Origin of the sequence: Streptomyces sp. NPDC057287 (assembly GCF_042667905.1) — a bacterium.
Lineage (GTDB): Bacteria > Actinomycetota > Actinomycetes > Streptomycetales > Streptomycetaceae > Streptomyces.
The window spans coordinates 126472-169951 of sequence record NZ_JBHUYV010000012.1 but is presented as its reverse complement, the minus strand read 5'-3'; the positions used below and the strand labels follow the sequence as shown (position 1 = coordinate 169951).

The 43480-nt window shown below is 71.2% G+C and carries 44 protein-coding genes (1 of these 44 cut by a window edge); 27 read left to right on the top strand and 17 right to left on the bottom strand.

From position 1 onward, the window contains the following. The first annotated feature begins 346 nt into the window (after positions 1-346). Entirely contained in the window at positions 347-1078 is a 732-nt protein-coding gene (locus ACFUNE_RS23665; protein WP_383571426.1) for a FadR/GntR family transcriptional regulator, read from the top strand. A gap of 49 nt (positions 1079-1127) precedes the next feature. Next, positions 1128-2306 (top strand): FAD-dependent monooxygenase, encoded by a 1179-nt coding sequence (locus tag ACFUNE_RS23660; protein ID WP_383571423.1) that lies wholly within the window; start codon positions 1128-1130, stop codon positions 2304-2306. Here ACFUNE_RS23660 and ACFUNE_RS23655 read toward each other — a convergent pair. Then, positions 2294-2992, bottom strand: a complete 699-nt coding sequence (locus tag ACFUNE_RS23655) for a FadR/GntR family transcriptional regulator (RefSeq protein ID WP_383571420.1) — start codon at positions 2990-2992, stop codon at positions 2294-2296. The genes ACFUNE_RS23660 and ACFUNE_RS23655 overlap by 13 nt on opposite strands. A 151-nt stretch (positions 2993-3143) precedes the next feature. Between ACFUNE_RS23655 and ACFUNE_RS23650 the strand changes: the two genes are divergently transcribed. Genes ACFUNE_RS23650 through ACFUNE_RS23635 form a run of 4 tightly spaced genes read left to right on the top strand, consistent with a single transcriptional unit; the run spans position 3144 to position 7230 of the window. Continuing rightward, positions 3144-4103 carry a dihydrodipicolinate synthase family protein gene (locus ACFUNE_RS23650; RefSeq protein ID WP_383571417.1) on the top strand — a complete coding sequence of 320 codons (960 nt, stop codon included), beginning with the start codon at positions 3144-3146 and terminating at the stop codon, positions 4101-4103. Next, complete coding sequence (locus ACFUNE_RS23645; RefSeq protein ID WP_383571414.1) at positions 4100-5041, top strand: ROK family protein; 942 nt, start codon at positions 4100-4102, stop codon at positions 5039-5041. The genes ACFUNE_RS23650 and ACFUNE_RS23645 overlap by 4 nt, the downstream gene beginning before the upstream one ends. After that, entirely contained in the window at positions 5038-5718 is a 681-nt protein-coding gene (locus tag ACFUNE_RS23640) for an N-acetylmannosamine-6-phosphate 2-epimerase (RefSeq protein WP_383571411.1), read from the top strand. Before ACFUNE_RS23645 ends, ACFUNE_RS23640 begins: the two co-directional genes overlap by 4 nt. A 39-nt stretch (positions 5719-5757) precedes the next feature. Beyond that, on the top strand, positions 5758-7230 hold the full coding sequence (locus tag ACFUNE_RS23635) for a sialate:H+ symport family MFS transporter (protein WP_383571408.1): 1473 nt from the start codon (positions 5758-5760) through the stop codon (positions 7228-7230). Between the two features lie 73 nt (positions 7231-7303). Here the strand turns inward: ACFUNE_RS23635 and ACFUNE_RS23630 are convergent, their stop codons facing one another. From ACFUNE_RS23630 to ACFUNE_RS23615, 4 genes are all read right to left on the bottom strand, one after another. Next, the gene (locus ACFUNE_RS23630; RefSeq protein ID WP_383571405.1) at positions 7304-7762 is read right to left on the bottom strand and encodes a MaoC family dehydratase; all 459 of its coding nucleotides are present in this window, start codon (positions 7760-7762) and stop codon (positions 7304-7306) included. 49 nt (positions 7763-7811) lie between these two features. Then, positions 7812-9155 carry an MFS transporter gene (locus ACFUNE_RS23625; protein WP_383571402.1) on the bottom strand — a complete coding sequence of 448 codons (1344 nt, stop codon included), beginning with the start codon at positions 9153-9155 and terminating at the stop codon, positions 7812-7814. A 129-nt stretch (positions 9156-9284) separates the two neighbouring features. Then, on the bottom strand, positions 9285-10511 hold the full coding sequence (locus ACFUNE_RS23620; RefSeq protein ID WP_383571399.1) for an acetyl-CoA C-acetyltransferase: 1227 nt from the start codon (positions 10509-10511) through the stop codon (positions 9285-9287). Between the two features lie 116 nt (positions 10512-10627). Next, positions 10628-11518, bottom strand: coding sequence for a LysR family transcriptional regulator (locus tag ACFUNE_RS23615; protein ID WP_383571736.1), 891 nt, complete (start codon positions 11516-11518; stop codon positions 10628-10630). A 155-nt stretch (positions 11519-11673) separates the two neighbouring features. Between ACFUNE_RS23615 and ACFUNE_RS23610 the strand changes: the two genes are divergently transcribed. The 6 genes from ACFUNE_RS23610 to ACFUNE_RS23585 all read left to right on the top strand — a co-directional run bounded on the left by ACFUNE_RS23610 (position 11674) and on the right by ACFUNE_RS23585 (position 17650). Then, positions 11674-12591 (top strand): CoA transferase subunit A, encoded by a 918-nt coding sequence (locus tag ACFUNE_RS23610; RefSeq protein WP_383571733.1) that lies wholly within the window; start codon positions 11674-11676, stop codon positions 12589-12591. Positions 12592-12617: 26 nt separating this feature from the next. Further along, the gene (locus ACFUNE_RS23605) at positions 12618-13394 is read left to right on the top strand and encodes a CoA-transferase subunit beta (protein ID WP_383571396.1); all 777 of its coding nucleotides are present in this window, start codon (positions 12618-12620) and stop codon (positions 13392-13394) included. Between the two features lie 139 nt (positions 13395-13533). Then, entirely contained in the window at positions 13534-15078 is a 1545-nt protein-coding gene (locus tag ACFUNE_RS23600) for a 3-hydroxyacyl-CoA dehydrogenase (protein WP_383571393.1), read from the top strand. 113 nt (positions 15079-15191) lie between these two features. Next, on the top strand, positions 15192-15770 hold the full coding sequence (locus ACFUNE_RS23595) for a TetR/AcrR family transcriptional regulator (protein WP_383571390.1): 579 nt from the start codon (positions 15192-15194) through the stop codon (positions 15768-15770). A 126-nt stretch (positions 15771-15896) separates the two neighbouring features. Beyond that, positions 15897-17171 (top strand): hypothetical protein, encoded by a 1275-nt coding sequence (locus tag ACFUNE_RS23590; protein ID WP_383571387.1) that lies wholly within the window; start codon positions 15897-15899, stop codon positions 17169-17171. Between the two features lie 83 nt (positions 17172-17254). Next, positions 17255-17650: a VOC family protein gene (locus ACFUNE_RS23585; protein ID WP_383571384.1), complete on the top strand. Its 396-nt coding sequence runs from the start codon at positions 17255-17257 to the stop codon at positions 17648-17650. Here ACFUNE_RS23585 and ACFUNE_RS23580 read toward each other — a convergent pair. Both ACFUNE_RS23580 and ACFUNE_RS23575 read right to left on the bottom strand, forming a co-directional pair. Further along, positions 17587-18348, bottom strand: a complete 762-nt coding sequence (locus ACFUNE_RS23580; protein ID WP_383571381.1) for a DUF6597 domain-containing transcriptional factor — start codon at positions 18346-18348, stop codon at positions 17587-17589. The genes ACFUNE_RS23585 and ACFUNE_RS23580 overlap by 64 nt on opposite strands. A 24-nt stretch (positions 18349-18372) precedes the next feature. Beyond that, positions 18373-19500 carry a YihY/virulence factor BrkB family protein gene (locus ACFUNE_RS23575; protein ID WP_383571378.1) on the bottom strand — a complete coding sequence of 376 codons (1128 nt, stop codon included), beginning with the start codon at positions 19498-19500 and terminating at the stop codon, positions 18373-18375. Between the two features lie 17 nt (positions 19501-19517). Between ACFUNE_RS23575 and ACFUNE_RS23570 the strand changes: the two genes are divergently transcribed. From ACFUNE_RS23570 to ACFUNE_RS23505, 14 genes are all read left to right on the top strand, one after another. Beyond that, complete coding sequence (locus tag ACFUNE_RS23570) at positions 19518-21155, top strand: acyl-CoA dehydrogenase family protein (protein WP_383571375.1); 1638 nt, start codon at positions 19518-19520, stop codon at positions 21153-21155. A 293-nt stretch (positions 21156-21448) separates the two neighbouring features. Beyond that, positions 21449-22741, top strand: coding sequence for a GAF domain-containing protein (locus tag ACFUNE_RS23565; RefSeq protein WP_383571372.1), 1293 nt, complete (start codon positions 21449-21451; stop codon positions 22739-22741). A gap of 49 nt (positions 22742-22790) precedes the next feature. Continuing rightward, entirely contained in the window at positions 22791-23384 is a 594-nt protein-coding gene (locus ACFUNE_RS23560) for a GNAT family N-acetyltransferase (RefSeq protein WP_383571369.1), read from the top strand. Between the two features lie 132 nt (positions 23385-23516). Further along, positions 23517-23600 (top strand): putative leader peptide, encoded by an 84-nt coding sequence (locus tag ACFUNE_RS23555; RefSeq protein WP_349817346.1) that lies wholly within the window; start codon positions 23517-23519, stop codon positions 23598-23600. 113 nt (positions 23601-23713) lie between these two features. Further along, the gene (locus tag ACFUNE_RS23550; RefSeq protein ID WP_383571366.1) at positions 23714-25411 is read left to right on the top strand and encodes a nitrite/sulfite reductase; all 1698 of its coding nucleotides are present in this window, start codon (positions 23714-23716) and stop codon (positions 25409-25411) included. Then, on the top strand, positions 25408-25587 hold the full coding sequence (locus ACFUNE_RS23545; RefSeq protein ID WP_383571363.1) for a hypothetical protein: 180 nt from the start codon (positions 25408-25410) through the stop codon (positions 25585-25587). The genes ACFUNE_RS23550 and ACFUNE_RS23545 overlap by 4 nt, the downstream gene beginning before the upstream one ends. After that, positions 25584-26300, top strand: coding sequence for a phosphoadenylyl-sulfate reductase (locus ACFUNE_RS23540; protein ID WP_383571360.1), 717 nt, complete (start codon positions 25584-25586; stop codon positions 26298-26300). The genes ACFUNE_RS23545 and ACFUNE_RS23540 overlap by 4 nt, the downstream gene beginning before the upstream one ends. Next, a complete protein-coding gene (cysC, locus tag ACFUNE_RS23535; protein WP_099174957.1) occupies positions 26300-26869 on the top strand; it encodes an adenylyl-sulfate kinase in 570 nt (189 codons plus the stop codon). Before ACFUNE_RS23540 ends, cysC begins: the two co-directional genes overlap by 1 nt. Further along, complete coding sequence (gene cysD / locus ACFUNE_RS23530; protein ID WP_383571357.1) at positions 26866-27801, top strand: sulfate adenylyltransferase subunit CysD; 936 nt, start codon at positions 26866-26868, stop codon at positions 27799-27801. Before cysC ends, cysD begins: the two co-directional genes overlap by 4 nt. A 2-nt stretch (positions 27802-27803) precedes the next feature. Beyond that, positions 27804-29144 carry a sulfate adenylyltransferase subunit 1 gene (locus ACFUNE_RS23525; RefSeq protein WP_383571354.1) on the top strand — a complete coding sequence of 447 codons (1341 nt, stop codon included), beginning with the start codon at positions 27804-27806 and terminating at the stop codon, positions 29142-29144. A 234-nt stretch (positions 29145-29378) separates the two neighbouring features. Continuing rightward, a complete protein-coding gene (locus ACFUNE_RS23520; protein WP_383571351.1) occupies positions 29379-30494 on the top strand; it encodes an aliphatic sulfonate ABC transporter substrate-binding protein in 1116 nt (371 codons plus the stop codon). Between the two features lie 48 nt (positions 30495-30542). Continuing rightward, positions 30543-31334 (top strand): ABC transporter ATP-binding protein, encoded by a 792-nt coding sequence (locus tag ACFUNE_RS23515; protein WP_383571348.1) that lies wholly within the window; start codon positions 30543-30545, stop codon positions 31332-31334. Beyond that, positions 31321-32199 carry an ABC transporter permease gene (locus ACFUNE_RS23510; RefSeq protein WP_383571345.1) on the top strand — a complete coding sequence of 293 codons (879 nt, stop codon included), beginning with the start codon at positions 31321-31323 and terminating at the stop codon, positions 32197-32199. Before ACFUNE_RS23515 ends, ACFUNE_RS23510 begins: the two co-directional genes overlap by 14 nt. Positions 32200-32205: 6 nt before the next feature. Then, the gene (locus ACFUNE_RS23505) at positions 32206-32958 is read left to right on the top strand and encodes a sirohydrochlorin chelatase (RefSeq protein ID WP_383571342.1); all 753 of its coding nucleotides are present in this window, start codon (positions 32206-32208) and stop codon (positions 32956-32958) included. A 171-nt stretch (positions 32959-33129) separates the two neighbouring features. Here the strand turns inward: ACFUNE_RS23505 and ACFUNE_RS23500 are convergent, their stop codons facing one another. The 3 genes from ACFUNE_RS23500 to ACFUNE_RS23490 form a co-directional block, all read right to left on the bottom strand. Further along, the gene (locus tag ACFUNE_RS23500; RefSeq protein WP_383571339.1) at positions 33130-33819 is read right to left on the bottom strand and encodes a hypothetical protein; all 690 of its coding nucleotides are present in this window, start codon (positions 33817-33819) and stop codon (positions 33130-33132) included. Continuing rightward, entirely contained in the window at positions 33816-34247 is a 432-nt protein-coding gene (locus ACFUNE_RS23495) for a hypothetical protein (protein ID WP_383571336.1), read from the bottom strand. The genes ACFUNE_RS23500 and ACFUNE_RS23495 overlap by 4 nt, the downstream gene beginning before the upstream one ends. A gap of 102 nt (positions 34248-34349) precedes the next feature. Next, the gene (locus ACFUNE_RS23490; RefSeq protein WP_383571333.1) at positions 34350-36680 is read right to left on the bottom strand and encodes a glycoside hydrolase domain-containing protein; all 2331 of its coding nucleotides are present in this window, start codon (positions 36678-36680) and stop codon (positions 34350-34352) included. A gap of 32 nt (positions 36681-36712) precedes the next feature. On the opposite strand from ACFUNE_RS23490, the gene ACFUNE_RS23485 reads away from it, so the two are divergent. Then, positions 36713-36838: a hypothetical protein gene (locus ACFUNE_RS23485; RefSeq protein WP_383571330.1), complete on the top strand. Its 126-nt coding sequence runs from the start codon at positions 36713-36715 to the stop codon at positions 36836-36838. Between the two features lie 983 nt (positions 36839-37821). Here the strand turns inward: ACFUNE_RS23485 and ACFUNE_RS23480 are convergent. The 7 genes from ACFUNE_RS23480 to ACFUNE_RS23450 form a co-directional block, all read right to left on the bottom strand. Then, positions 37822-38457 (bottom strand): DsbA family protein, encoded by a 636-nt coding sequence (locus tag ACFUNE_RS23480; protein WP_383571327.1) that lies wholly within the window; start codon positions 38455-38457, stop codon positions 37822-37824. Positions 38458-38538: 81 nt separating this feature from the next. After that, positions 38539-39126 (bottom strand): TIGR03086 family metal-binding protein, encoded by a 588-nt coding sequence (locus tag ACFUNE_RS23475; protein WP_383571324.1) that lies wholly within the window; start codon positions 39124-39126, stop codon positions 38539-38541. Between the two features lie 56 nt (positions 39127-39182). Then, positions 39183-40184 (bottom strand): ketopantoate reductase family protein, encoded by a 1002-nt coding sequence (locus ACFUNE_RS23470; RefSeq protein ID WP_383571321.1) that lies wholly within the window; start codon positions 40182-40184, stop codon positions 39183-39185. Between the two features lie 96 nt (positions 40185-40280). Further along, positions 40281-41195, bottom strand: a complete 915-nt coding sequence (locus ACFUNE_RS23465) for a S1 family peptidase (RefSeq protein WP_383571318.1) — start codon at positions 41193-41195, stop codon at positions 40281-40283. A gap of 555 nt (positions 41196-41750) precedes the next feature. Continuing rightward, complete coding sequence (locus ACFUNE_RS23460) at positions 41751-42134, bottom strand: DUF4440 domain-containing protein (protein ID WP_383571315.1); 384 nt, start codon at positions 42132-42134, stop codon at positions 41751-41753. Continuing rightward, the gene (locus ACFUNE_RS23455) at positions 42127-42675 is read right to left on the bottom strand and encodes a DUF1697 domain-containing protein (RefSeq protein WP_383571312.1); all 549 of its coding nucleotides are present in this window, start codon (positions 42673-42675) and stop codon (positions 42127-42129) included. The genes ACFUNE_RS23460 and ACFUNE_RS23455 overlap by 8 nt, the downstream gene beginning before the upstream one ends. An 84-nt stretch (positions 42676-42759) precedes the next feature. Beyond that, positions 42760-43480, bottom strand: partial view of a S8 family peptidase gene (locus ACFUNE_RS23450; protein ID WP_383571309.1) — the 3' portion only. It continues 482 nt past the right edge of the window; the window shows 721 of its 1203 coding nt (coding positions 483-1203); the start codon falls outside the window, past its right edge — the gene reads right to left on this strand; it ends in the stop codon at positions 42760-42762.

Here is a 43480-nt window from a genome sequence, read left to right as displayed (position 1 = left end):
TTGTCGGGGGCCGCGTATTTGTTTTATCCGCCCCGGCGCGCCTGCGCGGGCCCCCCCCCCCCCCGCCCGCCCCCCCCCGCCCCGGGCCGGCCGCCCTTCTCCATGCCCGGGATGCGCCTCCCGCACCCCTGTTCTCGCGTCGGCGTGGGCCTGCTCGCCGCTGTCGGCGGCGAGTGCGTGGACGGCGACCACGATGTCGGCCTGCTCAAGGGGTGCGATCCGCGGTGCACCCCCGGCCTGGAGTCGAAACGCCGGAGAGGCAGCTTCCGGGTATGACATATGACGTCGGATATCTGACGCCTTGGTAGCGTGTCCACCCAGTTCGACGATCGAGAGGGGTCGAGAGGTGGGGAGTTCACCCACGCGGGGCGGCAAGCCCGGACGGACACTGCTCCGGCAGGAGGTCGCGGAAGGGATCAAGCGCTACATCCTGGACGAGCGTCTGCGCCCGGGCGACCCCCTGCCCACCGAGCCCGCGCTCTGCGAGGCGCTCGGCGCGAGCCGCTCCAGCGTGCGGGAGGCGGTCAAGATCCTCGACGCGCTGGACATCGTCGAGGTCCGCCACGGCCACGGCACCTATGTCGGCAGACTGAGCCTGTCCGCCCTGGTGGAGAGCCTGACGTTCCGTGGACTGCTCTCCCCCGGCGACGACTTCCAGGTACTGGCCGACCTCGTGGACGTACGCGAACTCTTCGAGCGCGGGATGGCCGACCGCATCATCTCCCTGCTCCGGCCCGCCGATCTCGACCGGCTGGACGCCCTGGTGGCCGAGATGCGCGGGACCGACGCCCACGCCGGTGACGGCTTCGTGGCCGCCGACCGGACGTTCCACGCGCTGCTCGTCGCCCCTCTGGGCAACGACCTCATCGGGCAGCTCTCGATGGCCTTCTGGGACGTGTACGCGATCGTCGCGCCGCACCTCGACGGGTTCACCCATGCCGACGAGACCGCGACGATCGCCGCCCACCAGGCCATCGTCGACTCCGCACGCGCCGGTGACACCGGCGGATTCGTCAAGGCACTGGGTGAGCACTACGCACCCGTCCGACGCCGCATCTCGGAGGCTCGCGCGTCCTGACCTGACATCCTGAGTCCCCGAACGAGGATCGAGCACAGGGGTGCCGGCGATGGCGATGACGGGCTTACGGATGGGTGTGGTCGGCGGAAGCATCGCCGGCTGCGCGATGGCGATCGCCGGGACCCGGTCGGGGGCGGACGTCACCGTCTACGAACGCAGCAGCGGCGAGCTGCGTGACCGGGGCCTCGGGATCGTCATCCCGCCCGCCCTGCACACCCGGCTGGTCGCCCTCGGCTATCTGGACGCGTCGATGCCGACCGCTCCGGTCGCGTCCCACGTCTGGCTGGCCAGGCCCCGGGGCCTGCGCTCCGCCCGTGAGCTGGCCCGGCAGCCGAGCCCGGTCACCCCCTGCAACTGGGGTCTGCTCTGGCAGTCGTTGCGGGCGAACACCGGCGGGACGCGCCATCACCGGGGCCGGCCCGTCACCGCGGTCGGCCGGACCCCTGGGGGAGGCGCGCTGATCCGTACGACGGACGGCGAGGAGGCGTACGACGTCGTCGTGGGGGCGGACGGACACCGGTCGCTCACCCGTCAGTCGCTCGCCCCGGGACTGGAGCCCGCCGGTGCCGGATACGCGGTGTGGCGGGGCACGATCCCCATGAGCGCGCTGAAGGGCCACGGGCGGCTGCTCGGTCTGCTGCGTGAGGCCTGGGTCACCCTGGGCTTCCCCGGCGGCCACGGCATCTTCTACCTGATCCCGGCAGGAGCGGGCGCGGACCCCGGGGAACGGCTGCTCGCGTACGCCGTCTACGCCCCTCCTCCGGCCCCGGACGAGGACCGGGACCCCGCCCCGTACGTACGGGAGATCGCGGACGAGCACTTCCCCGACGAGTGGGCGGACATCGTGGCGCGGGGCGAACACGTCTCCCTGGTCTGTCATCCGGTCACCGACCTGCACGCCCCGCGCGCCGCGGACCCGCCCTTCCTGCTCGCGGGTGACGCCGCGGGCATCACCCGGCCGCACACCGCCAGCGGGGCGGTCAAGGCGCTCGAGGACGCGCTCTGTCTGGAGGACGCCCTGCGCGCCTGCGCGACACCCGAGGAGGCGCTGCGCCGGTACGAGGTCGAGCGCACGGCCGAGGGCGCCCGGCTGGTCGAGCTGGGCCGCCGGCTGGGGGCGGCCCAGGTGGAACGGGCTCCCGACTGGGGCGCGATGGGGCAGAGCGACATCGACTCCTGGTTCAGCGCCGCACTGGCCGGTACGGCCAGCTACCTCTACGAGGGCTGACCACCCGCTCCCAGCCGGTCGCGGATGCCGTCGAAGTGGGTGCGCATGGCGCGTACCGCCCGCTCCCCGTCGCCCGCCGCGACCGCTGCGACGATCTCCGCGTGCTGGGCGCAGGTGGTCCGCGGGTCCTGGTGGCCGTCGTCGAGGTCCTCGCGCACCCGGTCCATGGCCGCCCAGAACGCGTCCAGCACCTCGCTGAGCAGGTGGTTGTCGAGGGAGGCGTAGAGCGCGAGGTGGAAGGCGCGGTCGGTGGCGCGTGCCACCCGGCCGGTGCGGGCCTCGGACTCCATCGTGGTCACGAGCGCGCGGAGCACGGCGAGGTCCTCCTCCGGTATGCCCGAGGTGACGGCTCCCACCAGGCCCGCCTCCAGGGCCTCCCGCACCTTCATCAGCTCCAGGAGACCCGGTTCGCCCCGCCGGTGGCGGACCGCGGCACGGAAGGCGAGCCCTTCGGCGAACGGTGAGAGCGAGAGCGAGCCGACGAAGGTCCCGGACCCGCGCCTGATCTCGACGGCGTTGACGGCCTGGAGCGACTTGAGCGCCTCGCGCACCGAGACCCGGCCGGCTTCGAAGCGCTCCATCAGCTCCCCCTCGGTGGGCAGCGGGTCGCCCGGGCCGAGCCGCTCGTCGAGGATCAGTTCCTTGATCCGTCGCTCGATGTCCTGCGCCATGGTGGGGCGGGCCACAACCGTCCTCCTGGGGTGCCGTTACCTCTTGACCGTTCGCCGGGGCATCTGTTTAAGGTGAGCCCCAGACGTAGGACATCTTACGTCTCACCTCTCGATCTGCGCAGCCCACGGGCCACAGGTCGGCGTACCGATCCCCTGGAGCCTCCCCATGCCCCTGCCCGCACCGCTGCACGGCGTCGTACCTCCGGTCTGCACCCCCCTCGGCCCCGACGGGGAGGTGGACACCACCTCGCTCGGCCGGCTCGTCGAGCACCTGATCGAGGGCGGTGTGCACGGACTCTTCGCCCTCGGGTCGACCAGCGAGGTCGCCTTCCTCACCGACGCACAGCGCCGCACCGTCCTGGAGACCGTGGTCCGGGTGACCGCCGGACGGGTCCCGGTCCTGGCCGGGGTCATCGACACGACGACCGCCCGCGTCATCGACCACGCGCGGGCCGCCGCCGCACTGGGTGCGGACGCCCTCGTCGCCACGGCGCCCTTCTACACCCGCACGCACCCCAAGGAGATCGCCGGGCACTTCCGCCGCATCCGCGCGGAGGTCGACCTGCCGCTCTTCGCCTACGACCTCCCGGTGTCCGTGCACACCAAGCTCCCGGGCGCCCTGGTCCGCGAACTCGCGGAGGACGGCACGCTGGCCGGCCTCAAGGACAGCAGCGGCGACGAGGGCGGGCTGCGCAGGCTGATCGTCGACCTCGGCGGGCGCGACGGCCGTGCCACGGGTCCCGCGCCGCACTTCAGCGTGCTGACCGGCTCGGAGCTCACCGTCGACGCGGCGCTGCTGGCCGGCGCCGACGGAGTCGTTCCGGGCATCGGCAACGTCGACCCTGCCGCGTACGTGCGACTCCACGACGCCGCCGTCGCCGGTGACTGGAAGCTCGCCGCGGCGGAGCAGGAGCGGCTCGTCGCCATGTTCTCGCTGGTCGACGCCGGGCCCGAGGCCGACATGGGCCGCGGCTCGTCGGCTCTCGGCGCGTTCAAGGCGGCGCTGTGGCTGCTCGGCGTCATCGACGACGGTGCCACCGCCTTCCCGCAGATCCAGCTCTCCGCCCAGTCGGTCGCCCTGGTCGCGGAACGGCTGCGCGGTGCCGGTCTGACCCCGGTCCGATGACGCGGTCCGCCATCGGGACCCCGGTCATCGGGCTCGATCTCGGCGGTACGAAGATCGCTGCGGCGCTCTTCGCCGACGGCACGGTGTCCGCCCGGCACACCCGGCCCACCCCCTCGGGGGAGGGCCCCGCGGCGGTGCTGGACGCCCTCGCCGCGGCCGCCGCCGAGGTCGATCCCGAGGGGCGGGCCACGGCGCTCGGCGTCGCGGCCGCCGGGGTCGTCGATCCCCGCAGCGGCACGGTCACCAGCGCCACCGACTCGATCCGGGGCTGGGCGGGCACCGCGCTCGGCGGCGGACTGGCGGATCGTACGGGGCTGCCGGTGGCCTGCGACAACGACGTACGGGCGACCGCGGGGCCGGAGCTCGCCGCCCTGGCGGACGGCCGCGGTTCGCTCCTGTTCGCGGCGGTCGGCACGGGCGTGGGCGGTGCGCTCGCGGCCGACGGGCGGATGCTGCACGGCGCGTCCGGGATCGCGGGGCACATCGGCCACCTCCCCAGCGCGGAGGCGGCCGGGCTGCCCTGCACCTGCGGCGCCACCGGGCACCTGGAGGTCATCGCCTCGGGCCCCGGCATCACCGCCCACTACGAGCGGCTCACCGGCGTCCAGGTGGACCGGCTCGAGACGGTGGCCGCCCGGGCGGCCACGGGCGACGCCGCCGCCGTACGGGCCGTCACCACCGGGGCCACGGCGGCCGGACGGGCCCTCGGCGGCCTCGCCAACGCGCTCGGGCCCGACCGGGTCGTCGTCGGCGGCGGCGTCCCGCGGATCGGTCCGCTGTACGGGGACGCGCTGGCCCGCGCCTTCGCCGCCGAGCTGATGCCGCCCTTGCGCGGCCTCGTCCCCCGGCCCCCGCTGTTCGGCCATGACGCGGCCGTGACCGGGGCGGCGGCCCTCACCACGACTCTGCCCCTCCACCACCCGGGAGCTCTCCGATGACCGCACAGGACCTGGCAGGCTCCCTCCGGGGCCGGCTGATCGTCTCCTGCCAGGCACCGCCCGGCGACCCGATGCGGGAGACCTCCGCCCTGGTGCGGCTGGCCCGGTCGGCCGCCGCGGGCGGCGGTGCGGCGATCCGCGCCAACGAGCCGGAGGCCGTCGCCGCGATCGCCGGGGCCGTGGACCTGCCGGTCATCGGCCTGTGGAAGGACGGTGACACCGGCGTGTACATCACCCCGACCGTCCGGCACGCCCTCGCGATCGTCGAGGCCGGCGCGGCGGTGGTGGCAGCGGACGCCACCGACCGGCCGCGCCCCGACGGTTCCGCCTTCGCCGAGCTGGTCACCGCCGTCCACGCGGCGGGCGCCCTGGTCATGGCCGACGTCTCCACGCTCGCCGAGGGGATCGCCGCCGCGGAGCTGGGGGTGGACTTCGTGTCCACCACGCTGTCCGGTTACGTGCCGGGTACTCCGGCGCAGCACGGTCCCGACCTCGCCCTGGTGGCCGCGCTCGCCGCGGCGACCGACGTGCCGGTGGTCGCCGAAGGCCGCATCAGCACCCCCGAAGAGGCCGCGGAGGCTCTGTCCCGCGGCGCCCACAGTGTCGTCGTCGGCACCGCCATCACCGCGCCGACCGCCCTGACCGCCCGCTTCGTGGCCGGTCTCACCCTGCGCTGAACCGCCCGGACCGCTCAAGGGCCCGCGCCCTCCCGCATCATGGAGTCCACCGTGCAGAAAACTCCCCCTACGCTCCCCTGGTACCGCGAGGTGAGCCGGACGCAGTGGAAGTCGTTCTTCGCCGCCTGGATCGGCTATGTCCTCGACGGCTTCGACTTCGTCCTCATCACCCTCGTCCTCACCGAGATCAGCGACGACTTCGGCCTCAGTACGGTGCAGGCCGCCAGCCTGATCTCCGGCGCCTTCATCACCCGGTGGCTGGGCGGCGCGGTGCTGGGCGCCCTCGGCGACCGGTACGGCCGCAAGCTCTCCATGGTGGTGAGCATCCTGCTCTACTCGCTGGGCACGTTCGCCTGCGGGTTCGCCTGGGACTTCCACAGCCTCTTCGCCGCCCGTCTCGCCATCGGGATGGGCATGGCCGGCGAGTACAGCGCCAGCGCGACGTACGTCATGGAGAGCTGGCCCGCCAGGGTCCGCAGCCGGGCCAGCGGCTTCCTCATCTCGGGCTTCTCCGTCGGCTCGGTGCTCGCGGCGCAGGTCTACAACTGGGTGGTCCCCTCGCTCGGCTGGCGCTGGATGTTCTACCTGGGCCTGATACCGATCGCGGTCGCGCTCTGGATGCGGCGCGCGCTGCCGGAGGCCGAGGAGTGGACCGAGACCGTGGCGGAGAGGGGCGCCAAGCCCAATCCGTTCGGCCCGCTGTTCGTGACCAGGGGCCGGGCCGTCGTCAATGTCGTCCTCGTCGTGGCAGCCACTCTCTCCCTCTTCCTGATCTTCACTCCGGGCGGCGAGGGTCTCGTGCCCCTGCTGTCCGTGGTGGCGGGCCTGTCGCTCGCCGCGTTCGCGGTGCAGATGGGCGGGAGGAAGGGGTGGCTGCTGTACCTCTCGATGATCGTGACGCTGTTCTTCGCCTTCCTGTACTCGTGGCCCATCCAGGCCCTGCTCCCCACCTACCTGAAGACGGAGCTGGGCTACACCACCGACCAGGTCACCGACGTCCTCTACTTCGCCGGTTTCGGGACCATGGTGGGCTGCTGGGCGGCGGGGTTCCTCGGCGACCGGATCGGCGCGAGGAAGGCGTACGCGCTGACGCTGCTGGCCTCGCTGGCCTTCGTCTACCCGGTGTTCGCGGTGAAGGACAACCTGCTGGTGCTCGGCTGTCTGCTGTTCCTGCTCCAGGCCACCAGCTTCGGGATCTCAGGGCTGCTGCCCCGGTACATCGGCGGCCACTTCCCGACCGCGAGCCGGGGGGCCGCGCTCGGCTTCACGTACAACGTGGGGGCGCTCGGCGGCGCCGTCGCGCCGGTCCTGGGAGCGAACCTGGCGTCCGGGATGGACCTGGGCCGGGCGCTCGCGGTGCTGACCTTCGCCGGGACGGTGATCGTGGTGCTGCTGGTCGGTCTCGACGTGCCCTCGCGGCTGAACCGGCTCACGGACCCCGACGCGACGGCCGACCATCTGGCCGCGCCGGCCCCGGCCGTGGAGCCGGAGAAGGCGGACCGGACCGCCTAGGCGCCGGACGCGGAAGCGCGCAGGCGCCCGCCCGGAGACTCCGGGCGGGCGCCTGCGCGTGGACGCTCCTGGCCTACGGGTAGAAGTGCGTCAGCGACTCCGCGACACAGGCCGGCTTCGCGGATCCTTCGAGCTCGAAGGTGAAGCCCCGAGTCATCTGCACACCGCCGCGCGCGACCTCGCTCACCCCGGTGACCGTGGCGTGCAGGCGGACGCGGCTCCTGACGGGGACGGGCGCCGGGTAGCGGACCCGGTTGACCCCGTAGTTCAGCGCGCGCCCCACCCCGCTCACCCGGAGCAGCTCGCCGAACATCGGGATGCCCCAGCTCAGCACCATGTAGCCGTGCGCGATGGTGCGCCCGTAGGGGCCGGCGGCGGCACGTTCGGCATCGGTGTGGATCCACTGGTGGTCCCCGGAGACGTACGCGTACGCGTCGATCAGCTCCTGGGTGACCTCCTTCCACTCCGAGTGCCCGAGGTCGCGCCCGCCGAGGGCGAGGATCTCCGGGATGCCGTGCGCGGTCAGGGGCATGGCGGTGTTCTCCGTTCTGCGGGGACGGGCGGGGACTGGGGGACGGGGGTCAGGCGGCGACGGGCGCGGTGCGGGGTGCGGCGGCCGGCTCGGCGGCCTGTTCGTCGTGGTTGGGGCGCTTGAGCAGGAGGAGCATGCAGCCCAGGGTCAGCGCCACCTGGAAGACGGCGTACGCGATGACGGCCGTGATGGAGCCGGTCCGGTTGAGCAGGAACTGGCCGATGATCGGGGTCGTCCCGCCCAGCAGGGTGCCGCAGAGCTGGTAGCAGAGCGAGATGCCGGTGTAGCGCAGATGGGCCGGGAAGCGGCTGGCGAGCATGCCGGCGAGGGCCGCGTAGTAGAGGCAGTGCGGGATGGTGGCGACGGCGACACCGACCATGGCGAGGCCGTAGTTCCCGGTGCTGATCAGCACGAACATCACCGGCATGAGGATCAGTTCGGGGACCAGCATCACGAGCACCGCGCGGGACCAGCTCTTCATCCGGGTGGCGATGAGGGCGCCGAAGGGCTGGACGATGATCTGGGTGATGTTGGCGACGAGGATGATCGTCAGGAACGAGCTGCGGTCGAAGTCGAGGGACGTCGTCGCCCAGGACAGGGCGAACGTCGACTTGAAGTACGTCGCGGACAGACCGATGGTGCAGGCGCCGATGCCGAGGACGATCAGCATGGGGTGGCTCCGCAGGACCTCGGTCAGCGGAAGCCTGACGACTTCCTTCTTCTCGATGAGCTTGGCCATGGCCGGGGACTCGGCGACCTTCAGGCGCACGAGCAGGCCGACCATGACCAGCGCGGCGGAGGCGAGGAAGGGCACCCGCCAGCCCCAGGAGACGAACGCGTCGTCGGGCAGCTGGCTGATGGCGAGGAAGCTCACGGTGGAGAGGGTGTTGCCGACGGGCGAGCCCTGCTGGGCGAAGGCCGCGTACAGCACCGACTTGCCCTTGGGGGCGTGCTCCGAGGCGATCAGGACGGAACCGCCCCACTCACCGCCGAGGCCGATGCCCTGGATCATGCGGATGCAGACCAGCAGGATCGGGGCGGCGATGCCGATGGAGGCGTAGCCGGGCAGCAGGCCGATCGCGGTGGTCGAGACGCCCATCATCAGCAGGGTGATGACCAGGGTCTTCTTGCGGCCGAGCCGGTCGCCGTAGTGGCCGAAGACGATGCCCCCGATCGGGCGGGCGAGGAAGCCGACCCAGAAGGTGGCGAAGGCGACCAGGGTGCCTATGGGGCCTTCGAGCTCCGGGAAGAACACCTTGTCGAAGACGAGCGCTGCCGCGGTTCCGTAGATGTAGAAGTCGAACCACTCGATGGTGGAGCCGATGAAGGCTCCGAACCCCGCGCGGTTGGCGGCTTTCGTTCGCTCGCGTGCGGTGGCGGTGGTCGCACTCATGGGTGGCTCCCGAACATCGTTGATCAAGCGGATGGGGGCACGGCTGACCCGGGCGTCGCCCGGGACGCCCTGGGTCACGTGGTGGAGGGGGACGGAGAGGAAGAAAAGGACGGCGAGGGGGACGGGCCGTCAGGCGGCGATGCGTTCGAAGACCGCGGCGAGGCCCTGGCCTCCGCCGATGCACATGGTCTCCAGTCCGTAGCGCGCCTGGCTGCGGTGCATCTCCCGGCTGAGGGTGGCGAGGATGCGGGCGCCGGTGGCGCCCACCGGGTGGCCGAGCGAGACACCGGATCCGTTGACGTTGATCCGCTGCTCGTGGTCCTTCTCGCCGAGGCCGAGTTCACGGGTGCAGGCGAGGACCTGGGCGGCGAAGGCCTCGTTGATCTCGATCAGGTCCAGATCGGCGAGAGCGAGGCCGGCCCGGCCGAGGGCCGCGTGGGTGGCCGGGACGGGGCCGATGCCCATCGTCGCGGCGGGGACACCCGCGCGGGCGAAGGAGACGAGCCGGACGAGCGGGGTGAGCCCGAGCCGTTCGGCGGTGGCGGCGCTGGTGACCAGACAGGCGGCGGCCGCGTCGTTCTGGCCGCTCGCGTTGCCCGCGGTGACGGTGGCCTCGGGGTCGGACTTGGCCATGATGGGCCGCAGCGCGGCGAGCTGCTCGGCCGTGGTGTCCGGGCGGGGGTGCTCGTCGGCCGAGACGACGCTCTCGCCCTTCCTCGTACGCACGGTGACGGGGACGGTCTCGGCCTCGTAGCGCCCCTCCTTCGCGGCGCGGGCGGCGCGGGCCTGCGAGCGCAGGGCGAGGGCGTCCTGGTCGGCACGGCTGATGGAGTAGGCGCGGCGGAGGTTCTCGGCGGTCTCGATCATGCCGCCGGGTACGGGGTGGTGGACGCCGCCCGCGGTGACGCGGCCCCGGGCCAGCGAGTCGTGGAGCTGGAGGCCGGGGCCCTTGATGCCCCAGCGCCCGTCGTGCGTGTAGTAGGGGGCGGCGCTCATGACGTCGACGCCGCCGGCGATGACGACGTCGCTGAAGCCGGCCCGGATCTGCATGGCGGCGTCGAGGACGGCCTGCAGGCCGGAGCCGCAGCGCCGGTCGATCTGGGCGCCGGTGACGGTGTCGGGGAGCCCGGCGTCCAGGGCGGCGACCCGGCCGATGGCGGGCGCCTCGGACGACGGGTAGGCGTGTCCGAGGATCACCTCGTCGACCCGGTCCGGGTCGATCCCGGTACGGGCGACCACCTCGGCGATGACGCGTGCGGCGAGCGCGGCCGGGGTCTGCTGGGCGAACGCGCCACCGAAACGCCCGATCGGTGTGCGCAGCGGCTCGCAGATGACGACATCGGTCTGGTCGGGCACGGCGGAACACCTTTCGGCGGATTCGGGTGTGTGGGGCGACCTTCGCACCGGACCACTGAGTCGGTCCAATATCGAGTTGCCTCACATTCAAGACGCCACGCGTCTCAATCGGACGGCTAGGGGGTGGGCAGGGCCTCCTCGGCGACCGCGAGCACCGCGCTGAGCGCCGCTGAGGGGTTGTCCGTGCGCCAGGCCAGCGCCGCCTGGCGCCGGACGGGCGGGCCGGCGAGGGGCCGGTAGACCAGCCCGTTCTGCTGGATGTGCCGGACCGAGGAGACGGTGAGGGTCACGCCGACGCCCGCCGCGACGAGCGCCAGGATCGTGTACGAGTCGGGGGCCTCCTGCACCACGCGCGGATTGAACCCGGTGGCCTCGCAGACCTGGACCATCGCGTCGCGCACCGTCGAGCCGGCGTTCGCGGGGAAGGAGACGAAGGGTTCGTCGGCGAGGATCCCGATGGGGATGCTCTCCAGCCGGGCGAGCCGGTGGTCGGAGGGCAGCGCGCACAGCAGCTCCTCCTCGTCGATCACCCGGTAGGCCACTCCTGGCTGGGTGACCGGGAGTCGGACGAAGCCCAGGTCGAGGGAGCCGTCGGCGACCCGGGACAGGGCGACGTTGGCGTAGGTCTGACCCTTCATGACCAGCTCGATCCCGGGGTGCGCGGCGCGGACGGCCCGGGTCAGGAGGGGCAGCGTCTCGTGGCTGGACGCCCCCGCGAAGCCGATGGTGACGCGGCCGTACTCCCCGCGCCCGGCGGCCTTGGCGGCCCGTACCGCCGTGTCGAGGTCGTCGAGCACGGTCCGTACGGGTTCGAGGAAGGACTCCCCCGCGCTGGTGAGCCGTACCGAGCGCGTGTTCCGTTCGAAGAGCTGGACGCCCAGCTCCTTCTCCAGCTGGCGGATCTGCTGGCTGAGCGGGGGCTGGGCCATCTGCAGCCGCTTGGCGGCGCGGCCGAAGTGCAGTTCCTCGGCGACAGCGGTGAACGCCGTCAGATGACGCAGTTCCATCGGAGCTTCCATTCATTAACCATGGGTCTTGATCCGACCCTAATTTGGTATTGGACAGCAATCAATGACCGCTGACACGGTAGGGGCGACCAGCACGCACTCGCCCGAGGAGCACCGTGGAGCGGACGGATACGGCCGACGGGGCCGACAAGGTCATGTCGATGAAGGAGGCGGTCGCCGCCTTCGTGCACGACGGAGCGACCGTCAGCCTCGAAGGGTTCACCCATCTCGTCCCCACCGCCGCGGGACACGAGATCATCCGCCAGGGCCGCAAGGACCTCACCGTCGTACGCATGACGGCGGACATCGTGGTGGACCAGATGGTCGCCGCGGGCTGCGTCTCGCGGCTGGTGTCCTCCTTCGTCGGCAACTCCTCCGCCGGCTCGCTCGGTGAGCTGCGGCGCAGGATCGAGCGCGCCGACCCGGCGCCGCTGGCCTTCGAGGAGTACAGCCACTACGGGATGGTCTGCCGCTACCTGGCGGGATCCCAGCGGCTGCCGTTCTATCCGCTGCGCAGCTACGGCGGCAGCGACCTGCCGGGCGTCAACAGCGCCCTGCGCAAGGTGACGTCGCCCTACCCGGGACCCGACGGGGAGCCGGAGCAGATCTACGTCGTGCCGCCCGTGAACCCGGACGTGACGATCATCCACGCCCAGCGGGCGGACCGCCGGGGCAACACCCAGATCTGGGGGCTGACAGGCATCCAGGCCGAAGCGGTCTACGCGGCGGACAAGGCGATCGTCGTCGTCGAGGAGGTCGTCGGGGACGACGTGGTCCGCTCGGACCCCAACCGCACGGTCGTCCCCTCCCACGCCGTGGACGCCGTCGTCGTCTGCCCGCGCGGCGCGCACCCCTCCTTCGCACAGGGCTACTACGACCGCGACAACGCCTTCTACCGGGCCTGGTCGCATATCAGCAAGGACCCGGAACGGCTGCGGGCGTGGCTGGACGAGTGGGTGTACGGAACGGCGGACCACGCCGAGTACGTCGACAGGCTGGGCGAGGACTTCTGGGCGGGGCTCGCGGTGGGCGAGGCGCTCAGCGAACCGGTGAACTACGGGCGGCGGCTGTGAGCGCGCCGCAGGGGAAGGAACGGGACATGACCACCACCGCACCGGGGACCGTCACCTCGTCCGAGCTGCTCTCGGTCGTCGCCTCGCGCGAACTGGCCTCCCGGCGCACGGTGTTCGCCGGCATCGGGCTGCCCACGCTCGCGACCGAGCTCGCCCATCTGACGGTCGCACCGCGGATCGAGGTGGTGTACGAGTCCGGGGTCTGCGGGGCCCATCCCTCCCACCTGCCGGAGACCATCGCCGACTCCGTACTCATCTCGGGCGCGGAGGCCGTGCTGTCGATGCCGGCGCTGTTCGGCTGTGTGCTCCAGGGCGGTCACATCGACGTCGGCTTCCTCGGCGCCGCGCAGATCGACCGGTGGGGCAACCTGAACACCTCCGTGATCGGCGACTGGGAGAGCCCGGCCGTGCGCCTCCCCGGCTCCGGGGGCGCCGTCGAGGTGATGGCCAACTCCCGTGAGGTCTTCGTGGTGATGCGCCGCCACAACCCGCGCTCCTTCACCGGGACCCTGGACTTCTGCACCACACCGGGCCCGGACCGTGCGCTCGCCGAGGGCATCCGGCCGCTGGGCGCGGGGGTCACCCGGGTCATCACCGAGCTGGGCATCCTGGCCCGCGCCGGCGTCGGGGAGGAGCTCCGGCTCGTGGCCGTGCACCCGGGCGTGACGGTGGACCAGGTGCGCGAGGCCACCGGCTGGGACCTCGCGGTCGCCGGCTCCGTCGAGACCGTGCCGCCGCCGACCGCGGCGGAGCTGCGGCTCCTGCGCGAGGATGTCGACCCCGGCCGCGTCTACCTGCGCTGACCCGGCCCGCCCACCGTCCGCGGCCACCTGCGCCCACCCGACCGCCCACCGTCGCCGGCCCGGCCGCGTCCGCCTTCAGGACCCGGCCGCGTCCGCCGCCGCTGCCATCGAGCACACCTGCCGAGAGGACGTCACCACCATGCGTATCAGGATCGTCGGAGCCGGAGCCATGGGCCGGGGCATCGCCCAGTGGGCCGCCGTCGCCGGGCACACCGTCGAGGTCTGCGACGTCAGGACCGAGGCGGTGACGGCGGCCGTGGACTTCGTGCGGTCCATGCTGGAGCGCGCGGTCCAGAAGGGCCGGATGACCTCCGGCGACGCTGCCGCGGCCCTGGAACGGCTGGTGCCGCTGGACGATCCGTGGGCGCGGGGCCCGGAGGTCGAGCTGGTCATCGAGGCCGTACGGGAGGACCTGGACACCAAGGCCGAGGTGTTCGGGAGGCTGGAGGAGGCCCTGCCGGACTCCACCGTCTTCGCGACCAACACCTCGTCCCTGTCGGTGACCGGGATCGCCGCCACGCTGCGGGATCCGGCGCGCCTGGCAGGGCTGCACTTCTTCAATCCCGTACCGCTGATGAGGATCGTCGAGGTCGTGCCGGGCGCCGCGACCCGCCCGGAGATCCCTCCGGCCCTGACCGCTCTGGTCGAGAGCTGCGGCCATCGGGCGGTGACCGTCGCCGACACCCCCGGTTTCCTGGTCAACCACGCCGGGCGGGGCCTGGTGACGGAGGCCCTGGCGCTGCTGGAGGAGTCGGTGGCGGACCCGGCGGACATCGACCGGATCGCCCGGGACGTGCTGGGGCTGCGCATGGGCCCGTTCGAACTGATGGACCTCACAGGGCTCGACGTCACCGCTGCCGTGATCGACTCGATCTGGCAGGGCTTCCGCCACGAGGACCGGCTCCGCCCCTCCTACCTCACCCCGAACCGGGTGACCGCGGGTCTGCACGGCCGCAAGACCGGGCAGGGCTGGTTCACCTACGGCCCCGAGGCGCCCGCGGCGGCCCCGGAACCGCCGGTGACGGGCGACTCCGGCCGGCCGGTGTTCGTGGCGGGCGCGGACGGCGAGGAACTGCGGAAGGCACTGACCTCCGCCGGGGCCACGGTCGAGAGCGGCCCGGAGCCCTCCGGGGGCGCAGTGGTCCTGGTCCCCGTCTGGGGCACCACGGTGGCAGCGGCGGTGGCCTCGCTGGGGCTGCCCGCCATGCGCACCTTCGGCGTCGACCCGCTGCCCGCGGCGGGCCGCCGCCGGGTCCTGGCGGTGACCCCCGCGGCCGACCCGGCCGCCGCGCGGGACGCGCGGGCGGTCCTGGCCCGTGCGGCGGACGGCACGGAGCCCCACGCCGTCTCGGTGGTGCGGGACACCGCGGGTTCGGTGGCGCAGCGGCTGCTCGCCTCGGTGGTCTCGGTCGCCGCGTCGATCGCGGAGCGCTCGCTGGCCACCCCGGCGGACATCGACCTCGCCGTGACGACCGGCCTCGGCTACCCGGTGGGCCCGCTGGCCTGGGGCGACCGCATCGGCGCCGCGCGGCTGCTGGACCTCCAGCGGGCGCTGCACGCGACGACCGGCGACCCGAGGCACCGGCCGACCCGCTGGCTCACGGAGCGCGCTCAGCTGGGACTGCCGCTGACGGACCCGGGCACCTCGCCCGCCGACTGCACCGGCCCCGCGGGCGACCGGTAGGCCTCGCGCTCCCGGCGGGGAGCCGGCGGCCGCCCCGGCAGTTCCGACGGGGCGGCCCCGGCTCTTCCCCCGCCTTTCTTGAGCGAGCGTTCCAGTTGGGTTACCGTGAACGCATGGCGAGGACCCGGGAGTTCGACACCGAGGCGGCGGTGAGCCGCGCGATGGACCTGTTCTGGACACGCGGCTACGAGGCGACCTCGGTCCGCGACCTGACCGCGCACCTCGGCATCGGCCAGGGGTCCCTGTACGCGGCGTTCGGCGACAAGGACGGCCTGTACCGGGCGGCACTGGAGCACTACAGGACCACCCTCGCGGCGGACGCCCTGCGCAGCCTCGACGAGGGGGCGGACGTCCGGTCGGCGATCCGGACCCTCCTGGTCGAGCGGATCAGGATCGGGGTCGGGCACGACGGCCGGGGCTGCCTGGCGACCAACGCCGTCTGTGAGCGCGCACCGGCGGACCCGGCGACCCGGCGCACCGTGCGGGACATCCAGGAGGCCGGCGGGGAGGCGCTCACCGAACTGCTGCGCGGGGCGGCCGAGCGGGGCGAGATCGCGGCACGCCACGACCCGCACACACTGGCCGCCTTCTTCGTCACCTTTCTCGGCGGGCTGCTCGTGTCCTCGAAGATCACACCGGACGCGCGCACCCTCGAACCCCTCGTGGAGGTCGCGCTGGGCGTCCTCGACTGATTTCTTCATGGCCTGAATCTGTATCACTCGTTCCAGAAAAGAACCCGTGCTCTTCCGGAGCGGAGCGCGGCCCCCGCTTCCCGACGAGACCCGCACCGTCCACGCCCGCCTCACCCCGGAGGATCCATGCACCCCTCGCAGACGACGACCGCGACCGCACACTCCCTCGGCGGCTCCCGATGGAACACCTTCCCGACGACCGGGACCATGACCGCCCGCCAGTTCTTCGCCGGCGCGGAGCCGCTGCTGCAGGGCGTCATCGACGACAACGCGCTGCGGGAGGCCGACGGCGACGTGCTGGAGGCCCAGATCCGCGCGACGCTCGCCCTCGGCACCCGGGAGACCTCCCTGCCCCTGGCCATCGGCCCGGACAGCACCTCGGCAACCCGCGAACTGGGCGCGCAGGCCTGGACGATCGGCCGGGAGATCGCCTCGTGGTCGGTCTCGGCCCTGCGCCGGCTGCTGAGCGACCCGGTCCCGCTGCCCGCGGGTCCCCTGGTCGTCCGGAGCCACTGCTACGGGCATCTGCTCACCCACCCCGCGACCGATCTGCTCATGGGCAGCCGCGGCGGACCCGTCACGATCCAGCTCTACAACGAGTGGATCCACCAGATGGTCCTGCTCCGCGACTCCCTGCTGCCCTTCACCAACTGGCAGGACGTCCCGCTCCGCGTCACCCCGACGGGACTCCGCGCCGTCGAGCAGGACCGCGACCGCTTCCTCACCGAGCTCCTGGTCCGCCGGATCCGGCACACCAGCATCGTGGACTTCGCCCGGCACGTCGTCACCGGCGGCTCCGGCCCGGCGGGATACGGCTTCGACCACGACGGCGGCACCGTCCTGCCGGCCGTCCTCGACGGAGAGCCCCTCACCGCGCCCAGGCACCTGCTGACCTGGCGCCCCTCAGCCTCCTCCGAGGGGACGGTCACGTACGTCGCCGAGGCGGCCGACTACTACACCGAACCCCGCACCCCGGCCGCGGATCTGCCGCCCGCGGCCGGGGCCGAGGGGCGGGCCACCGGCCGCGTCGTCACCGGTCCGGCCGTCGACGGGACCCGTACCGCCCGTATCGAGGTGACCCTCGGGGACACGACCGCGCACGCCGACCTCGGGCAGGCCCTGCGCGGGCACCGCTTCGCCCGCCCCGCCCCCGGTCCGGGCACCACGGCCGCCGGTGCCGCCCGGACCGCCGGCCTCCGGTCCGTACTGGGAGCACCCGGGCTGGTGTGGACGCAGGACGACGACGTCACGCTGGACGCCACCGGCCAGGACGGCCTCGTCGCCCTGGCGCTGCTCGGCCGGCTCTACCCGGAGAACGTCTTCCTGCGGTCCGCCGGACAGCGCCCCGGAACGGCGGCGGGCGGTGACGGACCCGGCCGCGTCGTCGTCGACCTGCCCTGACATCCGGTGGAGAGCCCCGGCCGGCGGGGCCCGTGACCGTTTCGTACAAGACCGGGAGGCGGGCCCCGGCCTACGGTCGTCCCATGACTCCACGACTCGACGCGATCTCCGTCACCACCTCCGACCTGGCCGCATCGCTCGCCTTCTACCGCAGGCTCGGGCTCGACATCCCCGCCGGGGCCGAGTCGGCTCCCCATGTCGAGGTGGCCCTTCCCGGAGGGCAGCGCCTGCTGTGGGACACCGAGGACGTCGTCCGTTCCTTCGACCCGGACTGGACGGGGCCGAAGGGCGGCGAGCGCCTCGGGCTCGCCTTCCTCTGCGACAGTCCCGCGGAGGTGGACGCGGTGTACGCCGATCTGACCGGCGCCGGACACGAGGGCCATCTGAGGCCCTGGGACGCCGTCTGGGGGCAGCGTTACGCGGTCGTCCTGGACCCCGACGGCTGCGCGGTCTCGCTCTTCGCCGCCAATCCGGCGTAGCCGGTCCCGGCCAGGTAGCCGCCGAGCGTCGTACCGGCCAGGTCCCGCATCTCGCGGGCCAGATGCGCCTGGTCCGTGCAGCCCGAGGCGTACGCGGCCTCGGCGAACGGCGTTCCCGCGCGTACGAGGTCCAGGGCGCGTTGCAGCCTGAGGACCCTGGCCAGCATCTTGGGGCCGTAGCCCAACGCGGCCAGCGAACGGCGGTGCAGCTGGCGGGCGCCGAGCCCGGCCGTCCGTGCGGTCGCGGCGACGGAACGCCCTTCTCGCAGCTGTGCGGCGACGGACTCCATGAGCGGGTCCGGGGGCCCGGTGGCGGCCGCCCGGTGCAGCGCGAGGCCCTCGAGTGCGGCGGCCGGGTCGTCGGCCGCGCCGATGCGCTCGGTGAGCCCGCGGACCTCCCGGTCCGGCCAGAGGGCGTCGAGGGCGACCCGGCGGTCGCGCAGCTCGTGTGCCGGCACGCCCAGGAGTGCGGGTGCGGTGCCGGGGGCGAATCGGATGCCCGCGCAGGTGGCGGAGAGCGCCGCGGCAGGGGTGAACGCGTGGGTGTCGGGGCCCGCGACCAGCAGCCGGTCACCGGCCCACAGCAGGTCCATGCAGCCGTCGGGGAGCACCGGCCGGGCGGGGTCGCGCGGGCCGCTCCAGGTCCAGAGGACGGCGCCGCCGAAGCGCGATGCCCGCTCCTCGTACTGTGCGCCCATGGTCACCAGGTTAGCGAAGGGCCCTCAGGGGGCGTCCTTGTCGCGGTTGCCGTGGAGACGGGACTTCACGTCGTCCGGGGGGAGGAAGCGGGACCAGCGCTCGGGGAATTCGGAGGGCATGGACACGTCGTCCTCGTCGTCCGCGTACGCGTCCCAGTTCGCCGCCTGGGTACGGGCGAGGAGTTCGGCGGCCTGCGCCGCCCGTGCGCGCTCGGTGACCGCGCGCGCCGCCGCCGTGGCCAGCGAGGGCCAGACGCGGTCGATCGCCGCGTTGACCGCAGCACCGACGAGTACGGCGAAAGCGGAGATACCTATCCATAGCAGGACGGCGATGGGGGCGGCCAACGAGCCGTAGATGGTGGGCCCTTCGACCGTGCTCGTGAGGTAGATCCGCAGCAGGAAACTGCCCATCACCCACATGCCGAGCGCCACGAGCGCCCCGGGCACGTCCTCTATCCACGGCGAACGGACCGGGACGGACACGTGGTAGAGCGTCGTCAGGAAGGCGATGGAGAGGACGATGACCAGCGGCCAGTACATGACGGCCAGCACCTCGGTGCCCCACGGGACGAACTCGACCACCCGGTCGGGTCCGACCACCAGCAGCGGCAGCACCACGGCACCCAGCAGCAGGGCGACCACGTAGAGCAGGAAGGCGAGCAGCCGGGTCTTGACGATGCCGCGGTGGCCGTCGAGCCCGTACATCACGGTGATGGTGTCGATGAAGACGTTCACCGCGCGTGAACCCGACCAGAGCGCGATCGCGAAGCCGATGGAGATGACGTCGGGGCGCGCGCCCGTGGTCACGTCGGCTATGAGCGGCTTGGCGATGTCGTTGACGCCCCGCTCGGACAGCACCGTCTGCACCGCGCCCAGGATGTTGCGCTCGATGGAGGCGACCGTCGTGGTGGACGTCCAGTCGTCGACGTAACCGAGCAGCCCGATCAGGCCGAGCAGCAGCGGAGGCAGGGACAGCAGGGTGAAGAACGCCGCCTCGGCCGCGAGGCCGAGGATGCGGTACTCGACACACGAATTGACCGTGTCCTTGAGCAACTGCCATGCCATCTGCCGCTTCGACACGTTGCGGTAGAGGACGCGAGCCCGGTGGAGCCGGCCCGGTGGCCGCTCGGGTGTTTCATTTGCTGCCTGCACCTCCTTACCGTAACGGCATGGCACCTACCACCCACACAGTGACCAACCAGGTACCGCCGCTGGTCGGCTACGACGTCTTCGCCGCGGACCGGGCGCTGACGGAGGCCGTCGAGCGGCATCTCGCGCCCGGGATCCTCGGCGAGGCCCGGGAGGAACTCGGCGGGCTGGGCCGGTCCGCCGGCTCACTCCAGGCCCAGCGGTGGGGTGCGGAGGCCAACGAGAACCCGCCGGAGCTGCGTACGCACGACCGCTACGGGCACCGCGTCGACGAGGTGGACTTCCATCCGGCGTGGCACCGGCTGCTGGGGCACGCGGTCACGGCGGGGCTGACGGACGCCTGGGGCAGGCAGGGCGGCCATGTCCGGCGCGCGGCGGGGTTCCTGGTCTGGACGCAGGCCGAGGCGGGACACGGATGCCCGCTGTCGATGACGCACGCGGCGGTCCCGGCGCTGCGGACCGACCCGGCCCTGGCCGCGGAGTGGGAACCGCTCCTGACCTCGCACGTGTACGAGGAGGGGCTGCGGCCCTCGTCGCAGAAGGCCGGCGTGCTCTTCGGGATGGGCATGACGGAGAAGCAGGGCGGCACCGACGTGCGGTCCAACACCACCCGCGCCGAACCGCTGGCGGGCGAGGGGGAGTACCTGCTCACCGGCCACAAGTGGTTCTGTTCGGCGCCCATGTCGGACGGCTTCCTGGTGCTGGCGCAGGCCCCCGGCGGGCTGAGCTGCTTCCTCGTGCCCCGGGTCCTGCCGGACGGCGCCCGCAACGTGTTCGCGATCCAGCGCCTCAAGGACAAGCTGGGCAACAGGTCCAACGCCTCCAGCGAGGTCGAGTTCGACGGGACGTGGGCCCGCCGGGTCGGCGAGGAGGGGCGCGGGGTGCGCACCATCATCGAGATGGTGGCGGCGACCCGGCTGGACTGCGTGGTCGGTTCGGCGGCGCTGATGCGCCAGGCGGTGGCGCAGGCGATCCACCACAGCGCCTACCGCAGCGCGTTCGGCGGGCTGCTGATCGAGAAGCCGCTGATGCGCAACGTACTGGCCGACCTGGCCCTGGAGTCGGAGGCGGCGACGACGCTCGCACTGCGGCTGGCCGCCGCGTACGACGCGGACACGGAGGAGGAACGGGCCTTCCTGCGGATCGCGGTGCCGGCCGCCAAGTACTGGGTGACGAAGCGGTGCACGGCGGTCGTCGGGGAGGCCCTGGAGTGCCTCGGCGGCAACGGCTACGTCGAGGAGTCCGGGATGCCCCGGCTGCTGCGCGAGGCACCGCTCAACTCGATCTGGGAGGGCTCGGGCAACGTACAGGCCCTCGATGTGCTGCGGGCGCTGCAGCGTGAACCGCGGGCGCTCAACGCCTTCCTCCAGGAGGTGGGGAAGGCGCGCGGCGCCGACCACCGTCTCGACGCGGCGATCAGGGACCTGCTGACCGAGCTGGCGGATCTGGACGCCGCCGAGGCGCGGGCGAGGCGGCTGGTGGAGCGGATGGCCCTGGTGCTGCAGGGTTCGCTGCTGCTCCGCTGGGCACCGCCGGAGGTCGCGGACGCGTTCTGCGCCTCACGGCTGGGCGGGGACTGGGGCTCGGCCTTCGGGACGCTGCCGCACAGTCTGGATCTGGCCGCGGTGGTGGAGCGCGCACGCGCCCAGGAGGGCTGAGGGCGGTCCCGTCCGGACCGGCCGGGTCAGGGACCGGGGACAAACGACGGAGGGTGGTGCTGCGCCGACACGGCACCACCCTCCACGCTTGTGCACCACCGCACGGCGGGTCGAGGACTCCCCGCACGGCGTTACGCCACTCTCGTACGGTCCGCGGCCCGTCACCAGAGTTGCAAAGGGTTGCAACCATTGCGTGGAGTACGAGTCAGGAGGACTTCCGCACGGCAGGATGGTTCCTCCGGGACCGGTTCCTCTCTTCCGCGCCGGGCCCACGCTTCATTGGGGGACTCGTCATGGACACACGCCCTGTCCCGTCGGCACGGCCGGAAAAAGCCTCTCACCCCGCGGTGACCGAGCGCCTGATCCACCGTGCGCGGGAGGCCAGGCTGACGGGAGAGCGCACGTCCGCCGTTCCGCGCGCGGAGATCGACGCGTCCTGGGACCGCGTGCTGCGCAGCGGGATCGATCCGGAGCAGTCACCGGAGAGCAGGCTGCTGGAGTCGGGCGAGATCGAGCACCGGCGCAGGGGCACCGTGCTCGGTGAGGTCATGCCCCTGCTGCGGGAGGGGCTGGCCACGATCGCGGACGCCGCGCAGCAGATCATGGTGGTCACCGACACCGAGGGCCGGGTCCTGTGGCGTCAGGGTCATGCGGCCGTGATGCGCCGGGCCAAGGACATCTGCCTGGAGGAGGGCGCCGCCTGGGCGGAGTCGGCGACGGGGACGAACGCCATCGGTACCGCGCTCGCCGCGCGCACCCCCGTCCAGGTCCACTCCGCCGAGCACTTCATCCGCGCCCTGCACGGCTGGACCTGCGCGGCGGCCCCGGTGCGCGACCCCCGGGACGGCCGGCTGATGGGCATCGTCGACATCAGCGGGCCCGCCTCCACCTTCCACCCGGCGACGCTGGCGCTGGTCGGCTCGGTGGCGGCGCTGGCGGAGAGCGAGCTGCGCAGCCGACACCTGGTGGCGATCGAGCGGCTGCGCTCGGTGGCCGCCCCCATCCTCTGCCGGCTGGGCGGCCGCGCCCTGGTGGTGGACGCCCACGGCTGGCTGGCCGCCGTCAGCGGGATGCCGCCCGTGGACCGGCTGCCGCTGCCGAAGTCGCTGGAGCCGGGCACGGTGTGGCTGGCCTCTCTCGGGATGTGCCGGGTGGAGCCGCTGCCCGGCGGCTGGCTGGTGCAGGTCGCGGAGGGCGCGCACGACGGGCCGCCGCGCCGCGTGGTGCTCGATCTGAGCCGGGAGCGGGGGCTCACGCTCCATGTGGCGGGTCCCGTGGGCAGCTGGACCCGCCGGCTCTCGCCCCGTCACGCGGAGCTGCTGTACGCGCTGGCCCTGCACCGGGAGGGGCGCACGGCGGCGGAGCTGGCCGAGGACGTGTTCGGCGACGCCACCAGGACGGTGACCGTGCGGGCCGAGATATCGCGGATGCGCCGCCATCTCGCGGAGGTGCTGGCCCACCGCCCGTACCGGTTCCGCGAGGGCGTGGCGGTGGAGATCGTCCACCCGGACGAGCCGGCCGACCTGCTGCCCCGCTCGACGGCTCCGGTGGTGGTCGGGGCGCGTACGCCCGCGCGGACGGCCTGAGCCGGCCCAGGTTTGGGCAAGGGGCCGCAACCATGGTTTTCTGACCGCCATGAGCGACCTCACCCCCTCCGCCCCCGCCGTCTCCGACGTGACCGTCTGGTCCCTGGAACAGACGTCACCCGCCGATCTGAGCCCCGCGGCCGCACCGGCGGCCGGCGTCACGGTCGTACGCGCGGAGACACCACTGCCCGAGTTCAGCCGGTTCCTCTACACGGCGGTGGGCGGGGACGTCCGCTGGACCGACCGGCTCGGCCTCACCTACGCGCAGTGGCAGGAGATCCTGGAGCGTCCGGGATCCGAGACGTGGGTGGCGTACGAGAACGGGACACCGGCGGGGTTCATCGAGCTCGACGCCCAGGAGGACGGTGCGGTGGAGGTCGCCTACTTCGGGCTGATCCCGGCCTTCCGGGGCCGCCGGATCGGCGGACACCTGCTGTCGTACGGAGTGGCGCGCGCCTGGGACCTCGCGGAGCGGCATCCGGACAGGACCCCGACGAAGCGGGTGTGGGTGCACACGTGCTCCAATGACGGCCCGCACGCGATGGACAACTACCTGCGACGGGGTTTCCGTCTGTTCGACACCAAGATCGAACGGGAGCCCGATGTCGCGAACCCCGGCCCCTGGCCCGGCGCGCACGCCTGACTCAGGCCCGCCCTGTCGGTTTGTCGACACGACAGCGTGATCGACACCACACTGTCTCACATACCGGGACCATCTCGTCCACATGATGGATCGTGGTGGACTGGCCCGAGATCCGCGTGACACGCTTCCGTCATGTCTGGAACTGGAATTGCCTTGGTGAGTCGGCGCCACGTCGACCTCGGCCGCATGTCCAGCGCCATCTGTCCGGTCCGCTGAGACTCTCCAGCACCGCGATTTCCTGAAGTCCGCTCCACCCCTGCGCACCGCCGCGCCTCACGCGAGTGTGCAGTTCAGAGCCGCCCTCCTGCAGTCCCGAAGGACGTATTGCCATGGCCGCCAGCCCCGAGAAGCCTGCTACCGCCACGCCCCGCCGCAAGGCCGGACGTCACCGTGGTGAAGGTCAGTGGGCCATGGGTCACTTCACCCCGCTGAACGGGAACGAGCAGTTCAAGAAGGACGACGACAGTCTCAATGTGCGGACACGCATCGAGACGATCTACTCCAAGCGCGGGTTCGACTCCATCGACCCGAACGACCTGCGCGGACGCATGCGCTGGTGGGGCCTGTACACGCAGCGCAAGCCCGGAATCGACGGCGGCAAGACCGCGGTCCTGGAGCCGGAGGAGCTGGACGACCGCTACTTCATGCTCCGCGTGCGCATCGACGGCGGGAGGCTGACGACCGCGCAGCTGCGCGTCATCGGCGAGATCTCGCAGGAGTACGCGCGCGGCACCGCCGACGTCACCGACCGGCAGAACGTCCAGCTGCACTGGATCCGCATCGAGGACGTCCCGGCGATCTGGGAGAAGCTCGAGGCCGTCGGGCTCTCGACCACCGAGGCCTGCGGCGACTGCCCCCGCGTGATCATCGGTTCGCCGGTGGCCGGCATCGCCGCGGACGAGATCATCGACGGCACGCCCGCCGTCGACGAGATCCACGAGAGGTACATCGGCAGCAAGGAGTTCTCCAACCTGCCCCGCAAGTTCAAGACCGCGATCTCCGGCTCTCCGGTCCAGGACGTGGTGCACGAGATCAACGACATCGCGTTCGTGGGCGTCGACCACCCGGAGCACGGCCCCGGCTTCGACCTGTGGGTCGGCGGCGGGCTCTCCACCAACCCGCGCTTCGCCGAACGGCTGGGCGCCTGGGTGCCGCTGGACGAGGTCGCCGACGTGTGGGCCGGTGTCGTCGGGATCTTCCGCGACTACGGCTACCGCCGGCTGCGCACCCGTGCCCGCCTGAAGTTCCTGATGGCCGACTGGGGGCCCGAGAAGTTCCGCCAGATCCTTCAGGACGAGTACCTCAAGCGCCCGATGCTGGACGGACCGCCGCCCGCGCAGCCCTCCTCCCGCTGGCGCGACCACATCGGTGTGCACGCGCAGCAGGACGGGCGCTTCTACGTGGGCTTCGCGCCGCGCGTCGGCCGGGTGGACGGCTCGACCCTGGCCAAGATCGCCGACCTGGCCGAGGCACACGGCTCGGGCCGGGTCCGCACCACCGTCGAGCAGAAGATGCTCGTCCTGGACGTCGAGCAGGACCGGATCGAGTCGCTGACCGCAGGGCTGGAGGCACTCGGCTTCCAGGTGAACGCCTCCCCCTTCCGGCGCGGCACGATGGCCTGCACCGGTATCGAGTTCTGCAAGCTGGCGATCGTCGAGACGAAGGCGCGGGGTGCCGCGCTCATCGACGAACTGGAGCGCCGCATGCCGGACTTCGAGGAGCCGCTCTCCATCAACATCAACGGCTGCCCCAACGCCTGCGCCCGCATCCAGACCGCGGACATCGGCCTCAAGGGCCAGCTCATGCTGGACGGCGACGGCAACCAGGTCGAGGGCTACCAGGTGCACCTGGGCGGCGCGCTCGGCCTGGAGGCCGGTTTCGGCCGCAAGGTCCGCGGCCTCAAGGTCACCTCGGCCGAACTCCCGGACTACGTCGAGCGGGTGCTCGGTAAGTTCCAGGAGGAGCGCGAGGACGGCGAGCGCTTCGCGACGTGGGCGGCCCGCGCCGACGCGGAGTCGCTGACATGAGCGAACGAGCCGCGCCGTTCTACTGCCCGTACTGCGGCGACGAGGACCTCCGCCCGCACGAGACCGGGCACGGCGCCTGGGAATGTGCTTCCTGCAACCGCGCGTTCCAGCTGAAGTTCGTGGGTCTCCTGACCCGGGGACTCAAGCGCGACGACGTAGAAGGGGACGGGACATGACGGACACTCTGCACGCTGCCGAGCTCACCGACGAGGCCCTGAAGGATCTGGCGGTGCGCGCCGGGCGCGACCTGGAGGACGCCTCGGCTCTCGACATCCTGAGGTGGGCGGCCGACACGTTCGGCAAGCGCTTCTGCGTCACGTCCTCCATGGAGGACGCGGTCGTCGCGCACCTGGCTTCCCAGGTCCTCCCCGGTGTGGACGTGGTCTTCCTGGACACCGGCTACCACTTCGAGGAGACCATCGGCACGCGGGACGCGGTGGGTGCCGTGATGGACGTCAACCTCATCACGCTGACGCCGCGCCAGTCGGTGGCCGAGCAGGACGCCGAGTACGGACCGGAGCTGCACGACCGCGACCCCGACCTGTGCTGCGCGCTGCGGAAGGTCAAGCCCCTCGAGGAGGGACTGACCGCCTACGCGGCCTGGGCGACCGGCCTGCGCCGCGACGAGTCCCCCACCCGGGCGAACACCCCGGTCGTGGGCTGGGACGAGAAGCGCCGCAAGGTCAAGGTCTCGCCGATCGCCCGGTGGGCCCAGGAGGACGTGGACGCCTACGTGGCCGAACACGGCGTACTGACCAACCCGCTGCTGATGGACGGCTACGCCTCCGTCGGCTGCGCGCCCTGCACCCGGCGGGTGCTGGAGGGCGAGGACGCACGGGCCGGCCGCTGGGCCGGGCGCGGCAAGACCGAATGCGGGCTGCACGGCTGATGACGACTGATCAGGAGATATCGATGAGCGTGACGGAGACGGGAGCCACCGTCTGGCTCACCGGTCTGCCGAGCGCCGGCAAGACCACCATCGCCTACGAGCTGGCGGGGCGGCTGCGCGCGGACGGGCACCGGGTCGAGGTGCTCGACGGCGACGAGATCCGGGAGTTCCTCTCCGCGGGCCTCGGCTTCTCCCGCGAGGACCGGCACACCAACGTCCAGCGGATCGGCTTCGTCGCCGAACTGCTGGCCGCCAACGGCGTGAAGGCCCTCGTCCCCGTCATCGCGCCGTACGCCGACAGCCGTGACGCGGTGCGCAAGCGTCATCAGCAGGAGGGCACCGCGTATCTGGAGGTGCACGTCGCGACCCCGGTCGAGGTGTGCTCCGAGCGCGATGTGAAGGGGCTGTACGCCAAGCAGGCCGCGGGCGAGATCAGCGGTCTCACCGGGGTCGACGACCCCTACGAGGCGCCCGAGTCGCCGGATCTGCGGATCGAGTCGCACCAGCAGACCGTGCAGGAGTCCGCAGCGGCGCTTCGTGCGCTGCTCACCGAGAGGGGCCTGGCGTGAGCACCGTCGCCACCGTGCCGGATGGCACCGTCAACCCGTACGCGCTGAGCCACCTGGACTCCCTGGAGTCGGAGGCGGTGCACATCTTCCGTGAGGTGGCGGGTGAGTTCGAGCGGCCGGTGATCCTCTTCTCCGGCGGCAAGGACTCGATCCTGATGCTGCACCTCGCGCTGAAGGCGTTCGCCCCCGCGCCCATCCCCTTCACGCTCCTGCACGTGGACACCGGGCACAACTTCCCCGAGGTCCTCGAATACCGCGACCGCACCGTCGAGAAGCACGGGCTGCGCCTGCACGTCGCCTCCGTCCAGGAGTACATCGACGCCGGGAAGCTCCGCGAGCGCCCGGACGGCACGCGCAACCCGTTGCAGACGGTCCCACTCACCGAGGCCATCCAGCAGCACCGCTTCGACGCCGTGTTCGGTGGCGGGCGCCGCGACGAGGAGAAGGCGCGGGCCAAGGAGCGGGTCTTCTCGCTGCGCGACGAGTTCTCCCAGTGGGACCCGCGCCGCCAGCGCCCCGAGCTGTGGCAGCTCTACAACGGCCGCCACGCCCCCGGCGAGCACGTCCGCGTCTTCCCCATCTCCAACTGGACCGAGCTCGACGTCTGGCAGTACATCGAGCGTGAGGGCATCGAGCTCCCGGAGATCTACTTCGCCCACGAGCGTGAGGTCTTCAGCCGCTCCGGCATGTGGCTCACCGCCGGCGAATGGGGCGGCCCCAAGGAGCACGAGAAGACCGAGACCCGCCAGGTCCGCTACCGCACCGTCGGCGACATGTCCTGCACCGGCGCCGTCGACTCCGACGCCACCACCCTGGACGCCGTCATCACCGAGATCGCCGCCTCCCGCCTCACCGAGCGGGGCGCGACACGCGCCGACGACAAGATGTCCGAGGCCGCGATGGAAGACCGCAAGCGCGAGGGGTACTTCTAAACATGACCACCATCACCGAGCTGTCGGCCACCACCCTGCTGCGCTTCGCCACGGCCGGGTCGGTCGACGACGGCAAGTCCACCCTCGTCGGACGTCTGCTGCACGACTCCAAGTCGGTCCTCACCGACCAGCTCGAAGCCGTCACCCAGGCCTCGCTGGGCCGCGGCCAGGACGCACCCGACCTGGCGCTGCTCACCGACGGCCTGCGCGCCGAGCGCGAGCAGGGCATCACCATCGACGTCGCCTACCGCTACTTCGCCACGCCCCGGCGCCGGTTCATCCTCGCCGACACCCCCGGCCACGTGCAGTACACCCGCAACATGGTCACCGGCGCCTCCACCGCCGAGCTGGCCGTCGTGCTGGTCGACGCCCGCAACGGCGTGGTCGAGCAGACCCGCCGCCACGCGGCGGTCGCCGCGCTCCTGCGCGTCCCGCACGTCGTCCTCGCCGTGAACAAGATGGACCTCGTGGACTACGCGGAGCCCGTGTTCGCCTCGATAGCCGAGGAGTTCACCGCGTACGCCGCCTCCCTCGGCGTCCCGGAGATCACCGCGATCCCGATCTCCGCCCTGGCCGGCGACAACGTCGTGGAGCCGTCCGCCCACATGGACTGGTACGGCGGCCCGACGGTCCTGGAGCACCTGGAGACGGTTCCGGTCAGCCACGACCTCACCGCCTGCCACGCGCGCTTCCCCGTGCAGTACGTGATCCGCCCGCAGAGCGCCGAGCTCCCCGACTACCGCGGTTACGCCGGTCAGATCGCCGCCGGGGTGTTCCGGGTCGGCGAGACGGTCTCGGTGCTGCCGTCCGGGCGCACCACGACGATCGAGGGGATCGACGCGCTCGGCGAGAGCGTCGACATCGCCTGGGCACCGCAGTCCGTGACGATCCGGCTGGCCGACGACATCGACGTCTCCCGCGGCGACCTGATCGCGCCGGCATCGGACACGCCCGCCACCACCCAGGACGTCGAGGCGACCGTCTGCCACGTGGCCGACCAGCCGCTCACCGTCGGCCAGCGCGTGCTCCTCAAGCACACGACCCGCACGGTCAAGGCGATCGTCAAGGACATCCCGTCGCGGCTGACCCTGGACGACCTCTCCCAGCACCCGGCCCCCGGGCAGCTCGTCGCCAACGACATCGGCCGCGTCGTCGTGCGCACCGCCGAGCCCCTCGCGCTCGACGCCTACGCGGACTCACGGCGCACCGGCTCCTTCCTCCTCATCGACCCCGCCGACGGCACGACGCTGAGCGCCGGTATGGCGGGCGCCTCGTTCGCCGCCGTCACCGAGGCCGCTCCGGACGCGGACACCTCGGCCGAGGACGCGGAGTGGGACTTCTGATGATCACCGATTTCTTCTCGACCTTCGCGAAAGAGGGCGGCCGGGTCGGCAGCGGTGCCCTCGGCAGCGGCCAGGGCGGGGTCGGGCGATGTGCGTGATGACGTACGCGCACTGCCTGCGCGCCCGCTCGTACCACCCGCACCGCCAGTTCAGACGAAGACCTGCCGACCACCCGGCCGCGCCACCTGATCCCAGGGGGACGTGAGCACCGGGCCAACGAGGGGAAAACCTCCCGTGCCTGCCACCCGTACCACTCTGCGCCGCGGTCTCGCCGCTGCCGCCGCTCTGCCGCTGCTCGCCGTGGCAGCCACCGCCTGCGGCTACGGCTCCGAGGCGAAGGACGACGACGCCGCGAAGTCGAACGTCTCCGCCGACGGGAAGAAGCTCTCGGCGGACACCGTGAAGATCGGATACTTCCCGAACCTCACGCACGCCACCGCCCTGGTCGGTATCCAGGAAGGCATCATCGCCAAGGAGCTGGGCGGCACCTCGGTCAAGCCCTCGACGTTCAACGCCGGGCCCTCCGAGATCGAGGCGCTCAACGCGGGTTCGATCGACATCGGCTTCATCGGCCCCTCCCCCTCGATCAACGGCTACGCCAAGTCGCAGGGCCAGAGCCTGCGGATCATCGGCGGCTCGGCCTCCGGGGGCGTGAAGCTCGTCGTCGACCCGAAGAAGATCAAGACCCTGGACGACCTCAAGGGCAAGAAGATCGCCACCCCGCAGCTCGGCAACACCCAGGACGTGGCGTTCCTCAACTGGATCTCCGAGAAGGGCTGGAAGGTCGACGCCCAGAGCGGCAAGGGCGACGTCTCCGTGGTCCGCTCGGACAACAAGGTGACCCCGGACGCCTTCAAGTCGGGTTCGCTGGACGGTGCCTGGGTCCCCGAGCCGACCGCCTCCAAGCTGGTCGCCGAGGGCGGCAAGGTCCTGCTCGACGAGTCGAAGCTGTGGCCGGACGACAAGTTCGTCATCACGAACATCATCGTGTCGCAGAAGTTCCTCTCCGAGCACCCGGACGTCGTGGACGCGGTGCTGCGCGGCACGGTGAACACCAACAAGTGGATCAACGCCAACCCGGACAAGGCGAAGGCGTCGGCCAACACCGCACTGGAGAAGCTCAGCGGGAAGGCGCTGCCCGCCGAGGTCCTCGACCCGGCGTGGAAGTCCATCCAGATCACCGACGACCCGCTGGCGGCCACGCTCCAGGCGCAGGCGGACCACGCGGTCAAGGCCGGTCTGCTGGAGAAGCCCGACCTCAGCGGCATCTACAACCTGAAGCCGCTGAACAAGATCCTGAAGGCCGCGGGACAGCCCGAGGTCGCCGACGCCGGTCTCGGCGTCAAGTAGCCCACCCGACCGCACCAGGATTCTGACGTTTCCCAGGAGGTGACGACCATGGCGACCACCACCCTCACCAAGGCCGAGGACCGAGCAGCGGTCGACTACGCCGCTCGCATCACGCATGTCTCCAAGTCCTTCGCCGGACCGACGGGGCAGCAGCTCGTCCTGGACGACATCACACTCGATGTCGCTCCGGGTGAGTTCGTCACCCTCCTGGGAGCGTCCGGGTGCGGCAAGTCCACGCTTCTCAACCTGGTCGCGGGACTCGACCGCCCGACCGCGGGGTCCATCGAGACCCCCGGCGGGCGGCCGGCCCTGATGTTCCAGGAGCACGCCCTCTTCCCGTGGCTGACCGCGGGGAAGAACATCGAACTCGCCCTGCGGATGCGGGGGGTACCGAAGTCGGACCGCCGCCCCGAGGCGGAACGGCTGCTCGAACTGGTACGCCTCGGCGGGGCGTACGGGAAGCGGGTGCACGAGCTCTCGGGCGGGATGCGCCAGCGGGTCGCGATGGCCCGTGCGCTCGCCCAGGACAGCCAGCTGCTGCTGATGGACGAGCCGTTCGCCGCGCTCGACGCCATCACACGCGACGTGCTGCACGACGAACTGACCCGGATCTGGCGCGAGACGAACGCCTCCGTCCTCTTCGTCACCCACAACGTCCGCGAGGCGGTACGGCTCGCCGAGCGCGTCGTCCTCCTCTCGTCGCGTCCGGGACGGATCGCCCGGGAGTGGACGGTCGACATCGAGCAGCCGCGCCGCATCGAGGACACCGCCGTGGCGGAGCTGTCCGTCGAGATCACCGAACAACTGCGTGGGGAGATCCGCCGACATGGCCAGCACTGAAACGAAGGCCGACGACCTGGCGGGGCTCGAGGCCGGCCTCGACGCGCTCGACGCCGTACAGGTACGCCGGACGCCGACCCGCGAGGTCCTGCTCAACAAGGTCCTGCCGCCGGTCGTCGCGGTCGTGCTGGTGGTCCTCGTCTGGCAGCTCCTGGTCTGGGCGAAGGTCACCGACGACTACAAGCTTCCGCCGCCCTCAGCGGTCTGGGAGAGCCTGACCGACATGTGGGCGCAGGGCACCCTGCTGGAGGTCATCTGGACCAGCGTGTCCCGCGGTCTGCTCGGCTTCGTGATGGCCGTCGCGATCGGCACCCCGCTGGGGCTGCTGGTGGCGCGGGTGAAGGTGGTACGGGCGGCGATCGGCCCGATCCTGTCCGGGCTGCAGTCCCTGCCGTCCGTGGCATGGGTGGCGCCGGCCATCATCTGGCTCGGCCTCGATGACAAGACGATGTACGCGGTGATCCTGCTCGGCGCGGTCCCGTCCGTGGCCAACGGTCTGGTCTCCGGTGTCGACCAGGTGCCGCCGCTGTTCCTGCGCGCGGGCCGCACGATCGGGGCGACGGGGCTGCGCGGGACGATCCACATCGTCCTGCCGGCGTCGCTGCCCGGTTATCTGGCGGGCCTCAAGCAGGGCTGGGCGTTCTCCTGGCGCTCGCTGATGGCCGCCGAGATCATCGCGTCCTCGCCCGACCTGGGCCTGGGGCTCGGCCAGCTGCTGGAGAACGGCCGGAACAACTTCGACATGCCGGGGATCTTCCTGGCTATCCTCCTCATCCTGTTCGTCGGGATCGCGATCGACCTGCTGATCTTCAGCCCGCTGGAGCGGCGGGTGCTGCGCAGCCGCGGTCTCCTGGTCAAGAGCTGAGTTCCCATGCCTGCCCCTGTCCTCCTCGTCATCGCCCACGGCAGCCGCGACCCGCGGCACGCGGCGACCGTCCACGCGCTCACCGCGCGGGTACGGTCGTCGCGGCCCGGGCTGCGCGTGGAGACGGGTTTCCTGGAGTTCAACGCCCCTTCGGTGCCCAGGGTGCTGGAGCGGCTGGCCGCCGAGGGCGCGGAGGAGGTCGTGGCGCTTCCGCTGCTGCTGACCCGCGCGTTCCACGCCAAGTCGGACATCCCGTCGGTGCTGCACGAGGCCCGCACGCGGCTTCCCCGGCTGCGGATCAGCCAGGCCGACGTCCTCGGCCCGTCCCCGCTGCTGAACGCGGCGCTGGAGCAGCGGCTGCACGAGGCCGGGGTCACCCCCGGCGACAAGAGCTCGACCGGGCTGGTCCTGGCCTCGGCGGGCTCCACCGACCCGGAGGCGATCGCAGTGATCGCTGAAATCGCGCGGGAGCTGCGGCACACCGGTTGGTGCGCCGTGCGGCCTGCGTTCGCCTCCGCATCTCTTCCCCGCACCGCGGACGTGGTGCGGGCCCTGCGGGCCGACGGCGTACGACGGGTCGCGGTCGCGCCGTACGTCATCGCGCCGGGCCGTCTCCCCGACCGCATCGCGGCCGGTGCCGAGGAGGCGGGGGCCGACGTGCTCTCCGGCGTACTCGGCCCGTCCCCCGCGCTGGCCCGCCTGCTGCTGACCCGTTACGACGAGGCGCGTGTCCCGCTGGCCGGGGCGGTCAGCGCCTAGGGGCTGTCGCGGGTCCGGCCCACGCTCGGCATGGCTGCGTGCAGGTTCGCAGCGGCACACGTCCGCGGTGAGGCCGTTTCGTGAGTCCTCACCACAGACGATGTTCGACGGTGGCCGCACCCGTCTCGGCGCCCGCCTCGACCGGCAGGGGACGATCCCCGGCCGGAGCGCTCAGGCCTTCTGGCTCCTCGCCAGTGCCTTCGACGCCTTGATGCGCTCGGGGTCCTCCACGTTCTGAGTCCCGGCGCCCTTGCTCGGAGTGATCTGCCACTCCCTGAGCTTCGCTGCGACCTGCTTGAGCTGCTGCGACTCCGGCGGCACGTCGATGAAGAACATGGATTCCATGGCGGGCTTCATGTCACCGCCCCACTTCACCACGCCTCCGAGCTCCGCGAGGATGTCCCGGATCGCCGTGACCTGGTACGGGAAGAAGTTGCCCGTGACGCCCAGCGGATAGATTTCCGGGTACAGCGCCAGTGCGGTTCCTGACAGGTGGTTGGACTCGAAGTCCGCCCTGACCTCGCCATCGGCGCGATATCCGACGATCTCACCGCGCTCGTCCTCCAGCCGGGCGACGTCGTAGTGGAAGCGCTGTGCCAGATAGGCCAGGACCGTCGCGGTGTCTCCTTCGCGAAGGACGACGGTCAGGCCGGTTCCCTGGATGTCGAAGGTCCCGGTGGACGACGAGCGGGCGTTCGGAATGGCCCAGCCGTTCGCCGAGGTCGATCTGCGCCACGTGGTGTCCGCGGCGACGGCGGTGGCGGGGGCCAGCAGTGCGCCTCCACCGGAGACCAGCGCGGCTCCGGCAGCGACGCCGGTGAACTGCTTGAGTATGGTGCGACGCGAGTATGCGATGGTCATGAGGTCCCTCCGGGAATGTGTCGGGCCCGCCGGTACAGGAACGCGGCGGCACAGGTCATGGCGACGGCAAGACCAGCAGGCACCTGGACGAACACGTTGATCGATGTGGAAAGGTGCTCCACCGTCGAGCCGTCGGAATAGATGCAGGCGTTACGAAGCGGCCAGTAGTCCTGCTGCAGGCTCGCCAACTGGGCGCCGGACGCGTTCCTGTCCTCGCAGAGCTCCGGGAACGGCCCGCCCAGAGTGACGGAGAGCCAGCCGTAGCAGTACACGGACGTGGCCGAGAAACCGAAGGCCAGGGCAAGAAGCGCACAGATCCTGGACAGCGAGCGCGGTGGGTTTCTCAGCATGAGAACGATCACCAGGATGCACGCCGCCACCGCCGCCACGCTGATGAGGAGGAACAGGCCCATCAAAGGTGCCGGCATTGCTCTTCCCTCTCCTGATCCTGTTTCGCGGTCACGCGGGACCGCGTGGTTCTCCGTGGGATTCGGTACGACGAGGGCGGTCCGTCGGCGGAGCCAACTGCTTCACACCTCCTGGTCGATGAGACGCTGCAGAACTTCGGCGAATCCCCGGTAGAACTCGTCCATCACGGAGTCGGACTCGTTCCAGGGCTCCTTGAAGAGCGGGCAGTTCCGCTGGATCAGCAGTGCACGCGTACTCGACAGCAGAGTGTCGTCGATCTGGTCCTCGAGAAACGCCTTCGCCGTCTTCTTGGCCCCGTCGGTGGTGTTGCCGAACCTGGCCGCGCTGAAGTCGCTGAAACGCGTCAGGTGCCCCCCACCGACCAGGATCTTCCTGAGTTCGGTGACGATGTTCGTGCCGCCGGCCTTCAGCTTCGTCGCGACGGTGAACCCGTCTATGTCCTCGATCAGGTCGCTCAGCGAGAACGTGGACGCGACGTCCGGCCTGGCCAGGTTCTTGCGGCAGAAGTCCAGTGGGGACGCGTTGTCCGAACGGCTCCATTCGCCGTAGAACGTGAGGAGGTCCCCGCCCCAGCTGGCGAGCTCGGCACGATTCGCCTTGCCGACGCCGGCGTTCCCCTTCAGGAAGTAGCCTGCGGCACTGGCGATCAGGTGGTCCGGGCTGATGGTGACACCCATCGACGGGTCTGTGTACGCCTGGTCCCTCGCACGGCCGAGTCCCCGGTCGACAGCGAATTGGATGAACGCACTGTCCACATCACCGAACAGCGATCCCCAACGGGAGTCGGTGTACTTGTCCCAGCGCATGAACTGCAGGCACAGTTCGTTGGCGTTGCCCTTTCCGTACGCGACGGCTGCGTCGTACACCTTCTGGACGTACGCCAGGAACTCGTCGACCGAGGAGCTTCCCGACTGGTTGACCGAGCTCTGGCCGAAGTCCGAGCCGGGGCGGTGTGCCACCCGGTCCAAGGCGAAGGTGTCCGAACCCGCGCTGAACTCGAACTCCTTGATCTGGTTGAACGTCCAGTTCTGCGGGAGGGGGAATCCGAGGTTGCCCGAGAATCCGTAGGACATGCCGGAGACGTACGCGTACGGCACGTAGGCGCCTCCGGAGACGCTGGCGCACACGTTCCGCGAACCGTACACACCGGTGATGTACTTGCTGCCATTGCTCTTCAAGGCGTCGTTCACGCCGAGGAAGTAGTCGACGATCTTGTCCATCTCCGCTTGCGTGGCGTCGTAGTCGACCGCGAAGTAGATCACCGTGCTCCGGTTGAACCCGTACCCCTCAGCCCGTTCGTGAGCCATGCGCCCGTGCGAGAAGCCGTTGGGATACGAGAAGTCCGCGAGCTTCCGCGCGTCGTACTGCCACAACGGGATGACGTTCAGACCGGCGGAGAAGATCGCTTCCAGCTCTCCGGGCTGTATCTCCTTGTTCAGCGTGCTCTCGGCCGGCTCGTCGAGATAGCGGCCCACCGCACGGTAGCCGGCGGCGTAGAGCGCCTTCGCCCGGGAGGAGGTGATGGTGAAGCGGGTGTCACAGCAGTTGACCGACCGGTCGGGGTTGCCGTAGGAGACCAGCAACTGCGCCCAGGTGTCGAAGTCGGCCTTACCCGAGTCACTGAGAGCGGAGAAGCTCTGGAACTTCGTCACCCAGCTCTTCAGCTTCGGGCCGAACTCGTAGCTGAAGCTGGCGATGTCGCCACTCGTGTTGGAGGGGCCGTTCGCCACACAGGCGGCGGAGAACAGCTGCACCCATGTGCCGGAGTCGCCTTCGGCGAGCGTGTGGGACCTCAGGCTCGTTTCCGTGGCGGGACCGAAGACGCCGTTGACCGAACCTTCGGGAATACCGGCCTCGTACTGGATGCCCTTCATCAGCGCCTGCTGGACGTCCCGGGAGAAGAAGCCGTCGGCCGGGCCGATGAAGAAGGTCGACTTCTTCCAGTAGCGGGCGTTGAGCCACCGCTGCATGAGGCGGATCTGCTCCAGGCCGCCGGACAGGAAGATGTAGGCATCCATGGTGAGCAAGGCCTTGAACACCTTGGCCGGCAGGAAATTGCCGATCTCTTCCGGCGAAATTCCCATGTCCTCCATCATCGCCTTGAAGCCGACCAGCGTGGAGTTCGACATCTCCCCGTCGATGGCGCCGGCGCTGTACCCCTTGCAGAAGAGGCCGCACTGGATGATCTTGACTATGTTCTTGTTCGACTCACCGACGGTGACGTCCCCCCTGGCCGCCAGCATCGCCAACGTGGTGGGTCCGAAAGCGTTGGAGAGCGCGGTGATCCCGAGTTCATGCTGCAACGCCCGGGTCAGGGAGTACATGGTGTTCCATCCGGTCTTCCCGTCCTCCGTCACGGAGTTGTAACCGGCGACACTCTTGTACGTCGCGTTGACCCATTTCTGGGCCTGGAGAACCATTTCGTCAGCCATGGCGGCAATCCGCTCCTTCAACTCTTCGAAACGTGCTGGGAACTGGCGAGATCGAAACCGGTCACGACGAACGACCGGGCAGCCTCAACGAGGGCGTGTTGGACGGCGTGAACATCGCGAGGATGGATGCGGCCCCGGGGTACGCGGTCGAGATCTGACTCCGACCGGGCCGGCCCCCTCGAAGGCTTAGCCGTGCGACAGCGGGACAAGGCCCGCCCACCGGAGGAGGAAGGGCCGCCGGAGTCGCCGACCCGTCACTCAGGACGCCGGCCTCCACGAGGAGTGCGACGCTGTCGAGCGCCTGGTCGACGAGTCAAGGCGTGGCACGCCACCTCTACCCGGCACCCGGCACCCGGCACGACGAGGCCTCCGGGAGCCTTCAGGCGCCTTCCGTGACGATCCGGTCAGGCGACTCCCCCTGGGCGCGCACAGGTGGCACCGGTGAGCAGGGCTCCTCCGGATCCGGTGCCCCCCGACCCACATGAACGTGCAGGTCCCGTCGGGCTCCGTACAGGGTCGCGAACCGGCGGGCACGCGGCCGGAGTTCACGCAGCGGAAGGGGGGCAGCGGGAAGCCCGGGGCAGGTCATGTTCTTCGTGGACAAAGGCAGCCATTCCCGCTGGCGTTCGACCCCGGAATTCGAGATCGTCACGCGTCTTCCGGATGAAGGTCACAAGTTATTCACAGAGGACCGACGAGTCTGTGACGCATCGCACACGACGTGCGAAGTCGGGACGCTTTGGCTTGAACTGGAGGTCGACTTCCGGGCCTTACGGCCGCGCCTCTCCCCGTCGAGTGAAGCCTCCGCACAACGCGTGCACGCCTTGGCGGATCACGAACGGGACTCGCCGTACCTGACATGTCGAATCTTTGCACTTCTGGCGCTTATATCAGGATAGTGAGCCGATTTGCGGACTGCCGTTCAAGGGTGGTTCGCCGTGCGGGACGTCGGTAGGAATGACTGAAAAGATTCGGCTGCGAGACCTTCGCGGATTGCGGTCGCGGCGATGGTTTCCATGTGAACGCACAGCCGGTCGGGGCTTTCCTCGCCGGTTCGTCGTGATGCGGGAGAGCAGCCGGTGCTCGCTCCTGTTCCCCGTCGACGTGCCGGAAGGCGAGGGCGCACGGTGCTGACGACGCGCTACCGGCCCAGGTCCAGGCTGCCGGTGCGCTCCCGCTTCAGCTCGAAGAAGTCCGGGTGGCCGGCCAGGACGCGGAAGCTGTCGAAGATCCGCCCCGCCTCCTCACCGCGCGGGGCGGAGTTGAGCACCGGTCCGAACCAGACGGTGCCGTCGACATGGATCGTGGGGGTTCCCACGTAGGAACCGGCCGCCGGGTCCTTCCCCCGGTCGTGGCTGCGGCGTACGGCCTCGTCGTACGTGTCCGTGTGCGCCGCGTCCGCCAGGGCGGCGGGCAGGCCCAGTTCGGCGAGAGACTCGGCGACGACTGCGTCGAAGTCCTCGTTCTTCTCGCGGTGGATACGGGTGCCCAGGGCGGTGTAGAGGTCCCGGAGGACGCCCGGACCGTGGCCGGCCGCCGCGGCGGCGGCGACCCTCACCGGTCCGATCGACTTGTCGACGAGCTCGCGGTACCAGTCGGGCAGGTCGTTGCCCGTGTTGTGCAGGAAGAGGCTCATGACGTGGAAGCGGAGCTCGATCTCGCGCTGCCGCTCCACCTCCAGCATCCAGCGGGATGCGATCCAGGCGAACGGGCAGGCGGGGTCGAAGTAGAAGTCGACGGCCACGCTGCCCGATGTCTTGTTCACGTGGGTGCTCATGCGTGAAGCCTAGGGAGCCGGTGGCCCGCAGATCTGGGCCATTCGGCCCCCTTGGCGGTGGGCCACCGGTGCCCGCGGGCGTCAGGCCGGCCGGTCTCCGCGCGGGTCGCGGCCGCTGAGGGCCAGCGCGCGCTCGAAGTCGGACGCCCCCTCGGGCAGGGTGACTTCACCGGCGAAGCCCTCGTACTGCCGGTAGAGGGCGGCCGTGCCCTCGACGGTCTCCAGGAGGTAGCGCGCCGCCGGGCCGGAGAGCCGGAACTCCTGTCCGGTGGCGCGGGCCACGTCCCAGCCGTGCAGTGCGGTCTCCATGATGAGCATCCCCGCGATATCAGGGGCCGGGGTAGAGCCGTGCCCGGTGTCGATGCCGCCCTCCCAGACCGCGGGGTCGGACCAGGAGGCGACCGCCTTCTCCAGCTGGGCGGCGTACTGCTCGGGCCAGTCGGCGTCGGCCGTGAAGTCACGTTCCGTCAGCTCGTCGGGGATGGGGGTGCGCAGGGCCCGGCACTCCAGGCCGTGGGCACTGTAGAGCACCCAGTGGTTGACGAGTTCCCGCAGGTCCCATCCGTGGCAGGGGGTCGGGGCGGAAACCGGCAGGGTGGCTCCGACGCCCCGGGCCGTCCGGGCGGACTCGGCGGCGCATTCGGTCATGTACGCGTACTCGTTCCTCATACACCCCACCCTGCGTTCCGCCCGGGCGCCCGGTCTTGAAGAAAGGCGACAGCCGTTCAGCCCTCCGCGTCCACCAGGGCGGTGAGCTCGGCCGCCGTCATCGATCCGGCGGCGCGTCTCTCCCGGGCGAAGGAGTTCGCGGTGCGCCGCAGCACCTCGTTCACGGGTGTCGGGATGCCGTGCATCCGGCCGAGCAGGACGATCTCGCCGTTGAGGTGATCGGTCTCGATGGTGCCCGTGCCCCGGCTGAGGCTCTGCCAGGACGAACCCCCGCCGCGCTCGGTGCCGTCTGAGGGCCCGAAGCGGATCCGGTCGCCGCGGACAGCTTCCTGCTCCGCCTTCCCGGTTGCCTCGATGCCTGCCGCGGCGAGCACGGCTTCTCCCTCCGCGCGGGCCCGGTCGAACAGGGCGGACGCGTCCGGGCCGACCGGCACACCGGTCACGGCCTCGACCGCGTTGGCGAGGTTGGACAGCAGCTTGGCGTACTTCCACCGCATCACGTCGGGCACGACGGGCGCCGCCAGCTTCGCCTTCTCCCAGTCCGCCGCGACGGCGTGCACCGTGTCGTCGGTGCCCGAGGGGTAGCGGCCGAGGTGCAGGATGCCGGTGAGCGGGGTGCAGGGCGCGGAGACCCTGCCCGGCTCCACGAAGGTCGCCGGAAGGTAGACGCAGCAGCCGTAGACCCGGCGGAAGCGGCGCAGTGCCAGGCGTTCGTTCTCGACGCCGTTCTGCGCGCAGATCAGGGGCAGTCGCTCCCCCGCCGTGCCGCCTCCCCGTACGGGACGGGGGCTCCAGGCGTCGAGCGCGGCGACGCTGTCCTGCGTCTTGACCGCGAGGACGAGGACGTCGTCCGGACCGAGGCCGACCGCCTCGGGGCCGTCGGCGACGGGGAGGCGGTGGGTGCGGGTGCCTCCGGGGGTGGTGAGGCGCAGTCCGTCGTCACGCAGGGCTTCGTACTGTGCCCCTCGTGCGACGAGCACCACCTCGTGGCCCGCTTCCGCGAGCCGTCCGCCCATGGCGCCGCCGACGGCGCCCGTTCCCACGATGATGTAGCGCATGCCCGCGAGCCTCGCACAGTGCCGTCCCGGGCGGGAGGCGGGTACGGCGACGGGCCGCGCTCGGGGAGCGCGGCCCGTCAGTCGTACCCGCGCGTGCTAGAAGACGCTCACGCCGTAGGCGTTGAGGGCCTCGACGACGGGCTGGAAGAAGGTGGTGCCGCCCGAGGAGCAGTTGCCGCTGCCGCCCGAGGTGAGGCCGAGGGCCGTGGAGCCGGAGAAGAGCGAGCCGCCGCTGTCGCCGGGCTCGGCGCAGACGTTGGTCTGGATCAGGCCGTAGACGATGTCGCCACCGCCGTAGTTCACCGTCGCGTTCAGGCCGGTGACGGTGCCGCTGTGGACTCCGGTGGTGGAGCCGCTGCGCTTGACGGACTGGCCGACGCTCGGGTTGGCGGCGGAGGTGATGTCCTGGTAGCTGCCGTTGTAGAGGTAGACCCGGCCGTCGGCGGCGGCGGCGTTGCTGTGCCGGATGAGGCCGTAGTCGTTGGTCGGGAAGCTGGAGCCGGCCCGCGTACCGAGGGTGGTGGTCTGGCCCGAGTTGGTGTACCAGGTGCTGCCTATCTCGGTGCAGTGTCCGGCGGTCAGCGCGTAGTAGGTGCTGCCGCTGCGGACGTTGAAGCCGAGGGAGCAGCGGCCGCCGCCGGCGTAGATGGCCTGGCCGCCCGCGATGAGCTTGTTGAACGTGCCCTCGGTGCGGTTGACGTCGGCCTTCGCGCCCGAGTCGGTGACCGACTTCTTGATCGTGGCGATCTCGGCGGCGGTGACCGTGCTGTCGACGGTCACGACGACCTTGCCGGTGCCGGCCTCGGTGTACCAGGCGGTTCCGGCGATGTCGGCACCGCGCACGGCGGCACTGGCGTCGGCCAGCTCGGCCTTCGTCACGGTGTCCGGGGCCGCCTGAGCGACCGCGGTGGGTGCCGCAAGCGCCACGGCGGTGACCAGACCGGAGGTCGCGGCGATGAGGCGAGCACGTCTGGAGAGTGAACCGAGGGGGGCGAAGCGCTTGAAGGTCACAGGATCCTCCGTCGTTGGGGGGTGTCCGGCCCACTGGGTGGGCGGGCCGAGGTGTGCGGCTGTCCGCGACCAGTGGGTTTTCTCGTCGTGGACCTGCCAACCGCACGCCTCGAATCCTTGACTCCGCTTGACCGGGTGACAAGGTCGCCTTCCGGACCGGGGAGGACGAACGGACCGTGGACTCCGCCCTGCGTGCGAGTGACCTCCGAACTCCGGCGTCCGCTCACCGAACGGGAAGGGGCAGCGAATTGCTGCAAAGCCCGGAACGGGGGGCGGACTTCGGCCGCTGTCTACGCGCATCGCGTTCACACACGCCCCGGCCGCCCGGGAGCCCGGTGCGCACGAGCGCCCACGGCCCGGAGCGGGCTCTTCGGGGCGCCGTCCGTTCGGACGGCTTACCGGCGTTTTGCCCGGGCGCTCCGGGTGGCCGGAATCAGCCCTTCCGGCGGGAACCGGCCGGACTACGGGCTCGGATCAGACCGGGGCGGCACCCTTGCGGCGCCGCACCGGTGTGTGCTGCGGGGGTGGTGGCAGGGCGCTGGTGGAAGCCGGCGCTCAGACCTCGGCGAACGGATCGTCGATGAAGGGCGTGGCCTGGTGGAAATAGAGCAGCCAGCGGCTCCCGTTCAGCCGCCACAGCGAACTGCGGTGCGAGCGCAGCCCTTTGGACTCCGTGTCGAAGGTGAGGTGCACCAGATCTGCCGCGAGCTGGTCGCCCCGCATCCGTGACGCGGTGAGCGGCCCGGGGTGCTGTGCGCCCGGGTCGGTGAGCATGGCGATGATCGTGTCCCGCTCCCAGAGCCGGCCACTGGTGCCGATCTCCCTGAACTCGGGGTGCAGGAGGGTGGCCAGCACCTCGGCGGAGGCCCGCACCACGGGATCGAGGAGGCGGAGCTCGCCCTCGACGGCTGCGGCCACGGCGGGCGAGGGCTCATTCACGTGTCATCTCCACAAGTTTGACCACGGTGTTCCAGTTGCGGCTGGTGGCGACGAGGCCGCGGGTGAAGGCGGGCCGCCCGAGCGCGACGGCGAGCTTGGAACGGCCGAGCCCGTCGGGCGCGTAGAGATACAGGGCCCTGTCCCCGAGCCGGAACTCTTCGGGGCGGAAGGCGCCGGCGTCGAGCGAGGCGAACCGTGCGGCGTCGACCGCCTGGTCGAAGTACGTCACATGCAGCTGCTTGGCCTCGAGATCCGCGGCCGGGAAGGGGCAGGCCTCCGCCACGCCCGCGAGATAGGCGCCGGAACGGACTAGGCAGTCGACCGGGAAGCCGAAGCGGGCTTCGATCGCCCGCTCCAGCTCGGCGCTCAGGGTTCCCTCGTCGTCCGACGCACTGCGGAAGACGGCGTTCCCGCTCTGCAGATGGGTGGCGACGTCCTCGTACCCCAGTTCGCCGAGCAGTTGACGGAGATCCGCCATGGGGACCCGCCGGTGGCCGCTGACGTTGACCCCGCGCAGCAGCGCCGCGTACATCGTGCTCATGCCCCCACCCTAGATCCTTCCGCGCGGCGGCCGCCGCGCCCCGTGGGGGAGGGCGCGGCGGCCTTCGTGCTCGTCCTGCTGTGCCTACTCGACGATCTTCAGGAGCTTGTTCGGCGTGCCCTCGGTCGCGTTGGAGACGGCGTCCGGGGTGGCTCCGCCGGTGAGCGCCGCGGCGACCTCCTCAGGGGTGGCGTCCGGGTGTCCGCCGAGGTAGACCGCGGCGGCGCCGACGACGTGCGGGGTCGCCATGGACGTACCGGAGATGGTGTTCGTGGCGTCGTCGCTGTCGTTCCAGGCGGAGGTGATGTCCGATCCGGGGGCGTAGATGTCCACGACCGAACCGAAGTTGGAGAACGACGACTGCTCGTCGTCCACCGTGGACGAGGCGACGGTGATGGCCTCGGGGACGCGGGAGGGGGAGCCCTCGCCCGCGTCGCTCGACTCGTTGCCCGCGGCGACCGCGAAGGTGACGCCGGAGGCTATGGCCTTCTGCACCGCGGCGTCGAGGGCCGGGTCCGCGGATCCGCCGAGGCTCATGTTGGCGACGGACGGACCCTTGTGGTTCGTGGTGACCCAGTCGATGCCGGCGACGACCTGCTCGGTGGTGCCCGACCCCGCGTCGTCCAGGACGCGGACCGCCACGACCTTCGCCTTCTTGGCCACACCGTGGGACGCGCCCGCGATGGTGCCGGCCACATGGGTGCCGTGGCCGTTGCCGTCATCGGCGTCGTCGTCGTTGTCCACGGCGTCGAAGCCCGAAGTGGCCCGGCCCTCGAAGTCCTTGTGGGTGACACGGACACCGGTG

What these genes read in the sequence shown, in the direction of transcription:
- ACFUNE_RS23660 (WP_383571423.1), top strand. Translation starts at nt 1,128, where the DNA reads ATGGCGATGACGGGCTTACGGATGGGTGTGGTCGGCGGAAGCATCGCC.
- ACFUNE_RS23650 (WP_383571417.1), top strand. Translation starts at nt 3,144, where the DNA reads ATGCCCCTGCCCGCACCGCTGCACGGCGTCGTACCTCCGGTCTGCACC.
- ACFUNE_RS23645 (WP_383571414.1), top strand. Translation starts at nt 4,100, where the DNA reads ATGACGCGGTCCGCCATCGGGACCCCGGTCATCGGGCTCGATCTCGGC.
- ACFUNE_RS23640 (WP_383571411.1), top strand. Translation starts at nt 5,038, where the DNA reads ATGACCGCACAGGACCTGGCAGGCTCCCTCCGGGGCCGGCTGATCGTC.
- ACFUNE_RS23635 (WP_383571408.1), top strand. Translation starts at nt 5,758, where the DNA reads ATGGAGTCCACCGTGCAGAAAACTCCCCCTACGCTCCCCTGGTACCGC.
- ACFUNE_RS23630 (WP_383571405.1), bottom strand. Translation starts at nt 7,762, where the DNA reads ATGCCCCTGACCGCGCACGGCATCCCGGAGATCCTCGCCCTCGGCGGG.
- ACFUNE_RS23625 (WP_383571402.1), bottom strand. Translation starts at nt 9,155, where the DNA reads ATGAGTGCGACCACCGCCACCGCACGCGAGCGAACGAAAGCCGCCAAC.
- ACFUNE_RS23615 (WP_383571736.1), bottom strand. Translation starts at nt 11,518, where the DNA reads ATGGAACTGCGTCATCTGACGGCGTTCACCGCTGTCGCCGAGGAACTG.
- ACFUNE_RS23610 (WP_383571733.1), top strand. Translation starts at nt 11,674, where the DNA reads ATGTCGATGAAGGAGGCGGTCGCCGCCTTCGTGCACGACGGAGCGACC.
- ACFUNE_RS23605 (WP_383571396.1), top strand. Translation starts at nt 12,618, where the DNA reads ATGACCACCACCGCACCGGGGACCGTCACCTCGTCCGAGCTGCTCTCG.
- ACFUNE_RS23600 (WP_383571393.1), top strand. Translation starts at nt 13,534, where the DNA reads ATGCGTATCAGGATCGTCGGAGCCGGAGCCATGGGCCGGGGCATCGCC.
- ACFUNE_RS23595 (WP_383571390.1), top strand. Translation starts at nt 15,192, where the DNA reads ATGGCGAGGACCCGGGAGTTCGACACCGAGGCGGCGGTGAGCCGCGCG.
- ACFUNE_RS23590 (WP_383571387.1), top strand. Translation starts at nt 15,897, where the DNA reads ATGCACCCCTCGCAGACGACGACCGCGACCGCACACTCCCTCGGCGGC.
- ACFUNE_RS23585 (WP_383571384.1), top strand. Translation starts at nt 17,255, where the DNA reads ATGACTCCACGACTCGACGCGATCTCCGTCACCACCTCCGACCTGGCC.
- ACFUNE_RS23580 (WP_383571381.1), bottom strand. Translation starts at nt 18,348, where the DNA reads ATGGGCGCACAGTACGAGGAGCGGGCATCGCGCTTCGGCGGCGCCGTC.
- ACFUNE_RS23570 (WP_383571375.1), top strand. Translation starts at nt 19,518, where the DNA reads ATGGCACCTACCACCCACACAGTGACCAACCAGGTACCGCCGCTGGTC.
- ACFUNE_RS23565 (WP_383571372.1), top strand. Translation starts at nt 21,449, where the DNA reads ATGGACACACGCCCTGTCCCGTCGGCACGGCCGGAAAAAGCCTCTCAC.
- ACFUNE_RS23560 (WP_383571369.1), top strand. Translation starts at nt 22,791, where the DNA reads ATGAGCGACCTCACCCCCTCCGCCCCCGCCGTCTCCGACGTGACCGTC.
- ACFUNE_RS23555 (WP_349817346.1), top strand. Translation starts at nt 23,517, where the DNA reads ATGTCTGGAACTGGAATTGCCTTGGTGAGTCGGCGCCACGTCGACCTC.
- ACFUNE_RS23550 (WP_383571366.1), top strand. Translation starts at nt 23,714, where the DNA reads ATGGCCGCCAGCCCCGAGAAGCCTGCTACCGCCACGCCCCGCCGCAAG.
- ACFUNE_RS23545 (WP_383571363.1), top strand. Translation starts at nt 25,408, where the DNA reads ATGAGCGAACGAGCCGCGCCGTTCTACTGCCCGTACTGCGGCGACGAG.
- ACFUNE_RS23540 (WP_383571360.1), top strand. Translation starts at nt 25,584, where the DNA reads ATGACGGACACTCTGCACGCTGCCGAGCTCACCGACGAGGCCCTGAAG.
- cysC (WP_099174957.1), top strand. Translation starts at nt 26,300, where the DNA reads ATGACGACTGATCAGGAGATATCGATGAGCGTGACGGAGACGGGAGCC.
- ACFUNE_RS23525 (WP_383571354.1), top strand. Translation starts at nt 27,804, where the DNA reads ATGACCACCATCACCGAGCTGTCGGCCACCACCCTGCTGCGCTTCGCC.
- ACFUNE_RS23515 (WP_383571348.1), top strand. Translation starts at nt 30,543, where the DNA reads ATGGCGACCACCACCCTCACCAAGGCCGAGGACCGAGCAGCGGTCGAC.
- ACFUNE_RS23510 (WP_383571345.1), top strand. Translation starts at nt 31,321, where the DNA reads ATGGCCAGCACTGAAACGAAGGCCGACGACCTGGCGGGGCTCGAGGCC.
- ACFUNE_RS23505 (WP_383571342.1), top strand. Translation starts at nt 32,206, where the DNA reads ATGCCTGCCCCTGTCCTCCTCGTCATCGCCCACGGCAGCCGCGACCCG.
- ACFUNE_RS23500 (WP_383571339.1), bottom strand. Translation starts at nt 33,819, where the DNA reads ATGACCATCGCATACTCGCGTCGCACCATACTCAAGCAGTTCACCGGC.
- ACFUNE_RS23495 (WP_383571336.1), bottom strand. Translation starts at nt 34,247, where the DNA reads ATGCCGGCACCTTTGATGGGCCTGTTCCTCCTCATCAGCGTGGCGGCG.
- ACFUNE_RS23490 (WP_383571333.1), bottom strand. Translation starts at nt 36,680, where the DNA reads ATGGCTGACGAAATGGTTCTCCAGGCCCAGAAATGGGTCAACGCGACG.
- ACFUNE_RS23480 (WP_383571327.1), bottom strand. Translation starts at nt 38,457, where the DNA reads ATGAGCACCCACGTGAACAAGACATCGGGCAGCGTGGCCGTCGACTTC.
- ACFUNE_RS23475 (WP_383571324.1), bottom strand. Translation starts at nt 39,126, where the DNA reads ATGAGGAACGAGTACGCGTACATGACCGAATGCGCCGCCGAGTCCGCC.
- ACFUNE_RS23470 (WP_383571321.1), bottom strand. Translation starts at nt 40,184, where the DNA reads ATGCGCTACATCATCGTGGGAACGGGCGCCGTCGGCGGCGCCATGGGC.
- ACFUNE_RS23455 (WP_383571312.1), bottom strand. Translation starts at nt 42,675, where the DNA reads ATGAGCACGATGTACGCGGCGCTGCTGCGCGGGGTCAACGTCAGCGGC.